Origin of the sequence: Microbulbifer sp. MLAF003 (assembly GCF_030012965.1) — a bacterium.
Lineage (GTDB): Bacteria > Pseudomonadota > Gammaproteobacteria > Pseudomonadales > Cellvibrionaceae > Microbulbifer > Microbulbifer variabilis.
This window is the reverse complement of sequence record NZ_CP120232.1, coordinates 3,390,673-3,447,052: the sequence shown is the minus strand read 5'-3', so window position 1 is coordinate 3,447,052 and position 56,380 is coordinate 3,390,673. Positions and strand designations below refer to the sequence as shown.

62 protein-coding genes, 2 pseudogenes and 1 riboswitch (2 of these 65 running past the window's edge) are annotated in these 56,380 nt (G+C 52.0%); of the genes and pseudogenes, 44 read left to right on the top strand and 20 right to left on the bottom strand.

The annotated features are described in order from the left end of the window. From leuB to P3339_RS16435, 20 genes and pseudogenes are all read left to right on the top strand, one after another. Positions 1 to 663, top strand: partial view of a 3-isopropylmalate dehydrogenase gene (gene leuB, locus P3339_RS16535; RefSeq protein WP_502867337.1) — the 3' portion only. The gene continues 396 nt to the left of window position 1, outside the view; the window shows 663 of its 1,059 coding nt (coding positions 397-1,059); its start codon lies beyond the left edge, outside the window; it ends in the stop codon at positions 661 to 663. A 69-nt stretch (positions 664 to 732) separates the two neighbouring features. Beyond that, positions 733 to 1,845 (top strand): aspartate-semialdehyde dehydrogenase, encoded by a 1,113-nt coding sequence (gene asd / locus P3339_RS16530; RefSeq protein ID WP_282951228.1) that lies wholly within the window; start codon positions 733 to 735, stop codon positions 1,843 to 1,845. 191 nt (positions 1,846 to 2,036) lie between these two features. Beyond that, positions 2,037 to 3,032: an Asd/ArgC dimerization domain-containing protein gene (locus P3339_RS16525; protein WP_020411760.1), complete on the top strand. Its 996-nt coding sequence runs from the start codon at positions 2,037 to 2,039 to the stop codon at positions 3,030 to 3,032. A gap of 197 nt (positions 3,033 to 3,229) precedes the next feature. Beyond that, a complete protein-coding gene (locus tag P3339_RS16520) occupies positions 3,230 to 6,589 on the top strand; it encodes a motility hub landmark protein FimV (RefSeq protein ID WP_282951227.1) in 3,360 nt (1,119 codons plus the stop codon). A gap of 152 nt (positions 6,590 to 6,741) precedes the next feature. Continuing rightward, the gene (gene truA, locus P3339_RS16515) at positions 6,742 to 7,635 is read left to right on the top strand and encodes a tRNA pseudouridine(38-40) synthase TruA (protein WP_282951226.1); all 894 of its coding nucleotides are present in this window, start codon (positions 6,742 to 6,744) and stop codon (positions 7,633 to 7,635) included. 132 nt (positions 7,636 to 7,767) lie between these two features. Next, a pseudogene (locus tag P3339_RS16510) lies at positions 7,768 to 8,345 on the top strand (phosphoribosylanthranilate isomerase). A 212-nt stretch (positions 8,346 to 8,557) separates the two neighbouring features. Continuing rightward, complete coding sequence (gene trpB, locus P3339_RS16500) at positions 8,558 to 9,781, top strand: tryptophan synthase subunit beta (RefSeq protein ID WP_282951223.1); 1,224 nt, start codon at positions 8,558 to 8,560, stop codon at positions 9,779 to 9,781. Positions 9,782 to 9,873: 92 nt separating this feature from the next. Then, entirely contained in the window at positions 9,874 to 10,683 is an 810-nt protein-coding gene (gene trpA, locus P3339_RS16495) for a tryptophan synthase subunit alpha (protein WP_020411765.1), read from the top strand. Between the two features lie 159 nt (positions 10,684 to 10,842). Beyond that, positions 10,843 to 11,697 carry an acetyl-CoA carboxylase, carboxyltransferase subunit beta gene (gene accD / locus P3339_RS16490; RefSeq protein ID WP_020411766.1) on the top strand — a complete coding sequence of 285 codons (855 nt, stop codon included), beginning with the start codon at positions 10,843 to 10,845 and terminating at the stop codon, positions 11,695 to 11,697. A gap of 75 nt (positions 11,698 to 11,772) precedes the next feature. Continuing rightward, positions 11,773 to 13,044 (top strand): bifunctional tetrahydrofolate synthase/dihydrofolate synthase, encoded by a 1,272-nt coding sequence (folC, locus tag P3339_RS16485; RefSeq protein ID WP_282951222.1) that lies wholly within the window; start codon positions 11,773 to 11,775, stop codon positions 13,042 to 13,044. Further along, entirely contained in the window at positions 13,025 to 13,681 is a 657-nt protein-coding gene (locus tag P3339_RS16480; protein ID WP_282951221.1) for an SPOR domain-containing protein, read from the top strand. Before folC ends, P3339_RS16480 begins: the two co-directional genes overlap by 20 nt. Before the next feature lie 240 nt (positions 13,682 to 13,921). Beyond that, complete coding sequence (locus tag P3339_RS16475; RefSeq protein WP_282951220.1) at positions 13,922 to 14,416, top strand: CvpA family protein; 495 nt, start codon at positions 13,922 to 13,924, stop codon at positions 14,414 to 14,416. Between the two features lie 42 nt (positions 14,417 to 14,458). After that, positions 14,459 to 15,946 (top strand): amidophosphoribosyltransferase, encoded by a 1,488-nt coding sequence (gene purF / locus P3339_RS16470; RefSeq protein ID WP_020411770.1) that lies wholly within the window; start codon positions 14,459 to 14,461, stop codon positions 15,944 to 15,946. Between the two features lie 101 nt (positions 15,947 to 16,047). Beyond that, complete coding sequence (locus tag P3339_RS16465; protein ID WP_020411771.1) at positions 16,048 to 17,229, top strand: O-succinylhomoserine sulfhydrylase; 1,182 nt, start codon at positions 16,048 to 16,050, stop codon at positions 17,227 to 17,229. Positions 17,230 to 17,379: 150 nt separating this feature from the next. Then, positions 17,380 to 18,291, top strand: coding sequence for an AAA family ATPase (locus P3339_RS16460; RefSeq protein ID WP_282951219.1), 912 nt, complete (start codon positions 17,380 to 17,382; stop codon positions 18,289 to 18,291). A 4-nt stretch (positions 18,292 to 18,295) separates the two neighbouring features. After that, entirely contained in the window at positions 18,296 to 19,282 is a 987-nt protein-coding gene (locus P3339_RS16455; protein ID WP_282951218.1) for a DUF58 domain-containing protein, read from the top strand. Then, complete coding sequence (locus P3339_RS16450) at positions 19,282 to 20,433, top strand: TgpA N-terminal domain-containing protein (protein ID WP_282951217.1); 1,152 nt, start codon at positions 19,282 to 19,284, stop codon at positions 20,431 to 20,433. The genes P3339_RS16455 and P3339_RS16450 overlap by 1 nt, the downstream gene beginning before the upstream one ends. After that, positions 20,373 to 21,302 carry a DUF4129 domain-containing transglutaminase family protein gene (locus tag P3339_RS16445; RefSeq protein ID WP_282951216.1) on the top strand — a complete coding sequence of 310 codons (930 nt, stop codon included), beginning with the start codon at positions 20,373 to 20,375 and terminating at the stop codon, positions 21,300 to 21,302. Before P3339_RS16450 ends, P3339_RS16445 begins: the two co-directional genes overlap by 61 nt. Before the next feature lie 3 nt (positions 21,303 to 21,305). Then, positions 21,306 to 22,547 (top strand): MFS transporter, encoded by a 1,242-nt coding sequence (locus P3339_RS16440; RefSeq protein WP_245556651.1) that lies wholly within the window; start codon positions 21,306 to 21,308, stop codon positions 22,545 to 22,547. 92 nt (positions 22,548 to 22,639) lie between these two features. Next, positions 22,640 to 22,933, top strand: coding sequence for a DUF3175 domain-containing protein (locus tag P3339_RS16435; protein ID WP_020411777.1), 294 nt, complete (start codon positions 22,640 to 22,642; stop codon positions 22,931 to 22,933). A 37-nt stretch (positions 22,934 to 22,970) separates the two neighbouring features. On the opposite strand, the gene sppA is transcribed toward P3339_RS16435, so the two are convergent. The 4 genes from sppA to arsC all read right to left on the bottom strand — a co-directional run bounded on the left by sppA (position 22,971) and on the right by arsC (position 26,236). Then, positions 22,971 to 24,839 (bottom strand): signal peptide peptidase SppA, encoded by a 1,869-nt coding sequence (gene sppA, locus P3339_RS16430; RefSeq protein ID WP_020411778.1) that lies wholly within the window; start codon positions 24,837 to 24,839, stop codon positions 22,971 to 22,973. A gap of 84 nt (positions 24,840 to 24,923) precedes the next feature. Further along, on the bottom strand, positions 24,924 to 25,151 hold the full coding sequence (locus P3339_RS16425) for a DUF2069 domain-containing protein (protein WP_282951215.1): 228 nt from the start codon (positions 25,149 to 25,151) through the stop codon (positions 24,924 to 24,926). A gap of 129 nt (positions 25,152 to 25,280) precedes the next feature. Then, on the bottom strand, positions 25,281 to 25,892 hold the full coding sequence (gene wrbA, locus P3339_RS16420; RefSeq protein ID WP_020411780.1) for an NAD(P)H:quinone oxidoreductase: 612 nt from the start codon (positions 25,890 to 25,892) through the stop codon (positions 25,281 to 25,283). Beyond that, complete coding sequence (gene arsC / locus P3339_RS16415; RefSeq protein ID WP_020411781.1) at positions 25,892 to 26,236, bottom strand: arsenate reductase (glutaredoxin); 345 nt, start codon at positions 26,234 to 26,236, stop codon at positions 25,892 to 25,894. The genes wrbA and arsC overlap by 1 nt, the downstream gene beginning before the upstream one ends. Positions 26,237 to 26,362: 126 nt before the next feature. Here arsC and P3339_RS23580 point away from each other — a divergent pair. The 13 genes and pseudogenes from P3339_RS23580 (at position 26,363) to P3339_RS16345 (ending at position 35,249) form a co-directional block, all read left to right on the top strand. After that, positions 26,363 to 27,758, top strand: a pseudogene (locus P3339_RS23580) (YihY family inner membrane protein). Next, the gene (locus P3339_RS16400) at positions 27,673 to 28,134 is read left to right on the top strand and encodes a TlpA family protein disulfide reductase (protein WP_026304913.1); all 462 of its coding nucleotides are present in this window, start codon (positions 27,673 to 27,675) and stop codon (positions 28,132 to 28,134) included. Before P3339_RS23580 ends, P3339_RS16400 begins: the two are co-directional and overlap by 86 nt. 122 nt (positions 28,135 to 28,256) lie before the next feature. Then, positions 28,257 to 29,621, top strand: a complete 1,365-nt coding sequence (locus P3339_RS16395; RefSeq protein ID WP_020411784.1) for an L-cystine transporter — start codon at positions 28,257 to 28,259, stop codon at positions 29,619 to 29,621. A 159-nt stretch (positions 29,622 to 29,780) separates the two neighbouring features. Continuing rightward, entirely contained in the window at positions 29,781 to 30,236 is a 456-nt protein-coding gene (locus P3339_RS16390) for a hypothetical protein (RefSeq protein WP_282951212.1), read from the top strand. Positions 30,237 to 30,338: 102 nt separating this feature from the next. Next, a complete protein-coding gene (locus tag P3339_RS16385) occupies positions 30,339 to 30,566 on the top strand; it encodes a hypothetical protein (protein ID WP_282951211.1) in 228 nt (75 codons plus the stop codon). Then, positions 30,548 to 30,865, top strand: coding sequence for a sigma factor-like helix-turn-helix DNA-binding protein (locus P3339_RS16380; RefSeq protein WP_282951210.1), 318 nt, complete (start codon positions 30,548 to 30,550; stop codon positions 30,863 to 30,865). Before P3339_RS16385 ends, P3339_RS16380 begins: the two co-directional genes overlap by 19 nt. Beyond that, positions 30,862 to 31,230, top strand: coding sequence for a hypothetical protein (locus tag P3339_RS16375; protein WP_282951209.1), 369 nt, complete (start codon positions 30,862 to 30,864; stop codon positions 31,228 to 31,230). Before P3339_RS16380 ends, P3339_RS16375 begins: the two co-directional genes overlap by 4 nt. Next, positions 31,214 to 31,468: a hypothetical protein gene (locus P3339_RS16370; protein ID WP_282951208.1), complete on the top strand. Its 255-nt coding sequence runs from the start codon at positions 31,214 to 31,216 to the stop codon at positions 31,466 to 31,468. The genes P3339_RS16375 and P3339_RS16370 overlap by 17 nt, the downstream gene beginning before the upstream one ends. Continuing rightward, the gene (locus tag P3339_RS16365; protein WP_282951207.1) at positions 31,461 to 32,120 is read left to right on the top strand and encodes a DUF3106 domain-containing protein; all 660 of its coding nucleotides are present in this window, start codon (positions 31,461 to 31,463) and stop codon (positions 32,118 to 32,120) included. The genes P3339_RS16370 and P3339_RS16365 overlap by 8 nt, the downstream gene beginning before the upstream one ends. Positions 32,121 to 32,209: 89 nt before the next feature. Next, positions 32,210 to 32,779 (top strand): glycine zipper 2TM domain-containing protein, encoded by a 570-nt coding sequence (locus P3339_RS16360; protein WP_020411790.1) that lies wholly within the window; start codon positions 32,210 to 32,212, stop codon positions 32,777 to 32,779. A gap of 32 nt (positions 32,780 to 32,811) precedes the next feature. Beyond that, positions 32,812 to 33,162, top strand: a complete 351-nt coding sequence (locus tag P3339_RS16355) for a PepSY domain-containing protein (protein ID WP_282951206.1) — start codon at positions 32,812 to 32,814, stop codon at positions 33,160 to 33,162. 47 nt (positions 33,163 to 33,209) lie between these two features. Next, positions 33,210 to 33,884, top strand: coding sequence for a response regulator transcription factor (locus P3339_RS16350; RefSeq protein ID WP_020411792.1), 675 nt, complete (start codon positions 33,210 to 33,212; stop codon positions 33,882 to 33,884). A gap of 12 nt (positions 33,885 to 33,896) precedes the next feature. Beyond that, positions 33,897 to 35,249: an ATP-binding protein gene (locus P3339_RS16345; protein WP_020411793.1), complete on the top strand. Its 1,353-nt coding sequence runs from the start codon at positions 33,897 to 33,899 to the stop codon at positions 35,247 to 35,249. Between the two features lie 32 nt (positions 35,250 to 35,281). On the opposite strand, the gene P3339_RS16340 is transcribed toward P3339_RS16345, so the two are convergent. The 7 genes from P3339_RS16340 to P3339_RS16310 form a co-directional block, all read right to left on the bottom strand. Beyond that, positions 35,282 to 37,084, bottom strand: a complete 1,803-nt coding sequence (locus tag P3339_RS16340; protein WP_282951205.1) for an acyl-CoA dehydrogenase — start codon at positions 37,082 to 37,084, stop codon at positions 35,282 to 35,284. A gap of 169 nt (positions 37,085 to 37,253) precedes the next feature. Then, a complete protein-coding gene (locus P3339_RS16335; protein WP_282953610.1) occupies positions 37,254 to 37,778 on the bottom strand; it encodes a glycosyltransferase family protein in 525 nt (174 codons plus the stop codon). Beyond that, positions 37,721 to 38,326: a glycosyltransferase family protein gene (locus P3339_RS16330; RefSeq protein ID WP_282951204.1), complete on the bottom strand. Its 606-nt coding sequence runs from the start codon at positions 38,324 to 38,326 to the stop codon at positions 37,721 to 37,723. The genes P3339_RS16335 and P3339_RS16330 overlap by 58 nt, the downstream gene beginning before the upstream one ends. Continuing rightward, entirely contained in the window at positions 38,323 to 38,829 is a 507-nt protein-coding gene (locus P3339_RS16325) for a phosphatase PAP2 family protein (RefSeq protein ID WP_282951203.1), read from the bottom strand. Before P3339_RS16325 ends, P3339_RS16330 begins: the two co-directional genes overlap by 4 nt. 237 nt (positions 38,830 to 39,066) lie before the next feature. After that, positions 39,067 to 40,134 (bottom strand): saccharopine dehydrogenase family protein, encoded by a 1,068-nt coding sequence (locus P3339_RS16320; RefSeq protein WP_282951202.1) that lies wholly within the window; start codon positions 40,132 to 40,134, stop codon positions 39,067 to 39,069. A gap of 173 nt (positions 40,135 to 40,307) precedes the next feature. Continuing rightward, the gene (locus P3339_RS16315; RefSeq protein ID WP_282951201.1) at positions 40,308 to 40,547 is read right to left on the bottom strand and encodes a DUF1653 domain-containing protein; all 240 of its coding nucleotides are present in this window, start codon (positions 40,545 to 40,547) and stop codon (positions 40,308 to 40,310) included. A gap of 14 nt (positions 40,548 to 40,561) precedes the next feature. Further along, positions 40,562 to 40,882 (bottom strand): DUF3301 domain-containing protein, encoded by a 321-nt coding sequence (locus tag P3339_RS16310; RefSeq protein WP_020411799.1) that lies wholly within the window; start codon positions 40,880 to 40,882, stop codon positions 40,562 to 40,564. A 54-nt stretch (positions 40,883 to 40,936) separates the two neighbouring features. On the opposite strand from P3339_RS16310, the gene P3339_RS16305 reads away from it, so the two are divergent. The 3 genes from P3339_RS16305 to tmpT all read left to right on the top strand — a co-directional run bounded on the left by P3339_RS16305 (position 40,937) and on the right by tmpT (position 43,408). Next, a complete protein-coding gene (locus P3339_RS16305) occupies positions 40,937 to 41,632 on the top strand; it encodes an SDR family oxidoreductase (RefSeq protein ID WP_282951200.1) in 696 nt (231 codons plus the stop codon). Between the two features lie 300 nt (positions 41,633 to 41,932). Beyond that, positions 41,933 to 42,439: a DUF1097 family protein gene (locus tag P3339_RS16300; protein ID WP_282953609.1), complete on the top strand. Its 507-nt coding sequence runs from the start codon at positions 41,933 to 41,935 to the stop codon at positions 42,437 to 42,439. A gap of 330 nt (positions 42,440 to 42,769) precedes the next feature. Next, positions 42,770 to 43,408, top strand: a complete 639-nt coding sequence (gene tmpT, locus P3339_RS16295; RefSeq protein WP_282951199.1) for a thiopurine S-methyltransferase — start codon at positions 42,770 to 42,772, stop codon at positions 43,406 to 43,408. A 55-nt stretch (positions 43,409 to 43,463) separates the two neighbouring features. Here tmpT and P3339_RS16290 read toward each other — a convergent pair whose 3' ends face one another. The 5 genes from P3339_RS16290 to P3339_RS16270 all read right to left on the bottom strand — a co-directional run bounded on the left by P3339_RS16290 (position 43,464) and on the right by P3339_RS16270 (position 46,207). After that, positions 43,464 to 43,766 carry a GIY-YIG nuclease family protein gene (locus P3339_RS16290; RefSeq protein WP_051089466.1) on the bottom strand — a complete coding sequence of 101 codons (303 nt, stop codon included), beginning with the start codon at positions 43,764 to 43,766 and terminating at the stop codon, positions 43,464 to 43,466. 34 nt (positions 43,767 to 43,800) lie between these two features. Further along, positions 43,801 to 44,010 carry a hypothetical protein gene (locus tag P3339_RS16285; protein WP_282951198.1) on the bottom strand — a complete coding sequence of 70 codons (210 nt, stop codon included), beginning with the start codon at positions 44,008 to 44,010 and terminating at the stop codon, positions 43,801 to 43,803. 14 nt (positions 44,011 to 44,024) lie between these two features. Next, entirely contained in the window at positions 44,025 to 44,882 is an 858-nt protein-coding gene (locus P3339_RS16280) for a PA0069 family radical SAM protein (protein WP_282951197.1), read from the bottom strand. Between the two features lie 308 nt (positions 44,883 to 45,190). Beyond that, positions 45,191 to 45,658, bottom strand: a complete 468-nt coding sequence (locus P3339_RS16275) for a hypothetical protein (protein ID WP_282951196.1) — start codon at positions 45,656 to 45,658, stop codon at positions 45,191 to 45,193. 75 nt (positions 45,659 to 45,733) lie between these two features. Further along, positions 45,734 to 46,207, bottom strand: a complete 474-nt coding sequence (locus P3339_RS16270; protein WP_282951195.1) for a DUF6841 family protein — start codon at positions 46,205 to 46,207, stop codon at positions 45,734 to 45,736. Positions 46,208 to 46,815: 608 nt separating this feature from the next. On the opposite strand from P3339_RS16270, the gene P3339_RS16265 reads away from it, so the two are divergent. The 8 genes from P3339_RS16265 to P3339_RS16230 all read left to right on the top strand — a co-directional run bounded on the left by P3339_RS16265 (position 46,816) and on the right by P3339_RS16230 (position 52,172). Continuing rightward, a complete protein-coding gene (locus P3339_RS16265) occupies positions 46,816 to 47,517 on the top strand; it encodes a condensation domain-containing protein (RefSeq protein WP_282951194.1) in 702 nt (233 codons plus the stop codon). Positions 47,518 to 47,743: 226 nt separating this feature from the next. Next, positions 47,744 to 48,100, top strand: coding sequence for a hypothetical protein (locus P3339_RS16260; RefSeq protein WP_282951193.1), 357 nt, complete (start codon positions 47,744 to 47,746; stop codon positions 48,098 to 48,100). A 427-nt stretch (positions 48,101 to 48,527) separates the two neighbouring features. Next, the gene (locus P3339_RS16255) at positions 48,528 to 48,683 is read left to right on the top strand and encodes a hypothetical protein (protein ID WP_282951192.1); all 156 of its coding nucleotides are present in this window, start codon (positions 48,528 to 48,530) and stop codon (positions 48,681 to 48,683) included. A gap of 7 nt (positions 48,684 to 48,690) precedes the next feature. Continuing rightward, entirely contained in the window at positions 48,691 to 49,236 is a 546-nt protein-coding gene (locus P3339_RS16250; protein ID WP_282951191.1) for a hypothetical protein, read from the top strand. Positions 49,237 to 49,760: 524 nt separating this feature from the next. After that, positions 49,761 to 50,570 carry a hypothetical protein gene (locus P3339_RS16245; protein ID WP_282951190.1) on the top strand — a complete coding sequence of 270 codons (810 nt, stop codon included), beginning with the start codon at positions 49,761 to 49,763 and terminating at the stop codon, positions 50,568 to 50,570. Positions 50,571 to 50,589: 19 nt separating this feature from the next. Continuing rightward, positions 50,590 to 50,985, top strand: a complete 396-nt coding sequence (locus tag P3339_RS16240) for a hypothetical protein (protein ID WP_282951189.1) — start codon at positions 50,590 to 50,592, stop codon at positions 50,983 to 50,985. Positions 50,986 to 51,072: 87 nt separating this feature from the next. Further along, a complete protein-coding gene (locus P3339_RS23835) occupies positions 51,073 to 51,540 on the top strand; it encodes a cation:proton antiporter domain-containing protein (RefSeq protein WP_502867306.1) in 468 nt (155 codons plus the stop codon). Further along, a complete protein-coding gene (locus P3339_RS16230) occupies positions 51,444 to 52,172 on the top strand; it encodes a cation:proton antiporter domain-containing protein (protein WP_502867336.1) in 729 nt (242 codons plus the stop codon). Before P3339_RS23835 ends, P3339_RS16230 begins: the two co-directional genes overlap by 97 nt. A gap of 329 nt (positions 52,173 to 52,501) precedes the next feature. Here the strand turns inward: P3339_RS16230 and tdh are convergent, their stop codons facing one another. The 4 genes from tdh to P3339_RS16210 form a co-directional block, all read right to left on the bottom strand. Beyond that, a complete protein-coding gene (gene tdh / locus P3339_RS16225) occupies positions 52,502 to 53,527 on the bottom strand; it encodes an L-threonine 3-dehydrogenase (protein ID WP_282953608.1) in 1,026 nt (341 codons plus the stop codon). A gap of 87 nt (positions 53,528 to 53,614) precedes the next feature. Further along, entirely contained in the window at positions 53,615 to 54,814 is a 1,200-nt protein-coding gene (locus P3339_RS16220) for a glycine C-acetyltransferase (protein ID WP_282951187.1), read from the bottom strand. An 80-nt stretch (positions 54,815 to 54,894) separates the two neighbouring features. Then, positions 54,895 to 55,110 (bottom strand): hypothetical protein, encoded by a 216-nt coding sequence (locus P3339_RS16215; RefSeq protein WP_282951186.1) that lies wholly within the window; start codon positions 55,108 to 55,110, stop codon positions 54,895 to 54,897. A gap of 57 nt (positions 55,111 to 55,167) precedes the next feature. Next, positions 55,168 to 55,296, bottom strand: a riboswitch (SAM-I-IV-variant riboswitch). Between the two features lie 65 nt (positions 55,297 to 55,361). Beyond that, positions 55,362 to 56,380: the 3' portion of an aldehyde dehydrogenase family protein gene (locus P3339_RS16210; protein ID WP_020411817.1), read on the bottom strand. 415 nt of this gene lie beyond the right edge of the window; 1,019 of the gene's 1,434 nt are visible here — the last part of the coding sequence; its start codon lies off the right edge, out of view; its stop codon occupies positions 55,362 to 55,364.

The following is a 56,380-nucleotide window of genomic DNA, read 5'->3' as shown; positions in this document are numbered from 1 at the left end:
GGCGGCATTTACTTTGGTGAGCCTCGGGGTATCCAGACTCTGGAAAATGGCGAACGCCAGGGCTTTAACACCTATGTCTACAGTGAGTCGGAAATTGAGCGTATTGCGCGCAGTGCCTTTGAGGCGGCGCAAAAACGCAGCGGTAAACTCTGCTCTGTGGATAAGGCTAATGTGCTCGAAGTCACTGTACTTTGGAGAGAGGTATTGGATCGTCTGGCACCGGAATACCCCGATGTTGAACTGTCCCATATGTACGTGGACAACGCTGCGATGCAATTGGTGCGTGCGCCCAAGCAGTTCGACGTAATGGTCACCGGTAATATGTTCGGCGATATTCTCTCAGATGCCGCCGCCATGCTTACAGGCTCCATTGGTATGTTGCCTTCTGCTTCCTTGAATGAAAGTGGTTTTGGCCTTTATGAGCCCTGCCACGGTTCCGCGCCGGATATCGCAGGGCAGGGTATTGCCAATCCATTGGCAACGATTCTGTCCGCTGCGATGATGCTGCGTTACTCCCTCAATATGAGTGAGGCAGCAGAAGCCATTGAGGCCGCGGTGAGCAAGGTGTTGGAGCAGGGGTTACGCACCGCGGATATTTATACTGAGGGCAGCCAGAAAGTCACCACCGCAGAAATGGGGGCTGCCGTCGTCGCTGCGCTTTAATCCCCGATTTCACTATCGCGCCGCTTTCCCGGCGGCGCACTTTGATCACATCACACACAGGATATCGCGATGCAAAAAATTGGTTTTATCGGCTGGCGCGGCATGGTCGGTTCGGTATTACTGGAGCGCATGCGCTCAGAGGATGACTTTGCCCATATCGTTGAACCGGTTTTTTCCACTTCCAATGCGGGTGGAAAGGCACCGGATATTGACCGTGAACTGCCGCCTTTGGGCGATGCCTACGATATCAATGCATTGGCAGAGTTAGATGCGATTGTCAGCTGTCAGGGTGGTGACTATACAAAGGAGGTTTTCTCCCGCCTTCGTGACGCAGGCTGGAATGGCTACTGGATAGATGCTGCCTCGAGTTTACGTATGCAGGACGATGCCGTAATCGTTCTGGATCCGGTTAACCGCGATGTTATCGATCGCGCCATAGAAGCCGGGCAAAAGAATTTTATTGGTGGCAACTGCACCGTTAGCCTGATGTTGATGGCTCTCGGTGGTTTGTTTAAAGCCGGTATGGTGGAGTGGGTTACAGCCATGACCTACCAGGCCGCCAGTGGTGCCGGTGCCCGCAATATGCGGGAGCTCATTGGGCAGATGGGCGCTATTCGCGACAGTGTTAGCGGTGAGCTCGCCGACCCCGCCAGCGCGATTCTGGAAATTGATCGCAGGGTGGCTGCGGATATGCGGTCGGTTGAATTTCCCACTGCCGAGTTCGGTGCCCCCCTGGCTGGCAGCCTTCTGCCATGGATTGATACCCAGCTTGAAAATGGCCAAAGCCGTGAAGAGTGGAAAGCTCAGGTTGAAGCGAACAAAATTCTGCAGACAACTGCTCCAATTCCGGTGGATGGTACCTGTGTGCGTATTGGTGCGATGCGCTGCCACAGTCAGGCTTTCACTGTGAAGCTGAAGAAAGACCTGCCTATGGCAGATATTGATCAGTTGATAGGTGCGGCAAATGAATGGGTCAGCGTCGTGCCCAATGATCGCGAGGCTACTTTACAGTCGCTGACTCCCACTGCCGTGACTGGCAAACTGGATATCCCGGTGGGGCGTCTGCGCAAGTTGAGTATGGGGCCTGAGTACTTGAACGCTTTCACTGTGGGGGACCAACTGCTGTGGGGTGCTGCAGAGCCCCTCCGCCGCATACTTCTGATTTTGCTCGGCAAGCTTTAATTGGTACGGCCCTGGATAAGTCCTCAAATGGCAATCTTTTTTGTGCCTATTAATGGAGGACTTTTCGCCAAGCTGTGAACCCCATCGCGTAAAAAGCCGCTACTGGTTGTCATAGCGGCTTTTTCGATTTTCCCTCACAGGTATAATCGCCCCTCATTTTTTCCTTTCCAATTTCAACGAAGTGAATAGCCATGTCCGAAGCCGCCCGCGAACTGGTCATCGTCGGTGTCGATAACGCCGCCTTTGCCCCTCTGCTGGAAATACTGGAGGAGCGGGAAATTATTACCGCTGAACAGCTGAGTTTGCTGGAGACCGAAGACCGGGAAGTGGACCCGCAGGTGTTTGCTAACCGCAATATTCCTGTGCAGTCCCTGGAAAAATTCGCTTTTAATGACCAGCAGGTGGTTCTCCTATTGAGCGCCGGTGATGCTGTTCAAGCCGCCATGGCTGCGGCCGAGCAAAATGATGCCTGGATAGTGGATGCGGCTGCCAATACCCGAGGCGATGAAAGTGCTGTTTTGATCCACCCGATGTTTAACAGTGGGGATCTGGCGAATGCAGATCGTCGCCTAGTTACCCTACCCTGTGCTGGTGCCGCCATGGTCGCGGAGGCCTTGGCCCCCCTGAAGGATAAGTTGCAGGCTATCGAAGTTCAGTTGAGCCAGCCGGTATCTGCGTTGGGGAAGGCTGCGATTGATTCAATGGCCGCACAGACGGCGCGTATGTTTAGTGGCCAGGAGGCAGAAATTGATCCGGCGATCGGCCACCGCTTGGCTTTTAATTTGCTAAGCGCTAGCGAGGGGCTGCTCGCCAGTGGTCACACTGTGAGTGAGCTGACCCTGATCCATGATTTGCGCCGCCTGCTTGGCGAGAATGTTGCGGTGGACGCCAACATCAGCACGGTTTCCGTATTTCACGGTCAGCTGGCTAACTTGGGTGTTTCCCTGTTGGAAGATGTTGATTTGGAAAATGCGCGCGCATTGTTGGGCAATGGCGCTCGCCTGCAGTTGGCGGAACAGCCATCAGCAGAAAACGCAGTCGGCAGCGATGTGACAATCATCGGACGCTTGCGCCAAAGTCTACTTAATAAGCGTCAGCTAAATCTTTGTGCAGTATCAGACAACCTGCGAAAAGATGTAGCAATGAACTGTGCACAAATTGCTCACTTGTTGCTAAAAAACTACTGATATTTAATACTTAGCGGCCATAGTGAAGGTGTAATCTTAACTTTGGTCCGGCTGAGAGTGGCGAAATATTCACCACAGTTGGTGGCCGCTTGAAAGGCGGTCAATTAGTCGAACGATTACCGTTCAGTAATGGGGATTTTCTGAAGGCGCGCTTTTCGGAAGCCCTGGGAAGATTCTAACAATAAAGGGAATCGGATATGCGTGTGCGTAAGCTGGCACTTGCAGTTGGTCTAGTCGGTGCACTGGGAAGCAACGCGGCTCTAGCGCTCGGATTGGGTGAGATCAAACTCAACTCCACCCTTAATCAGCCACTTAATGCGGAGATCGGACTGCTGCAAACGCGCGGTCTGAACGACACAGAGATTAAAGTACGCCTCGCGGGGCCGGATGAATTCAATCGTGCCGGGGTGGAGCGCGCCTATTTACTCACTTCACTGCGCTTTGATGTGGATTATTCGGGTGCCAAGCCGGTTATTCGCATAACAAGCCGCGAGCCTATCCGTGAGCCTTTCTTGAATTTCCTGGTGGAGACTCGCTGGCCCAGCGGCCGCCTGCTGCGCGAGTATACCCTGTTGATGGATCTGCCGGCATTTTCGCCGAACACAGCCCAGCAACCGGTGCGTGCTGCTGAACGTGAACGCCAACAAGTCCGTCGGGATACTCCGGTACAGCGTCCCGCTCAACGTCCCCTCCAGTCGGCTCAACAGCCGACGGTTGAGCCGGACAGTGAGTTGGTTGGTGAACCTGCGACGGCGCAGCAGTCTGAGCCGGTTCGGCGCCAGCCGCAACGCGCTTCTTCTGTGGAAGACGCGGGCAGCAACAGCCAGGTTTATGGCCCGGTTTCCTCCGCCGATACTCTGTGGGAGATCGCCTTGGAAAATCGCGTTGGCCGCGAGTTTTCAGTGCAGCAGACCATGCTGGCGATCCAGCGCCTGAACCCTGAAGCCTTTATTAATGACAATATCAACCTGCTGAAAAAGGGCGCTGTTCTGCGCTTGCCCAATGCTGATGACCTGCGCAGCCTAAGCCTTACCGAGGCGATCTCAGAGGTTGCCCAGCAAAATGATTCCTGGCGCCAGCGTACAGGTGCGGAAGACATTGCTGCAGCTGCGCCCCTGGATGCCCGCGCTGTGGTCGAAGAGACCGTAGCCAATGATGTTGTTGAAGGGCGGGTAAGCTTGGCCGCTCCAGGTGATAACGAATCCGTTACTTCCGGTTCTGGCAGTGGAGCAGAAGACAGCGAAGCGCTGGATGGCGACCTGACAGTGGCAGAGGAAGAACTGGATAAATCGCAGCTGGAAAACACCGAGCTGCGCGAGCGCATCGCAGAGCTCGATGAACAGATTGACACCATGGAGGCTCTGGTCGATGTCTCCAATGAAGAGATGCGCGCGGTACAGGCAGCTGCAGAGCAGTCTGATCCTCTGCTTGATCCCAGTGAAATTGACTCTGCAGAAATCGATACCGTGCAGGAAGAGATGCTTGCCGCGAGTGAAGGTGAATCTCTCGATACAGCCGAGCAGCCTGAGGTGGAAACGGCTGCTGTAGAGCCGGAAGCGCGCAATCGCGTAGTTTCGGTCCAGACCAAGTCAGAGCCCACTCTCATGGAGAGGCTCGGCGATAATATGCAGTTCATCGGTATTGGGGCTGCCGGCTTGCTGGTCGGTATTTTTGGCTTCTTTACTTGGCGCCGCCGTAAAGCTGAGCAAGAGGCCGAGCAGCAGCTGGAGCAGGAAATGGCTGCCGAGCGGGCGCCAATAGAGATTCCGATGGAAAACGCGGAACCGGATGAAACCCTGGCCGCTGTTGAAAGCATGGAGGCGGATGATACTTTTGACCTTGGCGATCTTGGGGATGTGGGAACCGATGACCCTATTTCCGAGGCGGAAATTCATTTGTCGCTGGGACAGTATGAAGAGGCTGAGGCCAAGCTGTTACAGGGCCTGGAAAAAGACCCACAAGTGGTGGATGCGCGCCTGATGCTGATGGAGGTGTATGCCCATCATCAGGATGTAGAGAAATTTGACGAGCACTATCTGCAGTTGCTCAGCATTAGCGATGGCCCTGTGGCTGACCGCGCAGCGCGTTTGCGCGAAACCATTGCCGGGGCGCCGGATTTTGAAGCACCGTCAATGGATTTTTCCAGTGAATCCCTGGAAGCGGCGCAGTTGGATGATATCGGTGCAGCCCTGGACCAGGATTTTTCCAGTGCTGAACCGTCAACCCTCCCCGCTGATGATTTCAGCAGTGACACGTCGCTTCTCGATGATCTGACCATGGATCTGTCCCTGGGCGATGAAAAGCCTGTCGGCGCCGATTCCGAACAGGAGTTGTCCCTGGATCTCGACCTGGACACCTCTTTTGATGAGTCGGTTTCTGGTACTGACCAAGCTTCGGACCTGGAAAGCGAATTCAACCTGGATGACCTTGATCTCAATGGCGCACTGGAAAATGATGCGCAGTTGGCTGATAGCGAAACCCCATTGCAGGCAGATAATGATCTAAGCCTCGATGATCTGGATCTGGGTGAGCTGGACCTCGGCGATCTCAATTCAGAAGCTGGTGACCTTGGTGAGCCAACAGTGAAGGAGGCCTCTGGGGATGAGTTAGCGATAGATGCCTTCGATAGCGCTGAGTTGGACCTTGACGCCCTGGAGCTTGAAAGTGACAGTGCGGAGCCAGCCATTGAAAGTGCGGCTGCCGAGGCCTCTGAAGCCAAGGCCGGCGGGTCTATCGGTGGCTTGGACTTCGAGCTGGACCTCTCCATGATGGATGGTGAGGATGAGGTAAAATCGATTATTGAGGAGCCTCAGGCTGAAGAGCCAGCTGCTGAATTGGATCAGGACCTGGATCTTGATGCTATCGATATGGATCTCGCAGACTTGCAGAGCCCCGCAGGTGAAGCCGATTTGTCCCTGGAGGAGCTCTCTGAGGGTGAGCTTGAAATGATTGGTGGAGAGCTCGATTCCGAGTTGGATCTCGACAATATCGATCTCGATGATATTGCCGCGGATCTTTCCTCTCCTGATGAATTGGCAGTGGAAGCTGAAGCGGTTTCCAGTGAATCGGCTGAACTCGATAATAGTGGTGATTTGTCTCTGGAGACGGATCTTGAGCTGGATATGGCCTCGTTGGAAGCAACCGGTGAGGAGTTGTCTCTGGGCGAGGAGTCTATTGAGGAGGAGTTCTCTCTAGAGGATGAGCTTGCCCTGATTGATGAGTCTACTGATGGCGACCTTACTCTTGAGACTGGCGCGGATCTTGGCGAGGGGGCTATAGCCGATGAGCCTGGGCAGCTTGAGGCTGTGGCTGAAAAAGAGCAATCTGGAGGAGAGTCTGAGTTTGCCGACTTGGATTTCAACCTGGAAAGTGACCTCAACTCGGAATTGAGCCTGCTCGAAGGCGGCGACGAGATGGGTACCAAGCTGGAATTGGCCCAGGCTTACCTGGATATGGGGGATAAAGAGGGCGCCAAGGATATCCTCAAGGAAGTGGCCCAGGATGGAGGCGGTGAGCATAGGAATCGCGCTGAGGAAATGCTGGAGCGTATGGTGTAAATTTTCTTGGTATTTCGCCTTAGGAAACCTCGCACAGGCTGCGAGGTTTTTTTATTGGGCTGGAGCATTATTTTCCTGTCCGTTAGGGGCATTAATCTGATTGATATTGCTGTCGCTCTGATATCGGGAGGGGCAAAGAGTGGTTTTTCAATATGATGCAGGCCAGAGAACGCGAGTACATTTATAAAACCAATGGCGAGGTTCCAGCGGGTGAGCGGTTGCCGGATGGGCTGCGTAGATTCGCTCTGGGGGTTGAGTATTGCGGTGCGCGATTGCACGGTTTTCAGAAGCAAAAATCAGCTGCGGAGACAGTGCAGGCTCACCTTGAGCGGGCTTTGTCCATTATCGCTGCAGAGCCCATAACGCTGGTCTGTGCTGGGCGTACTGACGCGGGCGTTCACGCCACCAATCAGGTTATTCACTTTGATACTCACGCCCAGCGCCCAGAACGTGCCTGGATACAGGGAGTGAATACCAAGCTGCCAGACTCTGTGCGTGTGCGCTGGTGTCGCAAAATGCTCCCGCAATTCCATGCACGTTTCTCCGCCCATGCGCGCAGTTACCGCTATTTGATCCACAGCGCGCCGACTCGTTCTGCCCACAGCGCAGCGGAAGTTACCTGGACCCAGCACTCCCTGGATCTCGGTGCTATGCGCGAGGGGGCAAACTACCTGATTGGCCGCCATGATTTTACCAGCTTTCGGGCCTCCCAGTGCCAAGCCAAGAGCCCGGTTAGAGAAATTACCCGCCTGGACGTTGCTCGTGTAGGGCAGCTGATCGTTCTGGAAGTAAGTGCCAATGCCTTCCTGCATCATATGGTGCGCAATATAACTGGGGTACTAATGGCTGTGGGGCGCGGAGAGCGGGCACCGATATGGGTAAAAGAGGTGCTGGACCAGCGCGACCGCTCGGCAGGAGGGGTTACAGCACCGCCATTTGGCCTTTATTTGGTGAATGTGCAATACCCGCGGGAGTTCCAACTACCCCAGTGTGAGCCTGGGCCACTTCTGGTGCCTTTGTCTCTGGGAGAGTTACCGGTTGTATGACTGGAATAGTTGAGTAGTAGTCAGAATGGCCTTATAGGTTAGGGTGGCACGCGTTTCACACCTTGCACCAATCTGCTAGTATCGGGAATTCCCTCGTTTTTGCTGGTCGGTCGGCTGGCTTCAGGTTTAGCAATGCAAGTGAAGATTTGTGGCATCACCCGTGCTGAAGATGCCCTTATGGCTGTTGATGCTGGCGCTGATGCGCTGGGACTGGTGTTCTACAAGGCGAGCCCCCGCTATATCGATCCCAAGGCTGCTGCCGCTATCGCCGCTGTAGTTCCTCCCTTTGTTACCTTAACAGGGCTCTTTGTGAATGCTGCACAGGGTGAGGTGGATCAGGCACTGGAGCTCGTGCCTCTTAACCTCCTGCAGTTCCATGGTGAGGAGGGAGCCCGTTACTGTGAACAGTTCCGCCGGCCCTATATAAAGGCCCTCCGAATGAAAGAGGGGTTGGATACCATTGCTGCAATGGAGGAACACCCTAAGTCGCGTGGTTTCCTACTGGACGCCTATCGCCCAGGGGTTCCCGGTGGTACCGGAGAGACCTTTGACTGGGATCGGGTGCCTCAAAGTAGCTCCAGACCCATTGTTCTGGCCGGGGGTTGAACCCGGATAATGTCGCCAGTGCCATCAAAGCTGCGCACCCGCAAGGCGTGGATGTCAGCGGAGGTGTGGAACAGTCACCGGGTAAAAAAACCCGCAAAAAGTAGCTGCCTTTATTCGTGCGGCGAAGGGTAGTCAGCTCGGTACCGCAGAGTAAAAATAGGTGGCACATTGAGGTGTCGCCCACCGGTGTTGGCCGGTAAATAAAAGTAGAGCGGAGTATCTACAACAGTAATGACCGGTAATGTTTAAAGTGGTTAGGAGTAGCGCTTTAATCAGTAGGTAAATAGACAGAAGAAATTTTTGTGATCGACGGAGTATGAGTGTGACTAAGCCAGGTGCTATTGATTTTTCCACCTTTCCGGATGCCAGCGGGCATTTTGGTCCGTACGGCGGTCGCTTTGTATCGGAGACACTGATCAGCGCATTGGATGAACTGCAGGCGATGTACAGCCGCTTGAAAGATGATCCGGAGTTTGTCGCTGCTTTTGACTACGATCTTGCGCACTATGTCGGACGGCCATCGCCTCTGTATCTAGCTGAGCGCCTGACAGAGCAGGCCGGTGGAGCGCGTATCTGGCTTAAGCGCGAGGATCTCAACCACACCGGGGCTCACAAGGTAAACAATACCGTAGGCCAGGCACTATTGGCCAAGCACAGCGGAAAAACCCGGGTTATTGCAGAAACCGGTGCGGGTCAGCACGGTGTAGCTTCTGCAACAGTGGCCGCACGTCTGGGATTACAGTGCACGGTTTATATGGGGGCGGAAGATGTTAAACGTCAGTCTCCCAATGTTTACCGTATGAAACTCCTGGGTGCTGAAGTAGTACCGGTGGAATCCGGCTCTAAAACCCTCAAAGACGCCATGAATGAAGCGATGCGTGATTGGGTTACTAATGTCGATAACACTTTCTACATTATTGGAACTGTTGCCGGCCCCCATCCGTATCCGCAATTGGTTCGGGACTTCAATTCCATTATTGGGCGTGAAGCGCGTCGCCAGAGCCTCGAGCATTTTGGCCAGCTGCCCGACGCACTGGTGGCCTGTGTGGGTGGGGGCTCCAATGCCATAGGCCTGTTCCACCCCTTCCTGAATGATGCCGATGTGAAGATGTTTGGTGTGGAGGCCGGTGGTGAGGGCCTGGCTTCCGGTAAGCATGCGGCGCCGCTCAACGATGGTATCCCCGGTGTCCTACACGGCAACCGCACGTACTTGATGGAAGATGAGGATGGCCAGATTATCGAGACTCACTCTGTTTCTGCAGGCCTCGATTACCCGGGTGTTGGACCCGAACACGCCTGGCTTAAAGATATTGGCCGCGTAGAGTACGTCACTGCTGATGACAAAGAGGCGCTCGATGCCTTCCGTCGCCTTACCCGAACCGAAGGTATTCTGCCGGCCCTGGAGTCCAGCCACGCTGTTGCATACGCGATGAAATTGGCTGCCAGCATGCAGCCGGAACAGAATATTGTTGTGAACCTTTCTGGTCGTGGGGACAAGGATATTTTTACCGTTGCCGCTATTGATGGCATTGAGGTTTAACTGATTGGCGCCGGCTTGTTGAGGCGGGCAGGTGGCAGAGAATACAGACCAAGTGAGCTGGTGATAGCCAGGAGTAGCTCAGGGAATACACAGTGACAGAACAAAACAGAATTGACCGCCGCTTTTCCAGATTGCGCGGCGAGGGTCGTAAAGCCCTGGTAACTTATATTGTCGCCGGTGATGGTGGCCTGGAGAATACGGTACCGCTAATGCACCAGTTGGTAGCCAGCGGTGCCGACATGATTGAATTGGGGGTGCCTTTTTCAGATCCTATGGCTGAGGGTCCGGTAATCCAGAAGGGACATGAGCGCGCGTTGGCCAGTGGTGCCTCCCTGCGCAAGTGCCTGGCCACGGTGCGTGAATTCCGTCAGGTCGATGAGGAAACGCCAGTAATCCTGATGGGCTATGCCAACCCGATCCAGCGTATGGGGGAGCGGGAGTTTGCCGATGCAGCGCTTGATGCCGGTGTTGATGGGGCGCTTACAGTGGATCTGCCTGCGGAAGAGGCAGGTCCACTCAATAGCTTGTTGGCAGAGCGCAACTTGCGCAATATCTTCCTGCTGACCCCCACCACTACTGAGGAGCGTATTCGCGAGATTACCGGCCTGGCGAGTGGCTTTGTTTACTATGTATCCCTGAAGGGGGTAACAGGTGCAGGCCATCTGGATCTGGATTCAGTGCGCGACAACCTCGAGCATATCCGTCGCTTCACCGACCTGCCACTATGTGTAGGCTTCGGTATTAAAGACGGGGCCTCGGCACGCTCAGTAAGTGCCCACGGAGATGGCGCTGTAGTGGGGAGTGTCCTGGTGACGGCGGTGAATGAGGCGGCAGATCTGGTGGCAGCAAAGGAGAGGGTTGGCGCAATTGTCAGTGAGATGCGCGAGGCTCTCGACCGCTAATCTAGCTTGGTGTCCCGTTACAGGGCTGGCCAGAAAGCCAAAAATAGCGGCTGATCTGGCCGGGTTTGTAATTCTGCTTAGTGTTTTAATTCGTAGCCTGAAACTCACTGGTCGGTAAAATGAGCCGGCCTATTGAAAGTATCCGGATTTGGAAACGAGATGAGCTGGTTAGAAAAAATAGTTCCCGCGGTGATTCGCACCGAGCGCCGCGCAGGTAGCAGCAAGGTTCCGGAAGGCGTCTGGAAGAAGTGCGTCAAGTGCGACGCCATGCTTTACCGCCCGGAGCTGGAGCGCAACCTGGATGTGTGCCCTAAGTGCGACCACCATATTAGGATTGGTGCACGTCGACGGCTGGATATTTTTCTGGATGAAGAGGGGCGTGAAGAGCTGGCCACCGATGTATTACCGGTCGATCGCCTCAAGTTCAAGGATGTAAAAAAATATAAAGACCGCTTGCTGCAGGCGCAAAAATCCACCGGTGAAAAAGATGCCCTTATTGCCATGCAAGGCACTTTGAGGGGTGAGCCCCTGGTGGCGGTGGCATTTGAGTTTGCTTTCCACGGCGGTTCCATGGGTTATGTTGTGGGTGAGCGCTTCACCCGTGCAGCCCAGCGCGCCCTGGAACAGCGCATCCCCCTGGTGTGTTTCTCCGCTACTGGAGGAGCTCGTATGCAGGAAGCTTTGATCTCCTTGATGCAGATGGCCAAGACCTCGGCAGTGCTGGAAAAAATGAAGATGGCCGGGGTGCCCTATATCTCGATCATGACTGACCCCGTTTACGGTGGCGTATCGGCTTCCCTGGCCTTGCTTGGCGATATCAATGCGGCTGAACCCGGTGCCCGTGCTGGTTTTGCCGGCCCCAATATTATCGAGCAGACCATTCGCCAAAAACTACCCAAAGGTTTCCAACGCAGTGAATTCCTGCTGGAGCACGGGGCGATTGATATGATCATCCCGCGCAGGGATATGCGCTCCACAGTATCGCGCCTGCTGGGCAAACTGAGCGGTAACTGATATTCCATCCCCCGTATCGGCAGCCGGTTACAATACAATCTGGCTGCCCAATTCCTACCAGTGATTTATCCAACTATGTCTTCATTGCAAGATTGGCTCTCCCGCCTTGAGCAGTTGCACCCAACTGAAATTGAGCTTGGCCTGGAACGGGTTTCCAGTGTGGCCGCTACCCTCGGTGCGCAAAAGCCGGCACCTACGGTAATTACGGTGGCAGGCACCAATGGAAAGGGCTCCTGCGTGGCGACAATGGAAGCCCTTCTGTGTGCTGCCGGCCATTCCGTTGGTGCCTATAGTTCCCCACATTTGCTGCGTTTTAATGAGCGGGTGCGGATCAATGGTGTCGAGGTATCTGATCTGGAATTGGTCCGCGCTTTTGAGGCGGTGGAGACTGCTCGCGGTGAAATAAGCCTGACTTATTTTGAGTTCTCGACCCTTGCGGCGCTCTGGCTGTACCAGCGCGCTGGGGTTGAGTTTGCACTATTGGAGGTCGGCCTTGGGGGGCGCCTGGATGCGGTTAACCTGGTGGATGCGGATTTGGCAATTATCACCAGCGTGGCCATTGATCATGAGGATTGGTTGGGAAGCGATAGGGAAGTGATCGGCCGGGAGAAAGCGGGTGTCCTGAGACCGGGAGCCCCGTTTGTCTGTGCAGATAAGAATCCTCCGCAATCCGTGTTGTCTGCGGCAGAAAAACAGGCAAATTCGAGCTATTTTATTGGACGGGATTTCTCTGTTACTCAAAGTGAAGGTGAAGAGAAATACCAGTTTGGCGAACTGCAGCTGACAATACCGCCGATCAGTCTGCCGCGCCCGAGTATTGCTGCAGCAATAACTGCACTGGTGCTACTGGGTGTTCTGCCGGAGGAGGGTGTAGAGAGCGCCCTGGCAAAAATAACCTTGCCGGGCCGATGCCAGCAGCTGTTATGGCACAATCGCAATCTGTTACTGGATGTCGGGCATAACCCCGCTGCGGCTGAGCATTTGGCCCGCTGGTTGGATGCGAACCCAGTATCGGGAGAGACCCACGCCCTGGTAGCGGTTATGGCGGATAAGGATCTCATTGGGCTGTTTGCCCCCCTGAGCAACCAGGTGAACCACTGGCACCCAGCGCTTTTGCCCGGAAATGATCGTGCTGCGGGAGCGGATGCACTGCTCAGTGGCCTTGCTGGTGCGGGTGTTGAAGTAACTAAAGTGGATGCCCGCTGTCCAAATGTCGCCGATGGTTTACAGCAGCTGTTAGCGACCACCGGTCCACAGGACAGGTTGCTTGTATTTGGATCCTTCTTTACTGTGGCGGAAGTTCTGCAGCAGATGCGAGATGAGGATAATGGAGAATTGCGAGGATAAGTCTCCCCTTAGGGGACGGCTGAACGATGGCTTCAAGCAGCGTATCGTCGGTGCGCTGGTATTGGCTGCGCTCGCTGTCATTTTCCTGCCCAGTCTGCTGGACCGGGAGTCGTCAGGCTACATCAGTGAGGTGAGCCAGATTCCAGCGGAACCGGATATACGGCCTATTGAGATTGCCAAGCCTGAGCCTGTTGCCAATGTGGCACCAGCCCCGGTGCCCGGAGAGGCTTTCCAGCCGGAAGTACCTGAGCAGTTTTCCAATCCCAAGGCGGCAACTGCGACCGAAGAGACTACGGCGGCGGTCGGTGGGGTACCCGACGATAATACTGTGCCTGATATCCCCGTCCGCTCAGCCCCACAAAAAGGGTCTTCCGCCTTAGTGGATACTCAGGGTCTGCCTGTGGCTTGGGTAGTGCAAGTGGCCTCTTATCGTGATGCCTCCCGTGCGGATCAGCTGCGTATGCGTCTTATGGATGAGGGGTATCGCGCTTATACTCGGGCGGTTGAAACTGATAAGGGGCGTTATGTGAGGGTCTTTGTGGGACCTAACGTGGAAAAAGCGGAAGCCCAGGCTCTGAAATCGAAGCTGGACGCCCTGCTGGAAGCCCAAACCTTGGTACTGCGCTTCAAAGCGTAACAGCAATTGCTATTTGTAATCCCTTTTTAATGGCCCGGTGGACGTTGTTGCCACCGGTGACCCTTGACTTCCAATGCACTTTTATTCGGCAGAAATTCACAGCTGGACCGTCAATCTTCCACGGATACTTGTTCTCTGGGTATTAAATTCCAATCGGTTGGCCTACGGCTTCACGCGCCTAGCCCCTTAAGTTAGAATGCGCGCTCTTCGCGGCAGCAGCCGCCACGCAGGTAGGGTTGAATGAATTGGGCTGACTGGACCATCCTGGCTATTGTGGGTATTTCCACACTCTTCGGCCTTAGCCGGGGTTTTGTGCGTGAGACCCTGTCACTGCTCACCTGGATCGCTGCCTTTATTGTCGCAATGATGTTTCGCGACCAGCTTGCGCCTCTGCTTTCAAATCTCGTCGATACTCCTTCCCTTCAGGTGATTGCCGCTTTTGCCATCCTGTTCTTTGGCACTCTCCTGGCCGGGGCTGTCCTGAATATGATGCTTTCCGCTTTTGTTGAGGCCACCGGTTTATCCGGCACTGACCGTGTGCTGGGTATGGTGTTTGGCTTGGTGCGGGGAGCAATTGTGGTGATGGCACTTTTGATTCTGGCTCCGGCACTGGTGCCGGTGGAGCAGGACAGCTGGTGGAGTGAGTCGGTATTGATTCCCCATTTCCTCGAGTTTGAGGACAGTGCGCGGGAGCTGGCCAAGTCCGTGAAGGACTTTTTTGTAGAGTTATTTTAATCGGGCGCTAGCACCGCCTTTTCGATCAATAGGGTCAAATATATGTGTGGTATCGTCGGTATCGTCGGTAAGAGTGATGTCAATCTACAGCTCTATGATGGACTCACTCTATTGCAACACAGGGGGCAGGATGCCGCAGGCATCGTAACCTGTGACGATGATCGCCTGAACCAGCAAAGGGCCAATGGCCTGGTGCGCGATGTATTCCGTGCGCGCCATATGGAACGCCTGAAAGGTAATTTTGGTATTGGCCATGTGCGCTACCCTACTGCGGGAGGCTCCGGCCCCGCCCTGGCGCAACCGTTCTATGTGAACTCCCCTTACGGCATTGCCATGGCTCACAATGGCAACCTCACCAATGTACGCAAGGTAATGGACGAAATCTTCCAGCAGGACCTGCGTCATATCAACACTGATTCCGACTCGGAAGTATTGTTGAATGTGTTTGCCCATGAGCTGCACAAGCAGCACAAGTTGCAGCCCAAGGCAGAAGACATCTTTACCGCTATGCGTGCAGTACACAAACGTGTGCGTGGCGCTTATGCCTGTGTGGCCTTGATTGTTGGCTACGGTATCGTCGCTTTCCGCGATCCAAATGGAATTCGCCCACTGGTTTACGGCAAACGCGAGACCGAGAAGGGCACCGAATATATGGTGGCTTCTGAGTCTGTGGCCCTGGATGTACTGGGTTATACCCTGGTGCGGGATGTGGCTCCTGGTGAGGCACTGTATATTGAGCTGGATGGTACCGTGCATTCCGAGCAGTGTGCGGAAAACCCGTCCCTGACCCCCTGTATTTTCGAGCATGTGTATTTCGCCCGCCCGGATTCCATTATGGACGGCGTATCTGTGCACAAAGCGCGTCTGCGTCAGGGTGAGCACCTGGCAGATAAAATTCTGCGCCTGCGTCCGGATCACGATATCGACGTGGTGATTCCAATTCCCGATTCCGCCCGTACTGCCGGCCAGACTGTGGCGCACCGATTGGGGGTTAAATTCCGCGAGGGTATGGTAAAAAACCGCTATATCGGCCGTACCTTTATTATGCCGGGACAGAAGCAGCGCAAGAAGTCTGTGCGCCAGAAGCTGAACGCGATTGAGCTGGAATTCCGCGGCAAAAATGTACTGCTGGTGGATGACTCCATTGTACGCGGTACCACCTGTAAACAGATTATCCAGATGGCCCGTGATGCCGGTGCTGCGAAAGTGTATTTCGCCAGTGCAGCGCCTGCGGTGAAATATCCGAATGTGTACGGTATTGATATGCCATCAGCCAATGAATTGGTGGCCCACGATCGCACCACTGAGGAGATCTGCCAGGAGATCGGTGCAGATTGGTTGGTTTACCAGGATCTGGAAGACCTGGTAGTGAGTTCCAGTGGCGGCAAGCAGAAAATTGAGCAGTTCGATTGCTCTGTATTCGATGGAAACTATGTAACTGGCGATGTGGATGAGGAGTACCTCAATAACCAGCATGTGGCACGTAATGACGATGCCAAGCGCAAGAAGGCCAATACCAGCGCCTTGTAATTGACCTGGACCAGCGTCCTCTTCACGGCAGAAGAGGGCGCCATGCACGGCCGTTTCGGTTAAGATGACCGCTTCCAAAAATACTGACCAGGAAGCGGTATATGTTTGAAGACGACGGTTACGCTCTGGAAACCCTGGCCGTGCGTGCCGGGCAGGTCCGTTCGCCGGAAGGCGAGCACTCTGAGGCCCTCTATCTTACCTCCAGTTACGTTTTCCCCTCCGCTGCGGAAGCCGCCGCACGTTTTGCCGGCGAGAGTTCCGGTAACGTTTATTCCCGCTATACCAACCCCACTGTGCGTATGTTTGAAGAGCGTATTGCCGCGCTAGAGGGCGGTGAGGCAGCTGTGGCGACTTCCAGTGGTATGGCCGCGATCCTCAGTATTTGCATGGCTTTGCTGCAAAGTGGTGATCGGGTAATTTGTTCCCGCAGCGTATTTGGTACTACTACCGCACTGTTTGGGCGCTATATGGAAAAGTTCGGTGTGCGCGTAAGCTACGTGGATCTCACTGATATGGATGCCTGGAAGCAGGCGGTGGACGGCTCTACCAAGCTGTTATTCATGGAGACTCCTTCCAACCCCCTGTGCGAGGTGGCAGATATTCGCGCCCTGGCGGAAGTGGCACATAGTGCCGGTGCTCTGCTGGTGGTGGATAACTGTTTCTGTACCCCGGCACTACAGCGTCCGTTGTCGCTGGGCGCTGATATCGTTGTGCACTCCGCGACAAAATTCCTTGATGGCCAGGGGCGTGCCCTTGGCGGCGTCGCAGTTGGGCGCAAGGAAATTATGGATGAGTTGGTGGTATTTTTGCGCACAGCTGGCCCCAGCATGAGCCCTTTCAATGCCTGGGTATTCCTTAAGGGCTTGGAGACGCTGAAGCTGAGGATGCAGGCCCACTGTACTAATGCACTCGATTTGGCCTGGTGGTTGGATGAGCAGGAGATGGTGGAGAGAGTCAACTACACCGGTTTGCCAAAGCACCCCCAGCACCGGTTGGCTCGGGAGCAACAGGATGCCTTCGGCGCCGTGCTGAGTTTCACTGTGCGCGGTGGCAGGGAACAGGCTTGGAAGGTGATCGACAGTTGCAAAATCCTGTCTTGTACAGCCAATCTCGGTGATGCCAAGAGCACGATCGTGCATCCGGCCACCACCACCCACGGACGCCTGAGCGATGAAGACAAGGCCCGTGCGGGTATCACCGAAAACCTGATTCGCATTTCTGTGGGGCTTGAAAATGTGGAAGATCTCAAGCGCGACCTAATGCGGGGCTTGTCCCAGCTGTAGGTTGCACTTTTTGGCAGTGCCCCTTTCTACCTATGATTAATACGGGGTAGCCAGCTTATTTGCAGCAAAAAGCTGCCGGTGAGTGCTACCCATGTTGAGGTTGAGGCCGTGTCCGAGGCCTGAAAAAAACAGAGCAGTAATGGATTTGCCGTGCAAAAAATAGTTTCCGCCATAGTTTCCGATATCGGCAGTGTTCTGCTGGGTAAAGAGCGTCAGGTAAAGTTGGCTTTGGCCTGCCTTTTGTCAAAAGGGCACCTGTTGATTGAGGATTTACCCGGCATGGGTAAGACCACCCTGGCCCACGCCTTGGCTCAGGTGTTGGGGCTTTCCTACAAGCGGGTGCAATTCACCAGTGATATGTTGCCGGCGGATATACTTGGCGTTTCCATTTTTGACAGGGAATCGGGTCAGTTCCATTTTCACGAGGGCCCGGTTTTTAGCCAGGTTCTTTTGGCAGATGAGATCAACCGTTCTTCGCCAAAAACCCAGAGTGCGCTGCTTGAGGCGATGGAAGAGTGCCAAGTCAGTGTGGATGGCGAGACCAGGTTATTGCCACAACCATTTTTTGTAATTGCTACCCAGAATCCACTGCAACAGTCTGGCACTTTCGCTTTACCGGAATCCCAGCTGGACCGCTTCCTGATGCGCATCAGTCTTGGTTATCCGACCAGAGAGGCCGAGCGAGCCCTGTATTTGGGCACCGATCCGCGCCAACAGCTTGCTAAATTAAAGCCGCGTATCGATCTCGCAACCCTGAGAAAGATGCAGAGCCTAGTGGGCCAGGTAAAAACTTCCGACAGTTTATTGGATTACCTTGAACGGCTTGTACTGCATACACGACAGAGCCCGGATTGCGCGGTCGGTTTGTCGCCCCGTGGTGCACTGGCGTTGTTGCGAGCGGCTAAGGCCTGGGCGCTTCTTCACAATCGCGGCCATGTGTTACCTGAGGATATCCAAGCCGTATTGCCCTCTGTGGCGGGGCACCGATTGCAGGGCGAGGGTGGCAATGGCGATCAGTTGGTGGAGCGACTGGTACGCCAAGTGGATATTATCGCGGCTTGAATGAATGAGTGTTTTACGCAGCCCGGCTCGTTTTCTTACAGACCCCTTGCGTGGCGCCATGCAGCGCTGGCTCAGTCGCCGTGCGCCGCGCTCCCGCAGTATCACCCTCAATCACAGTCGTCTTTTTATCTTGCCCACCCGTGCGGGGCTAGGGTTTCTTCTGGTGATTATGCTGCTGTGGTTACTGGGTACTAATTACGAAAATAACCTGGTATTTGCCCTGACTTTCCTGCTTGTCAGTGTATTTGTAGTTTTGCCAGTGCATACCTTCGCCAACTTGACTGGCTTGCGCCTGCAGTTGCTTGGCACAAGCCCGGCTTTTGCTGGCGACTTTGCTGAAGCGCAAATCAATATAAGCCGTGAGGATAAGCGCGAAAGGGAGTGGATACGACTGTGCTGGCCTCCCGAAGAAGGTGCTTACTTGGATCTTTGTGCGCAGGCTAGCGAGGATATTCGCATTTCCATGCCTGTGGTGGAGCGCGGCCGTGTACAGGCCCCGCGTCTGCGAATTGAAAGCCGCTTCCCCCTCGGTTTATTTCGCTGTTGGAGTCGTATCGACCTAGATGTGGAGTTCCTGGTATACCCCCGACCGATATCTGCTGGTCCTCTTCCTTTTGGGGGCGTACAAACAGAGGGAGATTTCGGCGAGGTGCGCCATGGGGGTGATGATTTCAGTGCCCTTAAAGCTTATCAGCCCGGCGATTCCCTGCGGCACGTGGCCTGGAAACAATATGCCGCGGGGCGTGATCTTTACAGCAAGGATTATGAGTGCCGCACTGATGTGCGCCTCTGGCTCGATTGGGCACTGCTCGATGGGCGCGATGTGGAAACCCGTTTGAGCAACTTGTGTTACTGGTGCCTGCAAGCAGAGAAACAAGGCATTGCTTATGGGCTGCGCTTGCCCGGTGTCGCTATCGAGCCTTCCCTGGGGCCGAGCCACCAGCGGGAAGTGCTGCAGGCTCTGGCCCTGTTTCCGAAGTGGGGTAGTTAATGGCCACCACCCAGGATTTGCTGCCCCGCGAGAGCTTACTGTGGATCTTCGCTGCACAGTTTGTTGCTCTTTTACCCCAGTTTACCCAGCTGCCGCTTTGGGTGCCCTTTGCTTGGGCCTTCGCTGTCTATTGGCGCCTAGAAGTTTTTCGAGGTCGTCGAGACCTGCCTGGCCGTACTCTGAAGCTTCTGGTGATTTTTCTGATAATAGCCGGGTTGGCTATGTCCTACCGGCGCTGGTTTGCGCTGGAGCCGATGGTTGCACTGCTGACCGTGTCATTCACCCTGAAAAACCTGGAGCTGGTGAGCCGCCGTGACGCCTTTGTCAGCCTGTTATTGGCTTATTTCGTCGCCGCCACTCTTTTTGTGCGAGAGCAGACTATTCCCTACGCTCTTTACGGTTTGCTCAGTGTTGTTGTGATCACTGCAGCCCTAGCTGCTCAAATGGGTAGCTTTAGTGCTCGCCCGCGTCGGGCCCTGGGGCTTTCCCTGCGACTGCTGGCCCAGGCTACGCCGCTAATGCTGCTGCTGTTTGTGGTGATGCCGCGTCTGGGGCCCTTGTGGTCAGTACCCCAGGACACATCTGCCGGGCGCACTGGGGTCAGCGATTCCATGGCTCCGGGCGACTTTACCCGCCTATCGAAATCCGATAAGCCGGCACTGCGGATCTCATTCGATGGACCCATACCGCCGCCAGAGCAGCGCTATTGGCGCGGTTTGGTGTATTCCGAGTTTGATGGGCGCACCTGGCGTCAGGGCTTTGGTGTCGATCCGCGCAATGGTGGGCGCGTTTACTGGAGGAGTGGTGAGCGGCCGCTGCCTCAGGTGGGGCCACGTTACCGTTATCAAGTGATTCAGGAGGCAAGCCGGACCCCGTGGTTGTTTGCCCTGGCGCGCCCGGTTTCCGATAGCACCGAAGTGGGGGAGACCGAGGATGACCGGCTGGTTAAACGGACTCCTGTTTACAGTCGCTTTGCCTATGAAGTGCGCTCCTGGCCGAGGGATACCGATAGTGTGCAGGCCCCTCTTAGCACCGCCGAACGCCGTCGCAATTTGCAGTTGCCTGTAGAGGGTAACGAGCGCACCCGTAAGTGGGTGGAGAACTTGCGTCGCAGGGGTTGGGTGCAGAGGAAATTTCCACGCAGCTGTTAGCTCGTTACAACCGCGAATTTACTTATACATTGAGGCCCCCGGCTCTGGGTGTTGATAGTGTTGATGAATTCCTGTTTGGCAGTAAACAGGGCTTTTGTGAGCATTTTGCTGGCAGTTATGTGTTCGCAATGCGCGCTGCAGGTGTACCTGCACGGGTTGTCGCCGGTTATCAGGGTGGTGAGTGGGTAAGGGGTGAGCAATATCTGTTGGTTCGAGAGTACGATGCCCATGCGTGGGCGGAGATCTGGCTGGATGGGCGTGGCTGGCAGCGGGTGGACCCCACTGCGGCAGTAGCGCCTGAGCGGGTGCGCGATGGACTGGAGAGTGCAGCTGGAGAGGAGTTTATGCAGGACTCGCTGCTGCCCCTGCACCGTATTGATGTACTGGTAAAACTTCGACTGCAATGGGACATGATCAACTACCGTTGGTACCAGACGGTAGTGAGCTTCGATAGTGAAAGGCAGCGCGATACTTTGCAGCGTTTGCTGGGTGATGTGTCGCCACTGCGAATGGCGCTGTTGTTTGCTTTACCAACTGTACTGGCATTGCTGGGCGTATTGGCGTGGATCTGGTACAGCGGTCGCAGACGCAAGTTGCCACCGGCGGAGCGGCTATACCGCAAGTTTTGTCGTCGCATGGCGCGCGCAGGGGTAAAACGCGATGCCGGAGAGACGCCGCAGGATTATGCGGAGCGTATCGCCGCGCAAAAGCCGCGTTTGGCAACCCTGGCACAACGGGTTACCGATGCTTTTGAGCGAGCGGCTTATGCCGGTGAGAGTGCGGCTTTGAGTGAGCTGCGTCAGCTGCTGCGTTGGCGATTAGCGTCAGCTGTCAGTCCTGCCCACAAGCGGGAACTGGTGGGGAGCTGAAACTTGACTAACCTCTCACGCAAAATGCCGGCCCGGTTGCAGAAGTTTCTACTGGGTTACAGCGGAACATCGCTGGCAACTGGGTTGCAGGTCATTTTACTGCCTTGGATAGCACTGACTATTGTGGATTTGCCAGCACTGCAGTTGGGCTGGGTGCAAGCGTCGGTATTGCTTCCCAACCTGATATTCCTGTTGTTTGGTGGCGCCCTGGCTGACCGACGCGATCCGGCACTGGTGGCCACACTGGCCTGCCTGGGGCTTGCCCTGTGCCACGGTGGGCTGTTGCTCTACTACTCGTTAAACGTGGTCACACTGCCAGTATTGATGATCTATGGCGTTTGCCTGGGTATTTGCAGCGCGTTCCTGCAGCCTTCACGGGATAACTTGGTACAGCGTAGCGCGCGCAATGAGCAGGGCAGGGCATCAGAAAGCCGCGTTCAGAAAACCGTTACCTGGATGATGTTGGCCCAATATGGTGGACAGGCGGCAGGTATGTTGCTGGCGAGCCGATTTGATCAGTGGGGTTTACAGCCCTTATTAGTTGTTCAGGTAGGGGTGCTATTACTGGCAGCACTCTCCCTGCTGTCCCTGCGCGACGGTGAAACCCGCGTGACGGAGATAGAGAAGCGCCCTCACACTCTGATTCTTGATGGCCTCTCCCAGGCTTGGCGGCATCCGGTCTTACGCGAGTTGACTGCGCTGATGGCGTTCAATGGCTTCGTGCATATCGGTGTATTTCTGGTGGTATTGCCACTGCTGGCGGAGGGGTATGGCCGCGGTGCCGGATACTACGCGACCCTGCAACTGGCTTTTGTAGCGGGAACGGTGATCGCCACTGTAACCATGTTGCGCCGGGGACAGGGGCCTGAACCGGGGCGGGGGATTCTTATGTGCCTGCTCTATAGTGCGGCTCTGTTGATCGCCATTAGCCTTGGCCCCACCCAGCTGGGGCTGATCTTGCTTTGCCTGTGCTGGGGAGCAGTTGCGGCCGCCTCTGCCGGTTTGGGGCGCAGTATTGTGCAACTGTTGGCTCCGGCGGAGTACCGCAGCCGGATTATCTCAATTTACCAGTTTGCTCTATTTGGCTCGGCTGCCCTGGGTGCTCTGGCGGCGGGAGTTCTGAGCGAATATGCGGCCCCGTTCTCGACGCTCATGTGGGCCGGTATCTTAAGCCTTGTCGCCTTTGGAATGGTGGCATTGAGTGGTGCTTTACGCCAGTTAAGGGTCAGTGACCCGGAAGTTTAATGCATCGCCTGGCGCTGCCTTTGGGGCGCGATTTGGTCACCATATAGTTGGCATAATCAGCAAGTGTAGATTTTGAGGGTGGGAGGTGAAATTTGGGTCCTGCCAAAACAGTCAACTGGTCTGAGCAGGTGACGCGAAGCAGTCGTGCCCTGGATCTGCCTGAAGGACTATTTAGCCTTGATAACCCTAAGGCTATTGCCTGTTCACTAAAGGCCGCTGCCGAGTCCAGTAAGCGGCGCAAGGCTGATCCCTATCGCTCCGCAATGTCGATGCTGACGTTCTTTATCAATCGTGCAGGGCATCGCCTGCCGGCCAAAAGGCGGCGTATTCTGGAGGCGGCTAAAGATGAATTGCGCGATCTGTATGGGCGTCCGCGCCGGCATTGAACCGGCGGCGGAGAATGGCATCAGGCTATGAAAGCTTTTAGGGCGCCTGGCAGGGCAGGCAACGCACGTAGAGGGCGCGTGGGTCGCGGTAGCTCTGCAGTTCGGCGATTGGCGCCAGCACCGGCTGTACGCTATTTAACCAGGCGCCTAAGGGCAGGTTGGCCTCAAGGCTTGCGGCGATTTGCGCGTCCACATTATCGCTCAGCGCGCGCAAGAACTTCTCACCGGGGCTCAGTTCACGCTGAATCTCTATTACGTCGTATTCTTCGATTTCAGCAAGCTGCGCGGCGTCGGCGATGGCATCGCTGAGATTGCCGAGATCGTCCACCAGTCCCAGTTTCTTGGCCGCGCGGCCAGTCCATACTTGCCCCTGCGCAATCTTGTGTACCTCTTTGGGGGTGCTGCCACGAGCCTCGGCAACAATACGCAGGAAGCGGGCATAGGTATTATCGACGCCCTGTTGCAGGATGCTGGCGGCTGCCGGTGGCAGGGCGCGATCCAGGCGCATGCTGCCAGCCAGGTCTGAGGTGCCAACTCCATCGGTGTAGACGCCGATGTGCTCGAGAGAATCCTCGAATGTTGGGAAGGCGCCAAATACTCCAATAGAGCCGGTGAGAGTGGCCGGGGAGGCCCAGATACGATCACCACCAGTGGCAATCCAGTAGCCCCCTGACGCGGCCAGGCTCCCCATGGATATAACGACAGGTATATCGGCTTCGCGGGTGGCCAGCAGTTCCTGGCGAATGGCTTCGGAAGCAAAGGCGGAGCCGCCGCCGCTGTCGATGCGCAGAACCAGGGCTTCCACTTTCTTTTCACGAGCCTGGGCGATCAACTTACCGAGGCTCTCGCTGCCAATACGCCCCGCAGGAGCCTGGCCGTCAATAATGGCGCCGCTCGCAGTGATGAGGCCAATCTTGTTGGATTCCTTGATTGGCTTTGCAGTCTCGGAAATTTTACGGCTTCGCAGGTAGGTGAGGGCGTCGATGTATTTGTAATCGCGGTCTTTGTTTTCGTCTTCGCCTATTTCTTGCTTCAGCGCTTTCAGGGCCTCAATACGGCTCGCTAGCTGGTCCACCAGTTTGTTGGCAAGTGCGGCATCAGCCCAGCTACCCTCGTTCTGTTGCAACTTTTCCGGCAGCTCACTGATGAAGATATCGAGACTTTCCGCAGGCAGGTTACGCAGACCTGTTACCTGCTCACTATATTCACTCCAGAGTTCATTCAGCCAGCGCTGGTTATTTTCACGGGAGGCTGGGGACATATCATCCCGGGTATAGGGCTCGATAAAGTCTTTGTAATCCCCCACACGAAATACATGGAAGTTTACCTTGAGTTTTTCCAGTGCACTCTTGTAGTAATTGCGGTAGACACCAAAGCCAGTGAGCATCACTGAACCCATTGGGTTCAGGTAGACCGTGTCGGCATGGCTGGCGAGGAAATACTGGGATTGGGTGTAGTTATCCCCCACTGCGTAGATGGGTTTATCGGCGGCTTTAAATCTCTGTAGTGCGGCACCGATTTCATCTAACTTGCTAAGGCTGCCCCCTACCATATGGTCCAGTTCAAGCACCAGCGAGGAGATTCGCTTATCCTTGGCGGCATTATCGATGGCGTCTACTAGATCTTTGACACGCACTTCTGCCGGGCCCCGGTTGCCGCTGAGGAAAATTGGCAGCGTAGCGGGTTGGGTGAGTTCATCCACAAGGAAGCCACTGGGTGCGACACGCAGAGCCGCACCCTGAGGTACCACCAACTGATCGTCTTTCCCAAAAATAGCAATACCGAGAAACAGCAATATCAGGAGAAATACCAAGTTGGTAAATACTCGTCGCAACCAGGTAATGGCGCCACCGATAGCACCAAAAAAACTACGGACAAATCCTTTTTGCTGGTGTAAATCAGTCAAACCTCAAAACTCCTTAGCGCGTCGGGGACCAGGGTAACCCACGCATTTGTGTCTGGAACCAATGGCGGTACGACCGCCGCGGGGTTACTGCATGCGATGCCAGCGACTGCTCATCATTGCAGAGAAGAATAGGATAAGGCTCAGGGCCGCCATTACGCCATCCTGCCAGCCGCGTGTAGGCATCATTACATCGACAATGCTGGTTGTGATGTAAAGGAGCAGGATAAAGCAGAGCCATAGGTAGCTGCGGTAACGCTGTTTGATTAAGCCCGGCAGCACTAACAGCAGTGGCACGGTCTGTATGGTCCACAACAGGATGGAGCCCCCTCTAAAAACAGGTTTCGCACGGCAATAAGCGCTAGCAGGCCGATATAGCAAAACCAGTTAATTCGCAGCGCAATATGAAGTTTGCGCTTTACCGTATCATTCACGCGCTACCCCCTATTTGGCTGCGGCTTCTAATGTTTGGGACAGTTGGCCGACTCGGGCACCCAATGCCTTGCACAAGGTGATCTCATCATCACTGAGCACGCTACTACGCCCTTTGGCCCAGTGAGATGCACCATAGGGGGTTCCACCGGTTTGGGTACGCATCAGTGCGGCCTCGGAATATGGGATGCCGGTGATCAGCATGCCGTGGTGCAGAAGTGGCAGCATCATGGAAGTTAGGGTGGTCTCCTGGCCGCCATGGAGGCTACCTGTTGCGGTGAATACCCCCGCAGGTTTTCCGGTCAGGCTGCCCTCCAGCCAGATGTCACCAGTCTGGTCGAGGAAATAGCGCAGAGGTGAAGCCATATTGCCGAAGCGGGTAGGGCTGCCCATCAGCAGCCCGGAGCAGTTGCGTAGGTCTTCCAGGGAGCAGTAAGGGGCTCCCTCACTAGGCACTGGTGGTTGGCTGGCTTCTGTATCGGGGGAAACACTGGGCACTGTGCGGAGGCGCGCAGCCACCCCGCTGGATTCAACTCCGCGAGCCAGTTCTTTGGCCATGCGTTCGGTGGCACCGGTGCGGCTGTAGTAGAGAATCAGCACATAGGGTTCTGAATCCGAGGCCATTAAAGCAGCTCCAGCACATTTTCTGGTGGGCGGCCGATAGCGGCTTTGTCACCTTTTACAACAATTGGCCGCTGAATCAGAATTGGGTTCTGTGCCATGGCGTCGATCAGTTGGGCTTCACTCAGGTCGCGATCTTTCAGGTTGAGTTGCTTGTAGGGCTCTTCACCTGTACGTAGCAGGTCCCGTGCACTAATGCCGAGTTTGATAAGGATCTCTTTTAGGTTTTCTGCGCTGGGCGGCGTTTCCAAATAGAGAACCACTTCTGGCTCCACGCCATTTTCCTGCAACAGTTGCAGCGTTTGACGGGATTTTGAGCAGCGGGGGTTGTGGTAAATCGTCCACATTGGGTCGGCATCCTGTTAGTGTTTGGCGTATTCTAACCGAATAACGTTGCGGAGTTCTAAGTGCGGGCTGGCATTGCCTGCTTCTGCTGATAACCGCACATTGCAAGATGGAAAACGGAAACCACCATGAAGGATACGGTGATTCAATGGCGGCGCTTTGCCACTTCGCTGTGGTCGCTGTTTAGTGAAAAAGACTGCCAGAAGAGTGCTGCGGCACTCACCTATATGACCCTGTTTGGCATAGTGCCTTTGGTAACGGTCAGCTACGCGATGCTATCCCTGTTTCCAGATTTTGCCGGTTTGGAGAGCAAGTTTCAGGAACAGGTTTTTTCCCACTTTGTGCCACAAAGTGGTCGAGAGGTGCAGGAATATATCAACAGCTTCTCCGCTCAGGCCCAGCGCCTGACAGGGGTGGGCATCGCCATGTTGATTATTACCGCTGGACTGACCCTGAGAAGTATCGAAGGTACTTTCAACTCCATTTGGGATGTTTCCCGCGGGCGCAGCGGGGTCTCCAGTTTTCTGCTGTATTGGGCCATTCTTAGCCTGGGCCCTATTTTATTGGGTGCCGGCCTCGCCGCCAGTACCTATCTTCTCTCTCAAAAACTGTTTATGGGGGGAGGATGGTTTTGGCATGATGGCGGTGGTATTGAGGGTACTGCCTTTTATTTTCACCAGCATTATTTTTACTCTTCTGTTTATTGCCGTCCCCAACTGTTATGTGCCTCTGCGCCATGGTATTGAAGGTGGTGTAATTACCTCGATCGCCTTCGAAATAATGAAGTACTTGTTTGGGTTAATTGTTGCGCGAAGCTCGGTTCAGGCTATCTATGGGGCCTTTGCATTTGTGCCGTTATTCCTGTTATGGATTTACTTGACCTGGATGCTGGTACTGGCTGGTTGCGTACTGGTGCGCACCTTGTCGGTTTACCAGGCGGCAACCCAGGGGCGGCAGCATTCGGATTTGGTGGCAACCCTGATTGTGCTATGGCAACTTTATAAGGGCGGTCGCCATGGTAAACCTTTGCGTGAGCAAGATATTTCTTTAATGGGGATCAAGTTTGGGCAGTGGCGTCGCCTGCGCAATGTACTTCAGGGGCACCGGGTGATAACCCAGACCGAAAGGAATGATTATGTCCTGTTGCGGGACTTGAATTCCGTTTCGCTAATGGAGCTGGCTGGCTGGCTGAGTCCGCACTGGATACCCAGTAGTATCCCCCGTGATCTGGAGGGTTTCCGCTGGTACGCAGATATAGAGCACCGTTTTGCCAATGCGCGGGATTCCGCCAGGGAGCAGCTCAGTATTACGATCGGCGCCCTGTTTTGGGCGGCCCGGCAGAAAGATGAGGAGTCTTGGGCCAGGCACGGTAGCGCCCCTGCAGATACCATCGAGAATAATAATGAACGTGATAGCAATGGCCGCGAGGGAGAGAAGGATGTTTCAGGTAGTAAATCTAAAAAACGTGAAGGGAGTCCTGGGGCTGGCCTTTCTGTGCTTGGCAAGCGGAATAAGCGGCTGTGATAGTGGGGTTAATTTAAAGAGCAGCAGTGGTGCGCTTATTGAGACTGAGGGCAAAATAGTTCTGGTCAACTACTGGGCGGAATGGTGTGCACCCTGTCGAGAGGAGGTGCCTGTGCTCAACCAGCTGGCGCAGGCCAATAGCAATATAGTTGTGGTGGGAGTTAATTTTGATAATCTGCCAGATTCCGTTGTCAGCGAGCAGGCGCAAAAACTGGGAATAGAATTTCCCTTATTATCTACTGAACCAGAGGGCCGCTGGGGTCAGCCTAGGCCTGACGTTCTGCCTACAACCCTGGTTATCGGTACCGATGGCAGTTGGAAGGAAACCCTGGTGGGTCCGCAGTCTGCTGAGGACTTTAAAGCGGCACTGCAATAATATAAATCGCGGAACCTACAAATAACTGTATAAAAATATAACTAAAGCAACTATAGGGCGTTGGCGTAACGCTGATAGCATGCCGCCACTTTCCAGTTTGCCCGCTGTGGGATTTTCAGATCATGCATATCAGCTCCTTTGCTCTGCTGTTTTTCTTTGTTGCCTTGCTCTTTGCTTTACATCGCTGGCATAGAGGCCGGAAGTCTCTGGCCCCCGCAGTTTTTGCCGGCCTGCTACTCGGTGTAGTTTTTGGTGCTCTGTTGCAATTATCTCGTGGCTGGGGTGCCGCCCCCGTAGAAGTATTGCCCTGGATCCAGATGCTGGGTAAAAGTTACGTAAACCTGCTGTACATGCTGGTTATGCCGCTTGTACTTACTTCTATCCTTGTTGCGGTAGTGAAAGTTAGTCATACACAGGCGCTTGGCAGAATCAGCGTTTCCGTTTTGGGGGTATTGCTAGGCACAACAGCGATAGCAGCCTTAATCGGCGTAGCCATGGCAGAGCTCTTTGGCCTCTCCGCCGCTGGGCTGGTTGAGGGTTCCCGAGAGGCAGCACGGGTTGAAGTACTCAATGAGAGAATCGGCAGGGTGAGTGATCTCTCCATACCGGAAATTATCAGCACCTTTATTCCGCGTAATATATTTCAGGATTTGACCGGTGCCCGCTCCACCTCTGTGATTTCAGTGGTTATTTTTGCTGTGCTATTGGGGCTTGCGGCCCTGGCTGTGCGTCGAGAGTTCCCGGAAGAGGGCGCGGCAATTGAGCGCTTTGTTCACATTGCCCAAGTGTGGGTGATGAAGCTTGTGCGCCTGGTGATGGCTTTCACTCCATACGGTGTAATGGCACTGGTTGCAGGATTGATTGCAAAGTCCAGTTGGGCTGATATCGCCAATCTGTTTGGGTTTGTGGTGGCCTCTTTTTGTGCGATTGGTCTGATGTTCCTAGTTCATGGGGCACTGTTATTTATAAATGGAGTGAACCCACTGCACTATTTCGCCAAAGTATGGCCGGTGTTGATATTTGCTTTCAGCTCCCGCTCCAGTGCTGCAACAATACCGCTCAACGTGGAAACACAGGTGGAACAGTTGCGTAACTCTCCCGCGATTGCCAATTTTTCCGCATCGTTTGGGGCTACTATTGGGCAGAATGGTTGCGCCGGTATTTATCCTGCGATGCTTGCCACTATGGTGGCGGTACCCATGGGAATTGATGTGTGGGACCCGCTTTGGTTGGGTACCCTGATTGCGGTAGTGGTTATCAGTTCATTTGGGATTGCTGGCGTGGGTGGCGGTGCTACTTTTGCCGCGCTGGTGGTACTTCCAGCCATGGGGCTGCCCGTAACAATTGCCGCATTGTTGATTTCCGTGGAACCACTGATCGATATGGCGCGTACCGCACTGAACGTTAACGGTGCTATGACGGCTGGAACCCTGACACAGCGCTGGCTGGGTGATGAAGTACCCGGAGCTGAAGTGGTAGAAGGGTGAGTAAAATGCCAGTGACTACTGGCATTTGTCTTAAACAGTCTTTATTGAGGGTGAATTACCAGAAAAATCAGGGTTGACTGTCAACCATTTAGTGCAGAGGCCGTTCTAGTCAGTGTTTGGAAAATTTGTTTATTTTTGATCACGGAGCTGGAGCAACTTATGAAACAACTGATGGGACTTCCCCTTCTGGTCGCCAGCCTGGCCCTGCCAACCTCTCTATTTGCCCACGAGGATAGTATCCGATCCCATGATCACGGCGATCATGTGGAGGAGCGCCTGGATCATAAAGGTGATCGTATTGAAAGCAAGCTGGACAACAAGGGGGATCGTATAGAGGAGCGTCTTGATAACAAGGGCGACCGAATTAATGACCGCCTCGATCAGCGTGCAGAGCGAGCAGCTTCCAATGGCAATGAAAAGTTGGCTGAGAGGCTAGACCGCAAAGGGGATCGTATTGACAACCGCCTGGATCATAAAGGTGAAAGGATCAATGAGAGCCTCGATACGAAAGGCGAAAAAATCAATAGCCGCTTAGATAATAAGGGTGAGCGAATCGATCGCCGTATGGATCAACGAGCAAAATATAAGAAACATAAAAAGAACAAAAACGACTGATGAAGCCCGGTAAAAAATCGTCTTAAAAAAATCGTGACGGGACTGGTTTCGTAAAGAGACCGTGGAAAGTATTTCTGTGCACAAGGACCTCAGCCGGCATTTATGAATCAGTTCCTCGCTCAGGTGGAAAAGCGGGCTTTTACTATGGCAAATTTTGCTGTAGGTAACCGTGATGATGCGTTAGATATTGTTCAAGACTCCATGTTGGCACTGGTCAAGAATTACAGTGGCCGTGAAAGGGCCGAGTGGCGCCCGCTTTTTTTACCATTCTTAACAACCGCATTACTGACTGGCACCGACACAATAGGAAGTTGTCCCGCTGGCAATTAATCCGGGAAAAGCTTCCTATCAGTGGTGATGACGATGATGATGCATTTGCCACGGAATGGGTTGATATCTGGGGACCGACACCAGATAGCGCATTGATCGGCGAACGCTTATTGCTGGCTATTGATGGTGCAGTAAGCCAGCTGCCATTGCGACAACAGCAGGCATTCCTGTTGCGCTGTGTTGAAGGATTTAATGTGGCAGAAACCGCTCGCGCAATGTCTTGTAGCCAGGGCAGTGTCAAAACCCACTTATCCCGCGCTATGCATAGCCTGCGCAGCCACTTGGAGGAGTTCCAATGATACAGTCGGATAAATCTGTTCTGGAACAGGAGCGGCGGTTAGTGAAAGCTGCTCGAGTGGCGGTCACTCGCCGGGAAGAGGAAATTGATGGGGAAACCCTTTCAAGGTTGAGGCGTGCCAGGGCGGACGCCCTGAAGCAGTCAAAGACCAGGAGTATATCGGGGTATCACTGGCTATGGCTCAGTGGTGCCTGCACAGTGCTGGTGGTAGCACTGCTCTGGTCGGGCACTGATAATTCCCCGGGTAAAATAGAGCCGTTTATTGCAGGAGACTGGCTGCTGTATGAAGAAGTGGATGTAGAAATGATCGAGGATATGGAATTTTATCAGTGGCTGGCGGAGGAGCTGGATGGGCACTCCTCTTAAGGAGGGTAAGTTTCTTTTTGTTGTCCTCTTGTTGTATGGGGTGGCGGTAAAAGCTGCGGAGATGGAGCCCCTCGAGGAGGATTTTCTGTTGTTTCTCGGCGAGTGGGTGGATGAGCGGGGAGATGTACTCGTGCCTGAGGAGTCAGAATTATGGCCTGAAAGTCCGCAAAATGAGGTGCGTAGGCAGCGCCATTACGACGAGGGTGGGTATACCCGTGAGGATCAGTGGGATGAATAACTGGGGCATCTTCTACCTCGTTCAGCTGTGTGGTCTGCTGTTATGTCTCTGGGGAAATATCTCGCTGGCTCAGGAGTGGCAGACCCTCAATGAGGGTGATCGTCAGTTATTGAGGGGATATCAAGACCGCTGGCCCCAAATGAGTGAAACCCAGAGAGCTCAATTGCTGCGAGGCGCCAAGCGCTGGCATACAATGAGCTCCCAGCAGCGTAGCCAGGCGCGTGAAAAGTTCGAGAGCTGGCAGGCGTTACCCGAGGATCGTCGCAACCGTCTTCGAGATTCCTACCGCCGCTTTATGGATATGCCAGAGGAGAAGCGCCAGCAAATCCGTGAGGCGCGCAAGAAATTCCGGCAGATGCCCCCGGAGCAGCGCCGCCAGTTGAGGGAGCGCTGGAATAAAGACAAAAGTGGTCAGCGCCAAGCCAGAGGCCGGGAGCTTAATGACTCAGGAGGGCAAAGTGGTCGCAGTGAACGACGTGAGCGAAATGGTCAGCAAGAGCACAGCAACCGGAGTGAGCGGCGCGAACGCAAACAGCAGCGTGAGAGAGATAATCGCCGTGAGCGTTCAGAGAGACCAGAGAGACAGATGCGGCGCGAACAGAGAGAAGGAGGGGAACGTCGCCAGGGGCGAGAGAGGTCGGGGGATTTCTGACGCTTTGTGCCTGCTATTGTGTAATTCAGCGTCTATTCAGATCGATTCGATTAATCTGCTACCCGTTGATAAATAACGGGAGACTGATTGTGCAACCTTTGAAGCAGTTTATCGCAGGCGCAGCCGTGGCCGCTTTGGTTGGCTTAAGTGCTACCGCCAAGGCGGGACCGGCTGGTTATGCAGATCCCTATGGCGCCGATAGTTACGATTTCGCTCGGGTTACGGAAGTTACACCCGTTTATACCGATGTAGAGGTTCACACTCCTCGCACCCAGTGCCGCGATGAGCAAGTGATGTACCGCGAACCTGCATCTCCGGCGGGTACCCTCGTAGGCGGTTTGATTGGTGCTGCAGTGGGCAACAGCCTCGGTGGGCACGGCCATCGCGGCCGCTATCACCACGGTGGTCACCGTGGCGGTGCCACTGTAGCTGGCGCTGTAGTTGGTGCCCTGGTGGGAAGCCAGATCAGTCGTGCCAATGCCCAGACATACTACACCACTGAATCCCGTTGTCGTGTTGTGGACGAATTCAGCTTACGTAGGGAATTAGTCGGATACGATGTGCGCTATCGGTATAATGGTCAGGTTTATCTGACTCGTACAGATTATCATCCTGGAGATAGAATCCGGGTTCGCGTCGCAGTTTCACCGGCACCTTGAGCCGGCGATAGCGCGGCCGAAGAGAGTTTAAGGTGGAAAATTTGGATATCCACAGGAGCCACACCGTGAAACTATGCCGCGCTTTAATACGGCCTTTTCTCCTTGTCTTCGCACTGTTACCCGGGCTTTGTGCCGCCTCACTGCACGGTTTACCGTCATACGAAAAAGAGGCTTTCAGGTACGAATACCGACGAGCGCAGGCTGGGGAGATTTCTCGTAAACAGGCCGCCTCCATCGTGAAGCAGCGTTATGGCGGCAAAATATTGTCAATCTCTGAGACCCGCAGGCAGGGACAGGCGGTATACCGCGTGAAGGGATTGTCGGATAAGAGTCAGGTTTATGTGGTCTATGTGGACAAGAAAAGCGGTCGCATCTCCCGTTAGCTGGCCGCACCCCCACAAAATAGATCCGCAGTGTAAAGGGATAGAAAATGCGTGCTTTATTGGTCGAAGATGAAGCTTTACTGAGACAGCAGCTGGCGGAGTCCCTGCGTGGTGCCGGGTATACGGTGGATGAAGCCCCGGATGGAGAGGAAGCCCTCTATCTGGGTCGTGAATTCCCCTACGATATCGCGGTGATGGACCTGGGATTGCCCAAAATGGATGGTATTCAGGTGATCCGTACCCTGCGCGGTGAGGAGAAACACTTTCCCATCCTGATTCTAACGGCTCGCGGCCATTGGCAGGAGCGTGTGGCCGGGCTTGAAGCCGGTGGTGATGACTACCTGGTAAAACCTTTTCATACCGAGGAACTATTGGCGCGTCTCAATGCGTTGGTGCGACGTTCCGCAGGTTTCTCCTCCCCCAGCATCAAAGCTGGCCCCATAATGCTGGATACCAGTTCACAAAGGGTCACTGTGAATGAAACGGAGCTGGAGTTGACTTCTTTCGAATACAAGGTGCTTGAGTACTTGATGTTGCACCCGGATGAAGTGGTTTCCAAAACTACCCTCACTGAACATATTTATGAACAGGATTGTGATCGAGACAGCAATGTCATTGAGGTCTTTATAGGACGCCTGCGCAAGAAGTTTGATACAGCAGCGCAACTCAAGCCCATCGAAACCCTGCGTGGGCGTGGCTACCGCTTTGTTGCGCCCCAGTAACTGCCATTCTGAATGCGTTTTTTCTCATTTTGGTTGAATTCCCTCAAAGGCCGGCTTGCCCTGGTTACCAGCCTGGTGCTTGTCGGGTTTGTCTTGCTTATTTCTGGTGTGCTCGAACACGCTTATCGCACCTCTCTTGACGAGGCCAAGCAGCGGGAATTACAGCTGTATATCTACACTCTATTAGCACTGGCTGAACCTGAAGGGGAAGGTTTGGTGTTGCCGCCGGAATTACCTGAGCAGCGTTTTAATCAGCCGGACTCCGGCCTGGTTGGCGCAGTCCTGGATGGCGAGGGAGAGATTATCTGGCGCTCTGAGTCGGCATTGGCTATGCCGGATCTGCAATTCAATTCACTGCCACAAGGGCAGCAGTCCTATATGCAGATTTCCCTGCCCGGGGATGATACAAACTACAGCAGTTTTCGCCAGGGTGTGGCCTGGGGACTTGAGAATGAAAATCCCTTTACTTTCGTTGTTTTGGAAGATGCAGGGCCTCTCAGAGCGCAGGTGGGGCAGTTTCGTTCCACTATGTGGCACTGGCTTGGTGTGGGTGCGCTTTTGTTGATCTTGGCACAGTGGTTGGTTTTGCGCTGGGGTTTTGCACCACTAAATGCACTGGCAGATGCACTGCGGGATATGCAGCAAGGTGGCAGTGACCGACTCGAAGGTAATTTCCCACGGGAACTGCGTCCTCTCACCGATAACCTCAATTTGTTGATTGAAAATGAGCGGCGCCAGCGGGAAAAGACTCGCCATACACTGGCCGATCTGGCCCACAGTCTAAAAACGCCCTTGGCCGTACTCAAGGGGTTAAGCCTGGAAAGTGACAGTAAGGCTGCAGGAAAGACTCTGGTGGATCAGGTTCAGCGCATGGACAGCATTATTAGTTACCAGCTACAGCGGGCAGTAGCCAGCTCCCCCAAATCTATCCTGCGTGGTATCCCAGTTGCGCCCCTGCTGGAAAAAATCCTGGATGCCCTGGAAAAAGTTTATCGAAGTAAACCCAGCCAGGTGCACAGCCAGTGCAGTGAGCGAGCCTTATTTTACGGGGACGAAGGGGACCTGATGGAGTTGCTAGGTAATCTATTGGATAACGCCTATAAATATGGTGAGGGTGAAGTAAAAGTTAATATTAAGAATGCCGATGATGGACGCAAGTTGACAATTCGTGTGGCAGATAACGGCCCTGGCCTTGATAGTAAAAAATGGCAGGAAGTCACCCAGCGTGGGGTGAGAGCCGATCAGCAGCAGCCGGGGCAGGGGATTGGGCTTGCTGTGGTTATGGATATTGTCGAGAGTTACCAAGGGCGCATTAATGCAACGCCCTTATCCGGTGGAGGTACGGAAATTACAGTGGTGCTGTAAATTCCGTATTGCGCCCAGGGACTGTTTATTGTTTAGAACCAGCTATCCTGCATATCAAATGGAATACTGTTACCGCTTTTAAGTAGAGCCATAGATTGCTTAATATTTGGTAGTTCCCACTCAAAGTAAAATTGAGCAGTGTGTATCTTGCCGCGATAGAAGTTTTCATCCTCCAGACTGGGATTATTTTCCAGTGCTTTCTCTGCAATAATGGCTTGGCGCAACCAAATCCAGGCGACCAGTACACAGCCAAACACATCAAGATATAAAGTTGCGTTACTGAGGCCGCGGTCTACGTTTTCCTGCAGTTGCCCGAATAGAGCCATTCCGGTTTCATCGAGTTTTTCCAGTGACTCCTCCAGGGCGTTTGCCATGGACCCCAGGTTATCTTTATCTCGCGCTTGCATTACTGTGTTGCGGATTTCTGCCTGCATTAGCTGATAGGCGGCAAGGTTTTTGGCGGGCACTTTTCGTGCAAGCAGGTCCAGTGCGTGGATTCCCTCAGTACCCTCGTGAATAGCATTCAGGCGGTTGTCCCGATATAGCTGCTCCAGGGGGAATTCGCGGATGTAACCGGCACCACCGAGAACCTGGATCGCCAGTTCGTTGGCTTTCAAGCAATATTTTGAGGGCCAGGATTTTACCACTGGGGTAATCAAGTCCAGCAGGGTGGCCGCTGCCTGGCGTTTTTCCTCTGTAGGTGCTGTATGCTGATCCTCATACAGGGAAGTTGCATAAATACTCAGTCCCAGACCACCTTCGGAATAGGCTTTCTGCAATAAGAGCATACGACGCACATCGGCGTGCTGGATAATGGGAATCTGTTTGGAACTGGGGTTGCGATCGGAGGGAAGCCGGCCCTGTGGGCGCTCTCTGGCGTATTGGAGAGAATAGGCATAGCCTTGATAGCCCAAAACCGAAGCTCCGGCACCAACACTGATGCGGGCTTCGTTCATCATTTGGAACATATATTTTAGGCCTTGGTGCGGTTGACCAATCAGGTAGCCCACTGCCCCCTCATTTTCTCCAAAGCTCAGCACAGTAGAGGTGGTATTGCGGTAGCCCATCTTGTGCAGCAGCCCAGCCAGTTTTACATCGTTGCGTTCGCCGGCCTGACCATTTTGATTGAGGAGGAATTTGGGCACTAGGAAGAGGGAGATTCCCTTCACTCCCGCCGGAGCACCTTTGATCTTCGCCAATACCAAGTGCACGATATTTTCGGTTAGGGACTGGTCGCCCCCTGAAATAAACATTTTCTGTCCGTGAATACGGTAACTACCATCTTCCGATAGTTCTGCACTGGTGCGGATATCAGCCAGGGCGGAGCCCTGATCCGGTTCTGTTAGCGCCATGGTGCCGGCAAAGCGGCCATCCATCATCTGCGGAAGAAATTGAGCTTTGAGTTCATTGCTGGCAAAAGAACGTATCAGGTTGGCAGCACCGATTGTCAGGAATGGGTAACTGGCACTGGCAATATTGGCTGCGCTGATAAAGGCGAGGGAGGTGCGCATTATGATTTCGGGAAGCTGCAAACCGCCCTCTTCGAAGTCGCAATGTGCGGCGAGAAACCCAGCCTCTGCAAAAGCATCCCAGGACTGCTTGGTTTCCTCGATCAGGTGTACCTGTTCTCCATCAAAGCTCGGCTCATTGGCATCCCCCTTAGCGTTGTGATTGGCGAAATATTTTTCTGCAATAGTACGAGCGGTTTTGAGGGTAGCGTCGAAAATCTCGCGGGAGTGTTCCCTATAGCGCGGTCTTTGCAGCAGCGCTTCAGTGTTGAGGAATTCATAGAGGAAAAAATCTGTATCACGCTCTTTGAGCAGTGGATGAGCCATACCTGCCTCGTCAATTATTTTTATAAATCATCGTTGCTTAGGTACGGCGATAGATTAGTCAAGCTACCCTACCGCCATATCAGCATATAAGTAAACGCGCAGTATTGGCACTGGACAATGACTTATTGTGTGATTGCACTTGGCGATATAGTGAGAGGATATGGTCGTGCTATTTAGAGGTGTTTTGGTAAGTGTAGTCTCGGCTTTCAGTGGGTCTCGGTACCACTTTACGCCACAGGGCATCGGCCATTTCAGCCGGTGGTTGTTTGCAACCAGCAGCAATCCATCTGGCAATTGCCTCCGCCACATTAGGCCACTGGATACGTAGTGGTGGCGGTAGGTTGTTAAGCCAGTTAATGATACTTTGAGCGTTAATACACTGAACAATTTTTGCCAGCCCTAACTGATTAAGTGCCTTGGCATTGGCCAGCTGTTCGAATTGGGAGGCCAGTGGGCGGCTGAGAATTGGCTTGCCCAGAGCCAGTGTCTCGGCCAGCAGCTCGAAGCCGCTATTGCAGATAACTGCCCTGGAATTTGCCAGGTCCCGCTGGAATCCAGTGGTGGAAGGCGCTTTGAGACAGATATTCTCAGCAGCAGGCAGGTTCTCAGGTATACCGTATACGATAAACTGGTCATCTACTTTTGAAAGTTCCTCCAGCATCGGGACGGGATGCTCAAAAGGTAGATATACCAGGATATGGCTTCCCGCATCCTGATCGGGTCCTTTTTGTGGTGGAACAATTGGTGGAAGTATGGGGTGTCCAAAATGATGCCAATGTAAACCCAGGCTTTTTGTGTCGGTGCGAAGATCCGCAATATGTTATGGGCGAGCCAATTAAATCTGGGGGCAGGGATCGGGTAGAGAAATGCATACTGGTGGCCGATCCCCACGCTAGCTTTCTTTCGAATTTTAGCTGCCCAGGCAGTTACAGGCTCATAATCACTAATAATTAAATCGAACTCATCGATTGGTAATTCTGAAACTTCTTTTTTAAATTGGAAGAAACCGAGCTTTTGGATTGTCTCAAAGGTTTTTAATTTCCCTTCTCGATGTATAAATGTTAAACCTCTCCGCCACCAATAATCTCCAAAAATTTCCATGCCAAATAAATTTTCTTTTGGTCTACCGGAAAATAGCCATTGGATTTCCAGCTCGGGGTATTTTTGCAGCGCCTTTGCCAATGTGCGTGAGCGGGCAATATGGCCATTACCTGTAGCTTGCACACCATAAAGTATCTTCATGAGAAAGTTACGCTCGTGGTTATTGCAACACAGGTACCGAGCAGGGCTCCAGCACAAATATCTGAGGGAAAATGCACGCCCAGGCCGACCCGCGCTACGCCGACGCCCATGGCCCAGATATAACCAAAGCCCCACAGAGGACTGAACTCAAGCGTTAAAAAAGTAATAAGCATGAAAGCAGCGGAAGTATGACCTGAGGGCAGGCTGAATTTATCGTGTGCGATGATGATGGGACGCATGCCGGGTATGGCTTGTGGGGGGCGCCTGCGTCGGGCTGTATTCTTGATGGCCCAATACAGAGATCTTTCGACTGCAACGCCGGTTAGGGCTGCAATAAAAAGCTGTGTGGCTGCATTATAAATAATGTGGCTGATGAGTACGGTTACGGATAGCCAGCCATCACCGGATTTTGACATCCACAGGTAACGCCTGCGCGAACTGGGTTGTGATGCCCTTTCCATCATATACAGGACCAGGGACACATCGACACTCTTCAGATTCATGGATAAGTCTCGCATGCAGCCAACATAGGAATTGATTATTGCACGGAGTTGACCGAATTATGTCGCAATAGTGAAATCTCAAAAATTGGAGAATCTGATGACTTGGCGGCGGGCTCTTTAAATCTGGTGGGACTTTCCCTTGTGCTAAAAAACTAGAATAAATGAACGCTTAAAAGCGTAAAAAGACAGGTTTTCCCTGCGGGTAAAAGAATTACCCGCCTGAAGAGAGGTTTTTGGTTAAGAAATTTTGATTTCTATATTACTGGAACCAGGTAGGTTTTCCACTAGCTCTGGCCCACATAGCATTGATGGCGTGAAATAGCCGCCTCTTCCCGAGTAAGTGAGGAGAAACTCCATAACTGCCAGTGAACCGGATACTGTAACATCGTATCCATTGGCGGTGATGACACGCCCCACTTTTCGCTCTCCACGGCGGTCGTTGCGCACCTCACCCCAGACCCAGGTCTTCTGTTCCTTGCGGCGTTCCTCATTGGGTCCGCGCACTGATTTATCGACCTTGGATTTCAGCCAATTCTGCACCCATTGGGTGCCCAACAGCCAGCGGATACTATTCAGGCGCTTCAATTTCTTCGCCCTTTTGGGGCTCATGGGAATATATGCCTCTATATTTGGAATACCGGTGGAGTAAAAGGCGGTTGCGACATCTCCCCATGGAATGGAAACTGCAAACTTACTGCCGCGGCCAAAGTCTATCTCTCGTGTCAGCTGGCCATGGCCGACTGTCTCAATCTTCCCCTTGCGGCGTATGGCACCACCAACGCCTAGACTCTCGATTGAGGTTTTCGCAGTGCCGGGGCTCAAACCTGAATCAGAGTCGAACCCCAATGCCAGGTGCGTGGCAGAGGGCATCTTTTTGTGTAGTGCCGCCGCCAGGCAGTCGGTGGGGACTACATCAAATCCTGTGCCCGGGCAAAGCACTACTCCGGCGGCCTCAGCCTCAGCTCCTAGGCTATGGGCTGCCTCATATACCGCGATTTCGCCGGTAATATCCTGGTAGTGGGTTTTTGAGCGAATACATGCCCGCATCATCGGCTCTGCGGTTGATGAAAATGGACCGGCACAGTGAATTACCAGATATACATCCTGCAGGCTGCGCTCCAGGGTTTCAGTGGCTTCAAGGCTAACTGCTATTGCAGGCAGGTTGAGCTGGTCTGCGACGGACTGGAGCTTCTGGGGGTTGCGTCCGGCCAGGATAGGGTGATAACCCTGTGCTACGGCTGCTCTGGCGATTAGTTCGCCTGTATAACCATTAGCGCCATAGATCATGATGTTTTTATTGTCCACCGAGTGTCCTTATTATGTGGCGTAGCTGGTTATTACCCAATTAACTGGCACCCCAGCGAAATAGTTTGTTATTTTGGGTTTTGGGCTTAGGCCCGGGTGACTTGAGGGTATATTGAGCGAGCTCCCTGGTGCAATTCGCGAAATTGTTCCGCCCTTCAAATAGCGGTTGCAGATTATGCGCCCGCCCGTTGACTCTCAACCAATTCGAAAGGCTTCTCCAGTGCGAATCGAGGTATGATTTTACCGTCTTTTTCCAGGGTTTCTGTGAAGATTGACAGTGGTTTTGCCCACACACCGTAGTCTCCATATAGAGCGCGGTAAGTAACCAGTTTCTCCTCAGTTTTACTGTGAGTGGCGACATATAGGGCCCCGTAAAGGTTTCCTTTGTGGTGGCGATAGAGGCCGCGCTTCATTTTGGAATTACCTGTTAACTCATATGGTGGGGAGACAGTTGCAGTTGCTCAATTCGGCTGCCATGCAGAATGGCGATGCCAGAGTAACGGTGCTCCCCAGTGGAAGTGAATTCAAATTCATAGCTGCGCTGCAGGCTGATATGGCCATGTTTGTTGCGCTTGAGGCGGGTTTTTACCAGCATAACGGTATCGTCGAGTAACTGGACACCCAGCTGCTTGCAGTGGTTGGATGCTGCGCGTTTGACTTGCTCCTTGGCTGCCATATTCGCCCAGATATACCAGACAATGGTTGCCAGAAGCAGGAACCAGAAGATATCAGTTAGTGAGTAATACATTGCTCTACAGTTGCTATGATCGCTTTGCGCAAGAATAACATCGAAGGAGTCGAAATGTCTGGAACCATACTGATTACTGGAACTAACCGCGGTATTGGCCTGGAGATTTGTGCCCAGTTTGCCAGTGATGGCTGGAAGGTTTACGCCTGTTGTAGGGATCTCGATCGGGCCAGCGAACTCAAGACCCTGCAAGGGCAGTATTCAAACCTCTATCCCATTCAGCTAGATGTGACAGATTATTCACAGATGATATCCCTGGCAAAAGCGATCGAGGGAGAGCCTATAGATATCCTGTTCAATAATGCCGGTTATTACGGTCCCAAAGGGGTGGCTTTTGGGCAGGTGGATCTCACTGAGTGGCGCCGGGTGCTGGAGTCCAACACTATCGCCCCCTATATGATGGCGGAGACCTTCTGCGACAATGTGGCGGCCAGTGAACACAAGCTGATAGCGATGATGAGCAGTAAGGTGGGCAGTATCGCCGACAATCGATCTGGCGGAGGGTATATCTATCGAACCTCCAAAACGGCCCTTAACCAGATCGTGAAAAGCTTGTCGATTGACTTGAAGGAGCGAGGTATCACGGTAGTAGCTCTGCACCCAGGATGGGTAAAAACTGCGATGGGTGGTCCAGGAGCCCTTATATCTGCTGAGGATAGTGTCAGCGGCCTGAAAAAGATCCTTTTACAGGCAAATCAGGCCGATAGTGGTCACTTCTACAATTACGATGGTAGCCAGATTCCCTGGTGATAGTTGGGTATGGGTTACTGGCCTTTCTCTCGACCCCTCCCCCGTAGATGTCCTGATGTCTACTCGCACAGAGATTTATCCCGAGCACGCTTAGAGGTGACTTAGTGGCGCTTGATTTCCCTGTTTGCAAAATTAGGCAAGGATAGGGAAGGAGTTAGCTACCACCTTGTTCATTAAAACGGTAAAAATATCCACGAATATGGAGGGTGGGCGTTTCCCTCGATTTATGCGAATAGGAACGACGGCGGCATTTTAGGCAAGGACTGCGCGGTCAAATATGAGAGTGGCGGAGTGGAACTGATGAATGGGGCTGTAGATAGCACCGGCGGTGGATATACCCTTTCCCAAAAACGGCAGTTAAAAGGTATACGCCTGCTACTGGGATTATCGTTAGCTGCTGGAGCGGCGCTTTTAGGGGGGATGCCTATTTGGGTGGCTATGTTAGGTGTCATTGCCTATCACTCACGCGGTAAGAATCTACAGGCCGGGGCTTACAACTTGGCTTGTGCGGTTACCGGCCTGGGCCTGGGATTTGCTGCCCAGGTGGTAGTGGCTAAATGGCAGTTACAACCTCACTTTGCAGCCCTTCCCATAGCTTTGCTATTTGCGGCAATCGGTGCTTGGGCAATGGGCCGGGTAACGGGCGTGAGTAATATTTCCAGCTACGCGATCGGCATTTTGATTGGATTTACAGCTCAGGTGAAAATATCACTGGATAGTTACTTTATTTTGATTGCAGCGATATCGATCGGTGCCGTTATGTCGGGGGTGGTCGATAGGCTTTGGCCCGGACGCCACAGCTTGTAATGGGAAGTGGATGTGAGTACCACAGAACAAAGATTTTATTAGCAGCTTTTTTATTTGGATCGAATGGGAGTTGGGCGAACAGGTAAGAAGCAATCATTGGTGTAATCCCGTTTTTTTAATAGTGAAGTGGGAGTATATTGCTTAGAGGTAGTTGCAATGTTCAAACGAGTTATGTTTACAGTGGCGATGGTTTTCGTTACAGCTCTGGCCTTTACTGACCCTGCAGCCTCCGGCTCTGAAGCTGACTTAAAATATCTACAATATTGATAGAATTCAGTCATTGGCATTAATCTATATGTTGCCTTAATTTGATGCACAGGGGGTGCTTAAATGGAAGAAAAATTCTGGTTGGATAAATGGCAGAAAAATGAAATAGGTTTCCACGAAAAGTCTGGTAACCCCATGCTGGCTCAATATTTTACTGCGCTATCACTGAAAAAAGGCAGTCGTATATTCCTGCCTTTATGTGGAAAAACTGGGGATATAGCTTGGCTGAGAACTCAGGGATGTGCCATCGCCGGTGCAGAACTTAGTGAAGTGGCTGTGCAGCAACTTTTCGAAGAGCTTGAACTGACTCCAAAGATAGAAAAAGAAAATAACCTCAAGTGCTACAGTGCCGAAAAAATTAAGATTTTTGTAGGTGATATATTTTCCCTGACAGGAGATGCCCTTGGCTCTGTGGAAGCGATATATGATCGAGCCGCTTTGGTAGCATTGCCCGAAGAGATGCGTAAGCGCTATACCCAGCACCTGATGACAATAACAGGGGTTGCCTCACAGCTATTAATATCCTTCGAGTATGAGCAGTCGCAGTTAGCTGGCCCTCCTTTTGCGATCGGCTCCCGGCAGATCTTTGGCTATTATGATGCAAATTATCACCTGGAGATGCTTGGCCATCGGCAGGTTCCCGGTGGCCTGAAAGGTTTGGTGCCCGCTGAAGAGGTTGCCTGGCTACTGACTCGACGCTAATGCCTGTTACAGGTGTAACTTATTGCTACTTAAGCTTTCTGCCGGAGTAAGTCGCTTAATTTCCTATCTCCTGCTCGCCCTCCTTGAATAACACCATCGGTGGAAGGGTGCCGGCGATCAGGGCTTCCTTCTTTTGCTTGGGCCATTTCTTGATGGTCATTTCCAATTTGAGTGCCGCTGACTTACCTGGCACCCCTATCTGGTACTCAAGTTTGAGAGGGCCCTTACCCCGCAAAGCTTTAGCCGCTCTGGGACCGTTGGAACTGTGCTCTGTAAATCGCCGTTGAACATCCATTGTGATCCCCGTATAAAGAGAACCTTTGGAAGTACGGATCAAATAGACATACCAACTGTTCATTTAGTGGATTACCAGAAAAAGGTATTAAAATAGTTCAAAATAGTATCTGCTGATCTCCAGGCTGAGGTGGGCGGCAGAACTGGCTGCAGTCTAGCGATAGTCGACGATGATTCAATCCCAATTTCTTGATGGCAATAATAAAGCGTTGACGGAGTAGTTGGGCAAAAATACCAGTACCAGTGCGGCGCTGGGAAAATTCACTTTGGTAGTCACGCCCACCTCGGCTTTGCTGTACCAAGCTCATGACATGTCCAGCCTTTAGTGGGTAGTGAGCAGAAAGCCACTCTCGAAAAGGGGCGCCACTTCATGGGGCAGTCGTAAAAGGATATAGGCTGCTCGCGTTGCTCCCACATCATGACCGGCCTTCAGGATTTTTTCCAGTTCATTATCATTGAGAGCTGGGATCATAGGTGCTGCCATTACCGCGGTAGGTATTCCTGTAGTACTTAGTTGCTCAATAATACGCAAGCGGGCTGCCGGCCCAGCGGTACGAGGCTCCAGCTTTCTCTTTAGCTCGTTATTTAAAGTGGTCACGCTTATTGCGATTTGGGCCAAGTTGTCCTGCGCCATTTCTGCAAGAATGGGAAGATCCCGAAGTATGAGCTGTCCCTTGGTGACAATAGTTACCGGTTGGTTAAACTTTTGCATAACCTCCAAAAGAGAGCGGGTGATTTTTTTATCTTTCTCCAGGGGTTGATAGGGATCTGTATTTGCTCCCAGAGCAATTGGGCTACATTGATACCCCGGCTTACGTAGAGCCTGCTCTAATAGGTCTGCAGCATTAGGTTTGAAAAATATTTTGCTCTCAAAATCCAGTCCCGGCGACAGGTCCATATAGGCATGAGCGGGACGAGCGTAGCAATATATACAACCATGCTCACAGCCTCGGTAGGGGTTAATTGATTGAGTGAAGGGGATATCCGGTGACTGATTAGTGGCGATAATAGATTTTGCCTTCTCCTCAATAGCCGTTGTTATCAAGCGCTCTATAGGTTCCAGGTCCACTTGCCATCCGTCACTTTCATAAGTACTTGAATGGCTGGCAAATCGCCCGGTAATATTACTGGCAGCTCCGCGACCTTTGTGTAAGCGCAGAGGGTTGTTGGAATCTGTCATTTTACAATGGGAGAGGGTGCTGGATGTATGTACAGTATAGATTGATTTGTTGAAATTGGGAATAGCCAGAAAGAAACTTGGTTTAAACAGCTTTTGTCGTTTGGCGACAATGACATAGATGATAAAAATTTTGGCCGAAATGAGCGAATTAAGGTAAATTTCTAATCAAGAGTAAGTTGAATTAAGCATGTTTATTGGTGAAATCCAAAAGTTTATTGATCCAACAATGTGGATCACCAATAAATATTAGCAGAGAATAAGCTGGAGCCCGCCCTGAAGAGTTTTACAAAGCGGGGTAGCAGATGTATCTATCCATTGGTTTCAGTAATGGTTTTGGGCATATATTTGGCAGGTACTGTAAGCCCTGGTCGCTCATCATCCCAAATCATATTCGTAATTTTCCATGATTTTCCATCATGGTAAAGCTGAATACTGTTGATCCCCCTCTTTAGAAACTGGGTTCTTTCCTCATCTTTCCAGGCTTCATAGGTACTAAAGGCGTGGGCAATATTACCGAAAACTTCAATAATATTTTGAATTTCATCCTCGTAAAAGGCCCGCTCGCCTATCAGCTCCTGAAAGTTATCAGGGTAGTCTTGGATATCCATTACCAGTGATTGTGGTTCGCCATTACTGTCTGCTGAGGTGCGGATTACCTTTGCATAGGAAGTGAACAGGTTCTGTTGCCTCTTCCAATCCCGCTTATAACCCGCAGGGCCAGAAATTACCTTGTAGAGTTCCCTTAAAAGTTCTTGGATTTGAATTTTTGCGTCCATTGCTTTGTTCTTTTCATGTTATTTTTAGATATGTAAGAAAGCTATAATCCCATTTAACTTATACGAAAGTAAACCTCAATTACTGCTTTTATTTTTTATAAAACACTGGGTAGTTGATTTAGGGGGTAACCAGGATAGGATTTTCCACCCCTTCTCTGTATTCGCCAGAGTGTAGGTACTACAGATATGATCAAGTAGGGAGTAATGTGATGTGTAGCGCTTAAGTAAGGCTGAAGTAATGGTTAGGTTCTCGCGACTAAACTGAGTTTGAAAATTGACTATTTCAGACTTTGCATAACCGCTCTTCTCAAGTGCGAAACGGATATCCGCTAGAGTAGCCTCCACTTCAGCTGCACTGCTGGGTGAAAATATCTTTGGGTCGAAAATAAAGTGAGGAGTTTGTACTAAGTAGCGGCTTGCTGAGCTCTCAATTTTCCCTGATGAAAAGTTATCAATAAAACCTGTAAGGTAGTCTTCATCTGAGGTTTTTGCATAAGTATGTAAACTCGTGCAAAGCAGAAATATTACTAATTTTTTGAATATGTTCAACTTTCTACCTTTAGATTTTGTTGATTGAAATCTTTGCTATCTAGAAATGTATTTTTTCTGCCGGCAAGTATCGCGATATTAGTGGCTCATCGATAGAGTTGCTTGCGAATAATAATTTAGTGTTGGCTGTGGAGTAAATGTGTATTTGATAATGGCAATGTTTGATTGTTCTTTGATGATATCTAGTGAGTCTGATCCTGTATGTATTGTTCGTGCTACGTCATTTTTAACATGGGCAATAGTTGGCTTTAATTTAATGGCATGGCAATCAGATATGTTTTTTATAAGGTTTGGATAACTATTTCCAGAATTTTACATATCTTGCTTTGAAGGGGCTGCTTCTGTGATCTAAAAGTAGCCATCAAAAAGCGGATTTTCCGTAAAGCAGGTCGGTTTGGTTATAGGTGCCAAGTTGGAGTCAGAGCTTGTTCCTAGCATAACTAGTTGTTTATTCTTATTTATTATTAGCCGTTTCTGGGTGCGTTCTGAGAATCGAACTATTGATAGCGCTTGGAAAGGCTGGAAAATTGTGGATATATGGAAGGGTGCCGCGCTTTCTCTTTCCTATACTTCTTGGGCAAAGACCTCCCCGCCGGGAAGAGTTCACAATGCAAAAAGCAAAGCCTTTTCGAAAGCTTGGGGCTCAAGAAGCTCTTGATGTACATTTGACCAGCGAGTCAAACGGTGCGGTTCAACTGGTAACTTTCTTTCGGGTATGTAACACACTGAATATAGATAAGTTAATAAAGGGGGTAGAGTATCTACATAATTTCCATCCTATGCTCCATTCACGGATCAAGAGGATTCCATATGCCCATTGGTTCTGCGATGTGAGATTTGAAGATATTTCTATTGAAATCAAGAAGCATACACCACCTTTAAATTATGAAAAGGAGTTCAAGCGATTAGGAGGTAGCATTCTTGACTTGAATAAATTTACTTATTGCCTGACTGTTTATCTCGATAGGCAAGGAAGTGTGAAGTGGGTTGCTTTTGTTTTTAGCCATGCTGCCGTAGATGGGCGTTCAGCATTGATCTTAATTCGTGACTTAGATAGGTACTTGAGAGGGTATCAAACCGAGAAGTCTTTTCCCTCGATAATGCACAAGCCAGTGGAGGAATATGTTAGCTTAAGAAAATGTCTTAAAGGTTCAAATTTGCGAGTTAACGACAGTGTTTATACGCCAGTAAAGTGGCCAGTGGAGGAGGTAGCTCACGCCTCGCGGCGAAGTGGATGCTCTATTTATCGAGTCCTCCCAAAAGAATCTCTCGAACGTTTACAATCATTTCTAAAAAAGAGAAGATATTAATTACATCTTTTTATAGTGCGATAGCCATTCTCGCTGCCCGGTCACTACCGAGTTTTTCTTCCGCAGCAGAGTTGATGCTGCCTATAGATGCACAATGCTTATGTAAATCTCTGATAAGCAAAGATGTTGTGGGGGAGTGCACAACATCTTTAACTTTATCACTCTCGCCAGAGGATACGAGTCTTGATTTGTTAAGTCTAGCAAGCTTAATTCAAAAAAAGTTTATGTGCACTTGAGAAGTGGTGCATTTTCTGATCTTGCCCTGGAGCCGGATTGTAATCCTACAGAGATCGTAAAGATAGCTAAAGAGCTTGCCTCTGAAAAGGACTATTTCTTTTCCGGTATTTGTGTTTCCAATATGGGAGATGTACAGAAATTTGTGGGCCCTTTGATATTCTTTGATTTTGGCTTGATTATGACTGTTCAGACCCATGGGGCTCATCCGATAATGGTTCTGACTTATACAATAAATGGGCAAGGGGTATTTGTTTTCGGGTATTGTGAGCCACTGGTTAATAGAAAAAGTGCTGTAAATTATGTGAAAAAATATATGAAGTTACTTGGGGCGGTGTTTGATGGTTAAGGTTTTAATACAGATTAGCCTTTAATTAATTTTTTAAAGATCTACTGTTTGCAGAAGCAAGCCCAGCAGCATTTTCCACTCAGCGATAATTTTTGGTTGACTTCGTAGCGAGCGTTACAATTTTCTAACTGTGAGCGTATTTGTGGCAGCTAAACAATTCTCCAAGGTGCTGGGTGCTGGGTGCTGGGTGCTGGGTGCTGGGTGCTGGGTGCTGGGTGCTGGGTGCTGGGTGCTGGGTGCTGAATAGGCTATTTTTACGGAGCTGGCACGAAGAACTTGTGGTGGGACTTTAGTTGTATCTTTCATAAAGGTTTTAACTGCGCTGAGCGTTGAGCAGTTATGCTCTGGATTCGCCAAAATTGATAAAGTTTATCCGCTTTTGCAGGCAAGGGTTGAGCCATGAGAGCAGTTAATCTGGCGTTGTGATGTGCCCTTTGAGTCAATTCTAATTGAATTGGTTAAACTGGATAATCCCCTTGACTTTGAGCGAGAGTTTCATCGTAGGGGAGAAATGGGGCTGGATGTTGACAAATGTACCTATACGCTCTCCTTCTACATTGATTCTAAAGAAAAGGTAGAGTGAATTATCCTTGATAAGCAGCCATGCGGCTTTAGATAGTTGTTCTGTAATGACATTATTTTGTGTCTTGGATTTCTACTTTAGGGATGAAGTGACTTTTAATTTAGGTGGTCGGCCCCTGTATGGTGCAGTCGAGAATTACTTTGAACCATCAAAGTATTTTACAAGCCAGGAGCCTTCGGTAGTAAAGGATGAGCTATTTAAATGGCTTGTAGAAGAATCAGCTTTTTCTCCTGAACGCCAGGGCCGGGCTGTTTATCAGAATTTTACAATGAGGGATCTTGCGATTCTAGTCGACATAGGGAAGAAACATAAAGTGAGACCTAAAGCGTTATTTTGTGCGGTTGCTATTCAGTCTTCCCGCATTCTGCCGAATCACAGGGATTGGATAAAAGTTTTATTGCCTTTAGATGTGAGAGAACTATATGGTGCTCATATAGGATTGAGTGCTGTCGGTGCTTTCTCGGCTGTGACTAGACTCGAAGTAATGCCGGATATTGATGTGGAAGATACCTGGCAGTTGGCAAGATACTTACAAGTGGAACTTGACCGTTAAGCTGAGACAGGAGAATCCCGTAAATCTGGTATCCCCAAAGACTATGAGCTGAGGGATGTCATCGGTTGTATACGGGAATATGAAGACAAAAAACCCATTTTTCTGAGGGGCTATGTGTTTCCAATGTAGGAAGTATGAAGGCTCTCGGCACAGAAATAAATTACTTTGAGATTGTTACTGCTATTCCACTTCAAACTCATGGTGCTCATCCGATCTCACTACTAATCTATTCCACCGAAAGAAATTCGGTTTTCATATACTCTTACTGTGAGCCACTCATAAAGAAACCAGGTGTTTTGCTATTTGTGGATAGATATATAGGTACATAGAGGAAGTTATTGAAAATGGAAAAACTAACGTAGTGCCTGCGTGAATATGAAGAAAGTTAATATTCCATATGTTTATGCGGTGGGTATGCCCTTTGCAGTACTTATTGCCTCCACTTCGCCTAATTCCTCCCCTTTTCCTATACTGGTTGAGTAACTTCGCTGGACTACAAGATTCAATCAATGTAGGGCTCAAATATGCAGACAGAGCCACCTTCCCGAGAGCTGGATGCCCATAAAGCGTTGTTTTTGGCGTTGACTATATGGTCAATAGTTGGCGCCCAGGTTATTGTCTTTATCCGGGTATGGGAGGCAGTGGGTATTAAACTCTTGCACCGAGGTATCGCTTATCTACACCTGTTTCCCCCGATGTTGGGAGCCTGGGTTGAGAAGGGGGTAAAGCCCTCGTGGTGTTGCAATGTTGAATTTGGGGGGATTCTTTTTGAGGTGTATCTTGAAAGGTATGCCTGCCTGGTAACCCTTTATGTAAATAAAGAAGCGGAAGTTGAATGGATCGTGGTAGCGCCCTGCCATGGAGCTATTGATGGCCGCTCCATTATGGCTCTGTTTTGTTATCTGGATGTTTTTTTGGCTGATGGCTTTTATCCAGAGCCGACCTCTCCCCCTTTGCCAAAGCCTGTTGAAGAATTACTTAGGGCTGTGGGTCACGTTAGTAGTGATACTTTATTTTACCCGAGTAGGAAAGAGGTAATGTGGCCACCAGTAGAACAGCTGGCTGCAGTTGAAAAGCGCACTAATCATGCCATATCCCGGGCCCCACCCACAGAAGTGAATGAGTGTCTTGCTGCATTTGGAGAAAGGCACCATATAAATCTTACGGCTATCTATTGTGCAATTGCGGTAATATCTGATCACACCTTACCCAGCCACCGCCCATGGGTAGAAATTCTCTTACCAATGCGTGTTCGAGGAATGTACCAACCGATAATTGATATTCATGTTGTTGGGGGAGGGTGCCGCCACAACCACTTCGGAAGTTCCTTCTGAGTCTGTTTCAGGGGATATTATGAAGCTCGCAGGCTATTTTCAATCAGGTTCTAATCAAAAGTGTCGACGGCAAGGACCGAGGGCATTTACATTTGAAACGAATTATCAACAGCAAGATATCCTTCAAATAGCCAAAGTGTGTGCTTCAGAAAAAGCAGTATTTCTCTCAGCAATTTGTGTTGTGAATGGAGGCAATATGCGTGGTACCGAGGAAGGATTATGTTATTTTGAGTTTGAAGCAGAAATATTAGCACAGAATCACCGTACCCAACCCGTTACGGTAATTTCCTATACCGCCGAATGCCTGTCGGTATTCGTTGTTGGATATTGCAAATTTTTAATCAGTAAACAGAGCGCTTGTAGGTTTGTAGATCGATATATGGAATTAGTCGAGGATTTAGTGGAAAGGACTTAATACCTTAGAAACCTATCGTGAATACAGTCGGAGGTTTTTAATTCTGAATTGCTGGTTGATCCTGACCATCGCTGGGAGAGTAAATTTGTGAACGATGTGGTTGTCATTGTCGGGCAGGGGCTTTATTTGGCTGCAGCAGCAGTTCTTGGCTTAGGTATTGCCCGTATCTTAAGGATCGATAACACACTCGGGTGCCTGGTGGCTGGGGTACTGGCGGGATTATTGCTACCAGTGATTGATTATGATACTGGCTTGCGCGCTACCAGTCTCCGTGAGTTGGTTTTCTTTGTGATTCTGCCTGTTTTAATTTTCGAATCGGCTTGGCAGCTTGAGCCGAAAATACTGAAGCGTTGGATTGGTCCGATTCTTCTATTTTCTACTTTGGGTCTTGTAGTCTGTGCCTTTCTTATTGCTGTAATTACTTACTATGGAATCGGGCATCCAGAAGGCTTCCCTGGATTGCCGCCCTGCTTACCGGAGCGATACTTGCAGCTACTGATCCGGTATCAGTGGTCAATAAACTTCGCCAGGAAAAAACCGGTGAGGATTTATTAACCCTCGTAGAGGGTGAAAGCCTTTTTAATGACGCTGCCGCTGTAGTCCTGTACTCACTGGTTTTAGGGCTGGCCACTTATTCTATTGTTGGCGTAACTGGTATGGGAGCAGAAGCCCCCTCTCTGGGTGTGGGTCCCGTGACACTGTATTTTTGTATGATATTTTTTGGTGGAGTGGCAGTTGGGCTTGTTTTTGGGTTGTTTACTACTCTGGTTATTTTATTTCTCAGGTCTCCCAGTGCCTCTCTAATGACTTTGGTCGTTGCTGCTTTTGCTAGTTTTTACCTGGCTGAGAGCATATTGCATGTATCGGGTATTATCTCGGTGATGACTTGTGCAATTGTTGCCAGAGCCTGTCTGCGCAAACAGAGTAAGACATTTCTTGCCGACGCGGAGCCCACCTGGGAGTGGTTGGGATTACTATTTACCGCGATCATTTTTGTGATTATGGGACTGGTGATTACCTTTGAGATGTTTACCCATCAATGGCTGGCTATGATGATTGCCACAGCAGCAGCTTTAGGAGCACGGGCTTTGTCAGTGGTTTTGGTGACCCCTTTGACGAGGTTCGTTGGCCCACCCATCCCAAAATCCTGGCGCCTATTAATGAGCTGGGGGGGCTGCGTGGTGTAATCGCTGTTGCATTAGTGTTATCACTACCTGTCGAACTTCCCTACTGGTGGACGATCCAGTCTATGGTATTCGGCGTTGTCCTATTTTCACTACTGGTTCAGGGCACAACCAGCGGGCGTCTGATACATAAATTAAAGTTATAGGTATGAAAGTTATGGATATGGCTTTTGTGTCTTTTGTTTACGGGATGGATCAGGCAGAAAGCCAGTAAGAATTATTGAGAAAGAAATACTGAAAATATCGAGGAAACACGACAGAATCAGGAGGGAGTGCTGTTTTGATGAAGGGCTTAGGGTTGGGCTGCGGGTTGCCCCGCAGCCTGGGCAGGGTTATTTCCAGTTAAGGATAACCTTGCCGGACTCTCCGGAGCCCATAGTATCGAAGCCTTTCTGGAAGTCATCGATATGGAACTGATGGGTAATAACCGGAGTTAAGTCCAGGCCGGACTGGATCAGGCTGGCCATTTTATACCAGGTTTCGAACATCTCGCGGCCGTAGATACCCTTAATGATCAGGCCTTTGAATATTACCTGGCTCCAGTCAATGGCCATCTCGCCAGCGGGAATTCCCAGCATGGCAATTTTGCCACCGTGGTTCATGGCAGCGAGCATATCGCGGAAGGCCGCGGGTACACCGGACATTTCCAGGCCCACATCGAAGCCTTCACTCATGCCCAGTTCAGCCATCACATCGCTGAGGCTTTCCTCCGCAACGTTCACTGCACGGGTTGCGCCCATTTTACGGGCCAGATCCAGGCGATACTCATTGATATCAGTGATTACCACATGGCGTGCGCCAACATGTTTAGCTACAGCAGCAGCCATAATGCCGATGGGGCCGGCTCCGGTAATCAACACATCCTCACCGACAAGATCGAATGACAGAGCGGTGTGTACGGCGTTACCCAATGGGTCGAAGATAGAGGCCAAATCGTCGGAAATATTATCCGGGATTTTGAAGGCATTTAATGCAGGAATAACCAGGTACTCGGCAAAGGCGCCCTGGCGGTCCACGCCTACTCCATAGGTGTTGCGGCATAGATGGCGGCGACCGGCGCGGCAGTTGCGGCAGTGCCCGCAGGTAATATGGCCTTCGCCGGAAACACGATCACCCACCTGGAAGCCCGCGACTTCCTGGCCCATACCAACTACTTCTCCTACGTACTCATGCCCCACTACCATGGGGACCGGGATGGTTTTTTGCGACCACTCATCCCAGTTATAGATATGCATGTCGGTACCACAAATGGCGGTTTTGTGGATTTTGATCAGAAGGTCGTTGTGGCCGGGCTCAGGAATTTCCACGTCTGTGAGCCAGATTCCCACTTCAGACTTCAGTTTCGATAGTGCTTTCATTGTCATTAAAACTACAAATAGAAAGGCGCGGCGGAACCATGCAAAGGGTGAGTCCTGCTATGGCGCTCTGCCGCGATCAATTGGGCGTTAAATAATTTTCAGTTCACGGCCTACTTCGATAAAGGCATCGATACACTGGTCGAGTTGTTCACGAGTGTGTGCCGCCGACATCTGAGTGCGGATGCGCGCCTGGCCTTTGGGTACTACCGGGTAGAAGAAACCCACCACATAGATGCCGCGCTCCAGCATCTTGTCGGCCATCTTCTGAGCCAGTGCGGCATCGCCAATCATTACCGGGATAATTGGATGGTCGGCGCCGGCCAGGGTAAAGCCAGCTTCAGACATGCGCTTGCGGAAATAGGCGGAGTTATCGCGCAGTTTCTCACGCAACTCACCACCTTCCATCAACATATCCAGCACCTTTAGTGAGGCGGTAACAATTGCTGGGGCCACGGAATTGGAAAAAAGATAGGGGCGCGAACGCTGGCGCAGCATATCGATGATTTCCTTGCGGCCAGAGGTGAAGCCGCCGGAAGCGCCGCCCAGGGCCTTGCCCAAGGTGCCGGTAATAATATCGATACGACTGATAACATCGCAGTACTCATGAGTGCCGCGACCGTGCTCACCGAGGAAACCTACCGCGTGGGAGTCGTCCACCATCACCAGGGCGTTGTAGCGATCGGCCAGATCGCAGATGGCTTTTAAGTCGGCGATTACGCCGTCCATGGAAAAGACACCATCAGTGGCGATCAGCTTGGTCTTGGCGCCCTCGGCGTCAGCTGCCTGTAGCTGTTTTTCCAGTTCCGCCATATTGTTGTTGGCGTAGCGGTAGCGCTTGGCCTTACACAGACGTACACCATCGATAATCGAGGCGTGGTTCAGGGCATCAGAGATAATTGCATCTTCCGGGCCTAGTAATGTTTCGAACAGGCCGCCATTGGCATCAAAGCAAGAGGTGTAAAGGATAGTATCTTCAGTGTGCAGAAACTCGGATAGGCGAGACTCCAGGGCCTTGTGGATGTCCTGGGTACCGCAAATAAAACGCACAGATGCCATGCCGAAGCCGTACTGGTCGAGGCCTTCTTTCGCAGCTTCGATAAGATCTGGATGATTGGCCAGGCCCAGATAGTTATTGGCGCAGAAATTCAGTACCTGGGTGTCGTTGTTCACCTGGATCTCAGCGGCCTGTTGGGAGGTAATAATACGCTCGCGCTTGTAGAGGCCGTCGGCATCAATTTGTTTCAGTTCATCGCGCAGGTGCTCAAAGAATTGTTCTGGCTTTGACATGGTATTGTTTTTAGCTCCTGTCCGGTGCTCGTGGCACTTAGTGATTGGCGCTAAGCAGGTTGGCGCCTGTGTATTCTAGTTTATCCCGCCAGTTCACACGCCTTGTGGGCAGTGATCGGCTGCTCGCTGGCGCGGCAACTGGTGGCGAATTTTAATGCCTCTTCCGCAGTGTCGAACAGCAGTTGCCACAACAATTGCCGATCGGCCCGTCTCACTGCCCTAACCGCCGTACGGTTTCGCTGGTTGGCGATCTGAATTTCTATAACGTCTTTACTGGATAGCGATGTTTCGGACATGGTCCCTCCAACAATAAAATTTGGAGGGCTGACGTGGAAGCGGCGAATGGGTATTCGCTAATCCGGTTGGATTGCTCTTGTAGAGCCCCATCCTCCCCGCTGGCATTGGTGTGCCGGCAGAGAGAGAACCACCTTGCCCCGGTCGGCAGGTTGGCGTTGGCGTCAGCCACTCTCGTGATGTGCGGGCAAAGATAGCTGGGAGGGGATTGGCAGTCAACTATGCCGCCCCCGTTTGGGGGCGGTGCAGAAGTTTATGCGGGCAGTTGCACGGATTTCAGTTCGATAAACTCGCCGAGCCCGGCATCGCCAAATTCGCGTCCATTGCCCGAGCGCTTGTAACCGCCGAAGGGAGCATCGTAGTTAAACTCGCCCCCATTGACGAAGCAGAGTCCCGCCTCGATACGGCGTACCAGAGGCATGGCACTATCCGCATCCTTGGCCCAAACGCCGCTGGATAGGCCGTATTCGGTATCGTTGGCAATGGAGATGGCCTCGTCCATATCCTTGTATGGGATCAGGCAGGTTACGGGACCGAAGATCTCCTCGCGCGCGATGCTCATATCGTTGTGTACATCGGCAAATACAGTGGGCTTAACATAGAAGCCTTTTTCCAGGTTCTCCGGTGTCTCGGCACCACCAGTGACCATGCGCGCACCTTCATCAATACCCCGCTGGATATAACCACGAACGATTTCACGTTGGCGTGCAGAAGAGAGCGGCCCCATAAAGGCGTCTTCTCCGGTGCCCATGGTGATTCCTTCGGCCACTTGCTGGGCAATTTCCACCGCTTCTTCGTAGCGCTCAGCAGGTACCAGCATACGGGTCAGGGCTGTGCAGGTCTGGCCGCTGTTGATAAATACATCTTCGCAGCCCCAGCGTACAGCAGCTTCCAGGTCTGCATCGGGGGTGATAATCAGCGGTGATTTACCGCCCAGCTCCTGGGTTACACGTTTTACCGTGGGCGCCGCAGCCTTGGCTACTTCAACGCCGGCGCGGGTAGAGCCGGTGAAAGACACCATATCGATGCCAGGGTGGGATGAAAGTGCCGCACCCACTACCGAGCCAGCACCGGGCACCAGGTTGAAGACGCCGGCGGGTACTCCGGCCTCATCAATAATTTCTGCCATGATAAAGTCCTGCAGAGGGGTAATCTCGGCAGGTTTGGTGATCATGGTGCAGCCGGCGGCCAGCGCTGGTGCCACTTTGCCGACGAACTGGTGCAGCGGATAGTTCCAGGGGGTAATAAAACCACACACGCCCACAGGCTCGC

Bases quoted from the DNA above. Each gene is read 5' to 3' on its own strand.
- asd (WP_282951228.1), top strand. From the start codon at position 733: ATGCAAAAAATTGGTTTTATCGGCTGGCGCGGCATGGTCGGTTCGGTA.
- P3339_RS16525 (WP_020411760.1), top strand. From the start codon at position 2,037: ATGTCCGAAGCCGCCCGCGAACTGGTCATCGTCGGTGTCGATAACGCC.
- P3339_RS16520 (WP_282951227.1), top strand. From the start codon at position 3,230: ATGCGTGTGCGTAAGCTGGCACTTGCAGTTGGTCTAGTCGGTGCACTG.
- truA (WP_282951226.1), top strand. From the start codon at position 6,742: ATGATGCAGGCCAGAGAACGCGAGTACATTTATAAAACCAATGGCGAG.
- trpB (WP_282951223.1), top strand. From the start codon at position 8,558: ATGAGTGTGACTAAGCCAGGTGCTATTGATTTTTCCACCTTTCCGGAT.
- accD (WP_020411766.1), top strand. From the start codon at position 10,843: ATGAGCTGGTTAGAAAAAATAGTTCCCGCGGTGATTCGCACCGAGCGC.
- folC (WP_282951222.1), top strand. From the start codon at position 11,773: ATGTCTTCATTGCAAGATTGGCTCTCCCGCCTTGAGCAGTTGCACCCA.
- P3339_RS16480 (WP_282951221.1), top strand. From the start codon at position 13,025: ATGGAGAATTGCGAGGATAAGTCTCCCCTTAGGGGACGGCTGAACGAT.
- P3339_RS16475 (WP_282951220.1), top strand. From the start codon at position 13,922: ATGAATTGGGCTGACTGGACCATCCTGGCTATTGTGGGTATTTCCACA.
- purF (WP_020411770.1), top strand. From the start codon at position 14,459: ATGTGTGGTATCGTCGGTATCGTCGGTAAGAGTGATGTCAATCTACAG.
- P3339_RS16465 (WP_020411771.1), top strand. From the start codon at position 16,048: ATGTTTGAAGACGACGGTTACGCTCTGGAAACCCTGGCCGTGCGTGCC.
- P3339_RS16455 (WP_282951218.1), top strand. From the start codon at position 18,296: ATGAGTGTTTTACGCAGCCCGGCTCGTTTTCTTACAGACCCCTTGCGT.
- P3339_RS16450 (WP_282951217.1), top strand. From the start codon at position 19,282: ATGGCCACCACCCAGGATTTGCTGCCCCGCGAGAGCTTACTGTGGATC.
- wrbA (WP_020411780.1), bottom strand. From the start codon at position 25,892: ATGGCCTCGGATTCAGAACCCTATGTGCTGATTCTCTACTACAGCCGC.
- arsC (WP_020411781.1), bottom strand. From the start codon at position 26,236: ATGTGGACGATTTACCACAACCCCCGCTGCTCAAAATCCCGTCAAACG.
- P3339_RS16400 (WP_026304913.1), top strand. From the start codon at position 27,673: ATGTTTCAGGTAGTAAATCTAAAAAACGTGAAGGGAGTCCTGGGGCTG.
- P3339_RS16395 (WP_020411784.1), top strand. From the start codon at position 28,257: ATGCATATCAGCTCCTTTGCTCTGCTGTTTTTCTTTGTTGCCTTGCTC.
- P3339_RS16390 (WP_282951212.1), top strand. From the start codon at position 29,781: ATGAAACAACTGATGGGACTTCCCCTTCTGGTCGCCAGCCTGGCCCTG.
- P3339_RS16385 (WP_282951211.1), top strand. From the start codon at position 30,339: ATGAATCAGTTCCTCGCTCAGGTGGAAAAGCGGGCTTTTACTATGGCA.
- P3339_RS16375 (WP_282951209.1), top strand. From the start codon at position 30,862: ATGATACAGTCGGATAAATCTGTTCTGGAACAGGAGCGGCGGTTAGTG.
- P3339_RS16370 (WP_282951208.1), top strand. From the start codon at position 31,214: ATGGGCACTCCTCTTAAGGAGGGTAAGTTTCTTTTTGTTGTCCTCTTG.
- P3339_RS16365 (WP_282951207.1), top strand. From the start codon at position 31,461: ATGAATAACTGGGGCATCTTCTACCTCGTTCAGCTGTGTGGTCTGCTG.
- P3339_RS16350 (WP_020411792.1), top strand. From the start codon at position 33,210: ATGCGTGCTTTATTGGTCGAAGATGAAGCTTTACTGAGACAGCAGCTG.
- P3339_RS16345 (WP_020411793.1), top strand. From the start codon at position 33,897: ATGCGTTTTTTCTCATTTTGGTTGAATTCCCTCAAAGGCCGGCTTGCC.
- P3339_RS16340 (WP_282951205.1), bottom strand. From the start codon at position 37,084: ATGGCTCATCCACTGCTCAAAGAGCGTGATACAGATTTTTTCCTCTAT.
- P3339_RS16330 (WP_282951204.1), bottom strand. From the start codon at position 38,326: ATGAAGATACTTTATGGTGTGCAAGCTACAGGTAATGGCCATATTGCC.
- P3339_RS16325 (WP_282951203.1), bottom strand. From the start codon at position 38,829: ATGAATCTGAAGAGTGTCGATGTGTCCCTGGTCCTGTATATGATGGAA.
- P3339_RS16315 (WP_282951201.1), bottom strand. From the start codon at position 40,547: ATGAAGCGCGGCCTCTATCGCCACCACAAAGGAAACCTTTACGGGGCC.
- P3339_RS16310 (WP_020411799.1), bottom strand. From the start codon at position 40,882: ATGTATTACTCACTAACTGATATCTTCTGGTTCCTGCTTCTGGCAACC.
- P3339_RS16305 (WP_282951200.1), top strand. From the start codon at position 40,937: ATGTCTGGAACCATACTGATTACTGGAACTAACCGCGGTATTGGCCTG.
- P3339_RS16300 (WP_282953609.1), top strand. From the start codon at position 41,933: ATGAATGGGGCTGTAGATAGCACCGGCGGTGGATATACCCTTTCCCAA.
- tmpT (WP_282951199.1), top strand. From the start codon at position 42,770: ATGGAAGAAAAATTCTGGTTGGATAAATGGCAGAAAAATGAAATAGGT.
- P3339_RS16290 (WP_051089466.1), bottom strand. From the start codon at position 43,766: ATGAACAGTTGGTATGTCTATTTGATCCGTACTTCCAAAGGTTCTCTT.
- P3339_RS16285 (WP_282951198.1), bottom strand. From the start codon at position 44,010: ATGAGCTTGGTACAGCAAAGCCGAGGTGGGCGTGACTACCAAAGTGAA.
- P3339_RS16280 (WP_282951197.1), bottom strand. From the start codon at position 44,882: ATGACAGATTCCAACAACCCTCTGCGCTTACACAAAGGTCGCGGAGCT.
- P3339_RS16275 (WP_282951196.1), bottom strand. From the start codon at position 45,658: ATGGACGCAAAAATTCAAATCCAAGAACTTTTAAGGGAACTCTACAAG.
- P3339_RS16265 (WP_282951194.1), top strand. From the start codon at position 46,816: ATGCAAAAAGCAAAGCCTTTTCGAAAGCTTGGGGCTCAAGAAGCTCTT.
- P3339_RS16245 (WP_282951190.1), top strand. From the start codon at position 49,761: ATGCAGACAGAGCCACCTTCCCGAGAGCTGGATGCCCATAAAGCGTTG.
- P3339_RS16240 (WP_282951189.1), top strand. From the start codon at position 50,590: ATGAAGCTCGCAGGCTATTTTCAATCAGGTTCTAATCAAAAGTGTCGA.
- tdh (WP_282953608.1), bottom strand. From the start codon at position 53,527: ATGAAAGCACTATCGAAACTGAAGTCTGAAGTGGGAATCTGGCTCACA.
- P3339_RS16220 (WP_282951187.1), bottom strand. From the start codon at position 54,814: ATGTCAAAGCCAGAACAATTCTTTGAGCACCTGCGCGATGAACTGAAA.
- P3339_RS16215 (WP_282951186.1), bottom strand. From the start codon at position 55,110: ATGTCCGAAACATCGCTATCCAGTAAAGACGTTATAGAAATTCAGATC.